Consider the following 57,214-nt stretch of genomic DNA (forward strand, 5'->3'; position numbering starts at 1 on the left):
CTGCGAGTACGTCGACATGCTCTCGCCCGTGGCCAAGCTCATTCCGCCCGCAGGACGTGAGCGCATTGAAGTGCGTTGCTGGGAGGCGCTCGCCGACGGCATGCTCGACGCGACCGTGCTGATCCGCCTCGAAGGCACGCAGCGCACGCCGGAACAGCGCAACGAGGCGTGGGTGAAGCGCCAGGAGCGCAAGATCCACGAGAGCCTCGCCGCGATGGCCAAGGGGCTCGACGGCAACCCGTGGTGCGCGGGCAACCGCTACACGATCGCGGATATTGCCGTGGGCTGCGCACTCGGCTATCTCGACTTCCGCATGCCGGAGCTGAACTGGCGCGAGGCGCATCCGAATCTCGCGCGCCACTTCGAGAAGCTTTCGCAGCGTCAATCGTTCGTCGACACGGTGCCGCAAGGCTGACGTCCAGCTGATCTGCTGGGTGACTTAAACAAAACGCCCGACGGCATGGTGTGCCGTCGGGCGTTTTCGTTCAAGCCGCGGATCGCCTTCCTCAGACGATCTTTTCCTCGGCCGGCGCGAACGAATCGCTGCGTGCAACCGGCCACCACTTCTCGTACAGCTGATAGCGATAGCGGCCTTCGAGCAGATCGCCGGGCTTCAGGTACTTGAGCAGTTCCGACATCAGCTTCACTTCATACGACGACACGCGCCGCACGATGTGATGCGCGCGCAGATCCGATGGGCTCGCGAGACCCGCGGCCTGAATCAGCTCCTGCAGCGCGTGCAGCGTGTTGTGGTGGAAGTTGAAGACGCGCTCGCCCTTGTCCGGCACGTTCAGCGCGCGCTGGCGCACGGGGTCTTGCGTGGCGACGCCGGTGGGGCAGCGGTCCGAGTGGCACTTCTGCGCCTGGATGCAGCCCACGGCGAACATGAAGCCGCGCGCCGAGTTCACCCAGTCCGCGCCGATCGCGAGCGTGCGCGCGATATCGAACGCCGTGATGATCTTGCCGCTCGCACCGATCCTGATCTTGTCGCGCAGGCCGATGCCCACGAGCGTGTTGTGCACGAGAAGCAGCCCTTCCTGCAGGGGCGTGCCGATGTGATCGGTGAACTCGAGCGGCGCTGCGCCCGTGCCGCCTTCCGCGCCGTCCACGACGATGAAGTCGGGCAGGATGCCGGTTTCCAGCATCGCCTTGGCGATGCCGAAAAACTCCCACGGATGGCCGATGCACAGCTTGAAGCCCGTGGGTTTGCCGCCCGAGAGCTTGCGCAGGCGCTCGATGAATTCGAGCAGGCCGCGCGGCGTGGAGAACTCCGAGTGGCGCGCAGGCGAGACGCAATCCTTGCCGATGGGAATGCCGCGCGTTTCGGCGATCTCGGGCGTGACCTTGGCCGCGAGCAGCATGCCGCCGTGGCCAGGCTTCGCGCCTTGCGAGAGCTTCACCTCGATCATCTTCACCTGCGGCTCGTTCGCGAGGCGCTGGAATTTATCGGCGCTGAAGGTGCCGTCGTCGTTGCGGCAGCCGAAGTAGCCCGAGGCGATCTCCCAGATGATGTCGCCGCCATTTTCGCGGTGATATTTCGACATCGAGCCTTCGCCGGTGTCGTGCGCGAAGCCGCCTTTCTTCGCGCCCATATTGAGCGCGCGGATGGCATTCGCGGACAGCGCGCCGAAGCTCATCGCCGAGATGTTGAAGATCGACATCGAGTACGGTTGCGCGCGGTTGGCGCCCACGAGCACGCGGAAGTCGCTGCCCGCGAGCTTCGTCGGCGCGAGCGAATGGCTGATCCACTCGTGGCCCACGGCCTTTACGTCGAGTTCGGTGCCGTACGGGCGGCTGTCCACAGCGTTCTTCGCGCGTTGGTAGACGAGGCTGCGCTGGGCGAGCGAGAACGGCTTTTCGTCGGTGTCGTCCTCGACGAAGTACTGGCGGATCTCGGGCCGCACGAACTCGAACAGGAAGCGCAGATGACCCCAGATCGGGTAGTTGCGCAGGATCGCGTGGCGCTCCTGGAACATGTCGTAGAGGCCGAGCGCGACGAGCAGCGCGGGCACGATCATGCAGTACCACGACAGGCGATGGAGCGCGGCAGCGGCGGCACAGGCCGCGAGCAGCAGCACCGCGCCCCACATGGCGAGATAACGTCGGGAAAACATTGGGGGGAACTCCTCGAACTTGATGTAATGCGCGCGCCTGCTCTCCTCTTGTGAAGGGGCGGCGCGCGTGAGCCGCGCGGTTGCTGGGCGCGGCTTGCGGGAATGATGCCGCAAGTTCGTGAAACTGGCAGGCAAGCGGGCAGTGTCGTTCGAGCGGCCTGTGGGAGGCTTCAAAAGTCGGATAAAAAACGCGGCGCCCAGGGCGCCGCGCGGTGTTTTCTTACGTTTTGCCTGACGCAGTTTGCGTCACGCGGCCGTCGCCGCAGCAGGCTTCTTGCGCGGGACGCGCTTCTTTTTCTTCGGCGCTTCGGGCGGCAGCACGGCGGGCACGTGCGGCGCGAGCGTCGTCACCGCTTCGATGATGCCGCCGCCCAGGCACACGTCGCCGTCATAGAGCACCGCCGACTGGCCGGGCGTCACGGCCCACTGCACGTCGGGAAAACGCAGCGTGAACTGGCCCGCGCCGAATTCGTCTGCGGCATGGAACGAGCAGGGCGCGTCGGCCTGGCGATAGCGCGTTTTCGCGCCGCACGCGTGATCCTGCGCCGGCGGCTCGCCCGCCACCCAGCTCACGTTGCCTGCGCGCAGCTCGTGCGCGAGCAGCCACGGATGATCGTGGCCCTGCACGACGTAGAGCGTGTTCGAGGCCATGTCCTTGCCCGCCACGAACCACGGATCGCCGCTGCCGTCCTTGCTGCCGCCAAGGCCAATGCCCTTGCGTTGCCCGAACGTGTAGAACGCGAGGCCGATATGCTCGCCGACCACCTTGCCGTCGGGCGTCATCATCGGGCCGGGTTGGGTCGGCAGATAGCGGTTGAGGAAGTCGCGGAACGGCCGCTCGCCGATGAAGCAGATTCCTGTGGAATCCTTCTTTTTCGCGTTCGGCAGGCCGATCTTTTCGGCGATCTCGCGCACCTTCGTTTTGGGGATCTCGCCGAGCGGGAACATCGTCTTCGAAAGCTGCGCCTGGTTCAGGCGATGCAGGAAGTACGACTGATCTTTCGTGTGGTCGAGCGCCTTCAGCAGTTCGAAGCTTCCGTTGCCCTCGTTCTGGCGCACGCGGGCGTAGTGGCCCGTGGCGATCGTTTCCGCGCCGAGCGACATGGCGTGGTCGAGAAAGGCCTTGAACTTGATCTCGGCGTTGCACAGCACGTCCGGGTTCGGCGTGCGCCCCGCGGAATACTCGCGCAGGAACTCCGCGAACACGCGGTCCTTGTATTCGGCGGCGAAGTTCACGGCCTCGACGTCGATGCCGATCAGGTCCGCGACCGACACCACGTCGATCCAGTCCTGACGCGTCGAGCAGTACTCGCCGTCGTCGTCGTCTTCCCAGTTCTTCATGAAGAGACCGACGACGTCGAATCCCTGCTCCTTGAGCAGCCATGCGGTAACCGACGAATCGACGCCGCCCGACATGCCTACTACGACCTTACGTTTGCTCATTTCGTTGCTGCCTTAGTTCATCCTGGGTGCTGCCTTCGGTGCCGTCGCGTGCGTCTGGATGAAATCCAGCGGCACGCGCTTGCCGGCGAGGTAATCGTCGACACAGCGCATCACGAGCGGCGTGCGATGGCGCTCGCTTGCCGCGCGCATCTCGTCAACGCTCATCCACACCGTGCGGACGATATCCGGATCGAGCGCACGGTCTTCCGCCTCGGCTGCGACTCTGCCGCAGTACGTGAAGCGCACGTACGTCGCGCCGCTCTCGCCGGGTTTGCCGAAGTGCGTCATGTACACGCCGACCAGCGCTTCGGGCGTGAACGCATGTGCGGTTTCCTCGAGCGTTTCGCGCACTACGGCCTCGTGCAGCGTTTCGCCCGCTTCCAGATGGCCGGCGGGCTGGTTCAGACGCAGTCCAGATGGCATGTGTTCCTCGACGAGCAGAAAACGCCCGTCGCGCTCGACGATCGCGGCCACGGTGACGTGGGGTGCCCAGGTTTCCTCATTCATGGGCCGGTATTTTACCGGGACGGCGCGAACGCTGCCCGGGGCCGGATCGGGCCCCAGAGGGCACTTGCCCGGATCGGCTGGCACTGCCGACCGTCCGGTCGGACGACACGGCGTGTTGTGTGCATCGCACAAAAACGGGCAATTCCCGCTACAAAGGCGTCGCTGCTTTCGGTTAAAGTGGTGCCGTCGTGTGCCGTTGCAATGGATGCCGGCGCTTGAACGCCGTTTGTCGGCCTCCCTTCGCTCGATTCGAGCCAGAACAGCTAGAACAAGAAGGTCGAGGAGGAAACAACGATGCATATCGGAGTGCCCGCAGAGACGCGGGCGAACGAAACCCGCGTGGCCGCGACGCCGGAGACAGTCAAGAAGTACGTCGCCCAGGGCCACACGGTCACGATCCAGGCGGGCGCCGGCACTGGCGCGAGCTATCCCGACGAGGCCTACACGGCCGTGGGCGCGCAGGTCGCCGATGCGGCAACGGCCTTCGGCGCGGACCTCGTGCTCAAGGTCCAGTCGCCCACCGTCAGCGAATTGCCGTTCATGAAGCGCGGCGCAGTGCTGGTCGGCATGCTCGATCCCTTTAATGCGGAGAACGCCGCGAAACTCGCCGAGGCTGGCGTGACGGCGTTCGCGCTCGAAGCCGCGCCGCGCACCACGCGCGCGCAGAGCCTCGACGTGCTGTCGTCGCAGGCCAACATCGCCGGGTACAAGGCGGTGCTCGTGGCCTCGAACCTCTATCCGCGCTTCATGCCGATGCTCATGACCGCCGCCGGCACCGTGAAAGCCGCGCGCGTGCTGATTCTCGGCGCGGGCGTGGCGGGCCTGCAGGCCATTGCGACGGCGCGGCGCCTGGGCGCGGTGATCGAGGCTTCGGACGTGCGCCCGGCCGTCAAGGAGCAGATCGAGTCGCTCGGCGGCAAAGTCCTCGACGTGCCCTACGAAACCGATGAGGAGCGCGAAGCGGCCGTCGGCGTGGGCGGCTATGCCCGGCCCATGCCGCCGTCGTGGCTCACGCGCCAGTCGGCGCTGGTGCACGAGCGCGCGAAGCAGGCGGACATCGTCATCTCGACCGCGCTGATTCCGGGCCGCGACGCGCCGACGCTGCTGCCTTCGGAAACCGTGCAGGCGATGAAGCCGGGGTCGGTGGTGATCGACCTCGCGGCAGGACGCGGTCCCGTTGCCGACGAGGCAAGCGGCCGACGCGGCGGCAACTGCCCGCTCACGGAGGCCGACAAGGTGGTGACGCACCACGGCGTGCAGATCTGCGGCTACACGAACCTCGCCTCGATGGTCGCCGCCGACGCCTCCGCGCTCTACGCGCGCAACCTGCTCGACTTCCTGAAGCTCATCGTCACGAAGGAAGCCACGCTCAACATCGATCTCGCGGACGACATCGTCGCGGCCACGCTGCTGGCCCGCGACGGCCAGGTCACGCGCAAGGCATGACGAGGAGGAGAACAAGAATGGAAGTCATCAACCATACCGTCATCAACCTGATCATCTTCGTGCTGGCCGTGTACGTGGGCTATCACGTGGTCTGGAACGTCACGCCCGCGCTGCATACGCCGCTCATGGCCGTGACCAACGCGATTTCCGCGATCGTGATCGTCGGCGCGATGCTCGCCACGGGCCTGACCGTGGGCGGACCGGGCAAGTTCTTCGGCACCTTCGCCGTGCTGCTCGCGGCCGTGAACGTGTTCGGCGGGTTCCTCGTCACGCGGCGAATGCTGGAGATGTTCCGCAAGAAGGAGCCGAAAAAGCTCTCCGCCCCTGGCAGCAAGGAGGGCGCATGATGGGGCTGAACTTCGTGAGTATGAACGTCGTTACGCTGCTTTATCTGGTGGCGTCGGTCTGCTTCATCCAGGCGCTCAAGGGGCTGTCGAATCCGAAGAGCGCGCGCGCCGGCAACGTGTTCGGCATGGTCGGTATGGCCATCGCCATTCTCACGACCCTTGCGCTGATCGTGAAGGAGTCCGCACAGTTCGGCTCGAACCTCGGCCTGGGGCTTGCGCTGTTGTTCGCGGCGCTCGTGGTGGGCGGCGGCCTCGGAGCGTACGTCGCCGCGCGCGTCGAGATGACGAAGATGCCCGAACTCGTCGCGGCCATGCACTCGCTGATCGGTCTGGCGGCGGTGTGCATCGCGTATGCGGTGGTCTCCGAACCGGCCGCGTTCGGACTGGTTGCAGAAGACGCGCCGTATCCGGGCTTCCTGCCGTACGGCAACCGTATCGAACTCTTTATCGGTACGTTCGTCGGTGCGATCACCTTCTCGGGTTCCGTGATCGCCTTCGGCAAGCTCTCCGGGAAGTACAAGTTCCGCCTGTTCCAGGGCGCGCCGGTGGTCTATCCGGGCCAGCATCTGATCAACCTGATGCTCGCGCTCGGCATGATCGGCTTCGGCATCCTGTTCTTCCTCACGCAGTCGTGGCTGCCGTTCATCATCATGACGCTGATCGCGTTCGCGCTGGGCGTGCTCATCATCATCCCGATCGGCGGCGCGGACATGCCCGTGGTCGTGTCGATGCTGAACTCGTACTCGGGCTGGGCGGCGGCGGGCATCGGCTTCTCGCTGAACAACGCCATGCTGATCATCGCGGGGTCGCTGGTGGGTTCTTCCGGCGCGATCCTCTCGTACATCATGTGCCACGCGATGAACCGCTCGTTCTTCAACGTGCTGCTGGGCGGCTTCGGCGGCGAGGCGGGTGCGGCGGCAGCAGGCGGCTCGCAGGAACAGCGTCCGGTGAAGTCGGGCTCGGCTGACGATGCCGCGTTCATGCTCGGCAATGCGGAAAGCGTCGTGATCGTGCCGGGCTACGGTCTCGCGGTGGCGCGCGCGCAGCATGCGCTCAAGGAGCTCACCGACAAGCTCGTGGAGAAGGGCGTGGACGTGCGTTACGCGATTCACCCGGTGGCGGGCCGCATGCCGGGCCACATGAACGTGCTGCTCGCGGAAGCCGAGGTGCCGTACGACATGGTGTTCGAAATGGAGGACATCAACAACGAGTTCGGCCAGACCGATGTCGTGCTGGTGCTCGGCGCGAACGACGTGGTGAACCCGGCGGCGAAGAACGATCCGAAGTCGCCGATCGCGGGCATGCCGATCATCGAGGCGTACAAGGCGCGCACGATCATCGTGAACAAGCGCTCGATGGCGGCCGGTTACGCGGGCCTCGACAACGAACTCTTCTACATGGATAAAACCATGATGGTGTTCGGCGACGCGAAGAAGGTGATCGAGGAGATGGTGAAGGCGGTGGAGTAAGCGCGGCTCGCATCAGACCCACGCGAAAGGCGCGCAGCGATGTGCGCCTTTTTCATTTGCGGCTGTGCCGAGCGCTCAGAGCGAAGGCGCATTCACGCGGCGCAGATAGTCGGCGAGGCGCCGCCCGCTCACATCGGGAAACTGCTCGAGCACTTCCACGTTCTCCATGCGCGCGATGTTGAAATTGCGGAAGTCCTCTCGCATTTCGCACCAGGCGCCCACGGTCCATTGCGCGCCCCAGTACACGAGCCCGAGCGGCCAGATGCGCCGCTGCGTATGCGCGCCGATGCGGTCGCAGTACGCGAAGCGCACGACGAGCCGCGTGTCGACGGCGCGATGCAGCGCGTCGAGCTTGTCCGAAAACGCGTGATCCATGTGATACGCGGGCGCGAACACGGCAAGCCGTTCCAGCACGGCGCGCTTTTCCGCGGGCATCGCGGCGGCGATCTTCGCCAGCGCGCCGCGTGCGCCGCTCGCGAGCGCCGCGCCGCCCCACGACTCGGCCATGCGAGCGCCTACCGCGAGCGCGGTGAGTTCGTCGGCGGTGAAGGTGAGCGGCGGCAGACTCGCGGTGCGCGCGAGACGGTAGCCAATGCCCGCCTCGCCCTCGATCGGCACGCCCGAGAGCTGCAGGTCGCGCACGTCGCGATAAACCGTGCGCGGCGAAACTTCGAGCCATTCTGCGAGCTGCTGCGCCGTGGTGAGACGCCGGCCGCGCAGCAGTTCGGCGATGCGAAAAAGGCGGTCGGCACGGCGGGTCATGGCAGGGCAGTCGCGAAGGCGGGCGCGGTGACTGGGATAAGCACAGATGATAGCGCCGGGCGCGCGTGGCGCCCGGCCGCGGCTTAGCCGAGCTTCGGCGCGTGCAGACCGACGCGGTTGCCTTCGGTATCGATGAAGAAGCCGATATAGCCGTAATTGTTCGGCAACTCCACCGCTGGCCCTTGCTGCTTGCCGCCGGCTTTTTGCACACGGTCGAGCACGGCGGTGACCGATGGCTGCGCGTTCAGATACACGAGCACACCCTTCGGGTCGGGCTTGGCGTCATGCGGATTGAACACGATGCAGCCGCCGGTTTCCGTATCGGTGTGAGCGAACAGCGCCATCGGCACGCCGCCGACCACCTCGCGCTGCAGCGCGGTGTCGAAGGCGGTTTCGTAAAAACGGGCGGCACGCTCCAGGTCGTGCGCGGGAATTTCGAACCACGAGATCACACGGGACAGATCGGTAGACACGGTGCAGCTCCTCGAAGACAACGGCGGACGTTGAATGGCGGCAGCCGGGCGGCGGCAGCCTCGCCGGATGGCGTAGAAGCAGTGTGCCAGGGGGCTGCTGACAGCGTGTTGTCAGTAGGTTCGACGCGCCGTGACGGGCGAGTCGAGGCGGCGGGTGGGAAGGCCACCCGCCGTGCGCGTTTGCCAATGTCAGCTGGCGTCGTCGCTGCTGGCGGCGGGGTTCGCTGGACGCTGGCGCACGCTGCCCGCGATCAGGTCGAAGCGGAACAGGCGGCATTCGAGCGCGCCGTTGTAGAGCGGCGTCTTGGCAGCTTCGCGCAGGCGCAGCTGGCCCGGCAGCTTGCGGTCCGAGGTGAGGACGAACGCGCGCCAGCCCGTGAAGCGCTGCTTGAGCGCGTCGCCGAGCGCCTGGAAGAACTCGGCGTCGGGCGCCTCGTCCTTGGCGCGGCGAAAGCCTTCGTCGTCGTCGCCGCGCAGCTCGCGCGCCGTCGGGCGCGCCTCGCCGCGCGCGTTGCGCCCGCGCACTTCGATACGCTCGCCGTACGGCGGATTCGCCACGAGAATGCCGGGCGCAGCCGAGGGAGGCGTCATGTTGCGCGCGTCGAGCTGCTTGAGCGTCACGCTGCCAAAGCCCGCGCGCTTGAAGTTCGCACGCGCCTTTTCCAGCATGACATCGGAGATGTCGCTGCCGTAGATCAGCAGATCGCTGGTCTTGCCTTGGGCGAGATTGCGCGCCGTGTTCGCCTCGCTCTTGAGGTGTCGCCACGCGGCCATGTCGGCCTGCTTGAGCGACTCGAAGCCGAAGCGGCGATCGAGCCCCGGCGCGATGTCGAGCGCGACTTGCGCGGCTTCCGCGAGAAAGGTGCCGCTGCCGCACATCGGGTCGTAGAGCGGCGTGCCGGGCGTCCAGCCCGTGAGGCGCAGGATGCCCGCGGCGAGGTTCTCGCGCAGCGGGGCGGCGCCCTTGTCCAGACGCCAGCCGCGCTTCAAGCGCGGCTCGCCCGAGGTGTCGAGATAGAGCGTGCATTCGTTCGCCGTGAGGAAGGCGAATACGCGCACATCGGGATAGGCGGTATCGACGCTCGGACGCGCGCCTGCCTTGTCGCGCATGCGATCGCAGATCGCGTCCTTCACGCGCAGCGTGGCGAATTCGAGGCTGCGCAGCGGCGACTTGATCGCGGTGATGTCGATGCGGATCGTCTCGTTCGCCGAGAACCACTTCTCCCACTGCTGCTCGCGCGCGAGCGCATAGATGTCCTGTTCGCTGCGATACGGGCGCTGGGCGATCTTCAGGAGCACGCGGCTCGCAATGCGCGAATGGAGGTTGGCGGCGATGCCGCCGGCCCAGTTGCCGCGGAAATGCACGCCGCCGGGCACCTCGGCGCCGACCTGAAGTGCGCCGGGCGGCAGGCGCCGTTGCGCGGTTTCGGCCAGTTCGGCGGCGAGCGTGGCTTCGAGGCCGCGCGGGCAGGGGGCAAAGAAATCGAAAGACATGAAGGAGGATGGGACGCTGCGGGGAAGGCGCTATTGTACGCGGGTTGCGGGAGCGGCCAGGCGTGCATGCCGCCAGCGCCGCTGGAGACCGCTCGATAGCCGCACCTGGCCGCCATTTGCCTCGTCGCGGACGCCTCCTCCAAGAGCGTGACGTGCGGACCTTTATCGGCTCTGGATCGCCTTTGGGGCGTGGCGATCAGGTGCGCCGCAGACTCGCCTCAGCAAAAAACGCCGCCTCAGCCGCCGGCGGCCGCCATCTGCGGACACGCGATGCTCGCCGCCGTCTTCGCACGCACACCAGCCTTCGTGCCATTCGAGGCCACACTCACGCGCGGCGCGGCCGCGAGCGCTCGCACGCCGCTCGCGATCGACTGCGAGAGCGCCTCGACCGCCTGCCGGTGGCCGATGACGAGCGCGTCGTAGCCGTCGCCCACCTTTTCGTTGAGCACGCTGCGGCAGGTCAGGACCGTTTGCGAGTCGAGCGCGCGCACGCTCCACACGGCGTCGATGAGCGCGTGCGAGCCCGGCCACGATTCGAAGCGCTGCACGTTCACGCTCACGCGATAGACGGGCACGCCCTCGGGATGCGGCGAGCCGTACACGTCGATGGTGCCGAGCTGCTGCGTGAGGTCGCCGGAGAGCGCCCGGCGGATCTCGTCGCCGGGCATCGAGGACCAGCGCTCCTGCTCGAGTACGCGCACCTGGTTGGCGTCGGTTTGCACGACGAACTGTGCCTTTGCGACCTGCGGCGGCACGTCGACAGGCGCCAGTTCGATCAGCCATTGGGCGTTGCCCGCGCTCGGCGCGGCCGCGGCGGTGCGACCCGTGTCGTCGCTCGGGCTGAGCGTGTAGAACCGGCTGGCGGGCGAACTGCAGCCCGCCAGCGCGGCGGCTATGACCAGCGCGCCGAGCGCGGCAAGGGCGGGGACGCGTCGGAACGTCATGGCTTGTCTCCAGATTTGCCGCGCAGCAGCGATTCGGGATGGCGCTCCAGATAATCGGAGAGCGCGTTGAGCGATTGCAGCGTACGCGTGAGTTCCTGCATCGCCTGGTGCACGTCGGACTGCAGCGGCGAATCTTGCTGCAGCGTGGACTGCGCGGCGTTGAAGGTCTTCTGCGCCTGGTCGAGCGTGCCTTGCAGCTGCGGCAGGATCTGGTCGTTCACCTTGCCGAACAGCTGGTTGGCGTTCTTGAGCGAGTCGTTCAGGTTGTTGCCGATCTTGTCGAACGGAATCTGATCGAGCTTCTTCGCAATGTCCGCGACCTGCAGCTGCAGTTCTTCGAGCGAGTTCGGCACCGTGGGCAGCTCGAGCGGGTCGTGGTTGAAGTCGACCGTCGCGGGGCCCGCCTTCGGGAAGATGTCGAGCGCGATGTAAAGCTGACCCGTGATCAGGTTGCCGGTGCGCAACTGGCCGCGCAGGCCGCGCGCGACGAGCCGCTTGATCAGCTCCTCGCTTTGCGGCGTATGCGGCGCGGGCGCTTCGCCGCGGATGCGGCGCGACAGGCGTAGCGGATAGAGGTCGATCGTCACTGGCATCGTGAAGTTGTGCTGTTTCGGGTCGTACTCGATCCCGATGTCGGTGACCTGGCCGAGCGCGATGCCGCGGAAATCGACCGCCGCACCCACCGAAAGGCCGCGCAACGACTGGTTGAAGTACATGACCACGCGTTGCGGCGCACCGTCCGGCTCGCGCATTGCCTCAGCCTCGTCGGAGGCCAGCGCGAAGGTGGCGCTGTCGGGCGCCTGGGGGCCCATGGACTGCCCGGGCGGAGCCTGGAACGCGAGGCCGCCCACCACGATCGTGGCGAGGGATTGCGTGTTGACCTTGATGCCGTTCGAATCGAGCTGCACGTTCACGCCGCTCGCGTGCCACCAGCGCGTGTTGGTGCCCACGTACTGGTCGAAGGGCGCGCTCACGAACACCTGCACCGTCACGCCGGTGCCGTCCTTGTCGAGCGAATAGCCCGTCACCTGGCCGACCTGGATGCGCCGGTAGAAGATCGGCGTGCCGATGTCGAGCGAGCCGAGCGTCGCACTGTGCAGGGTATAGCGATGGCCCTTCTCGTCGATGGTCACGGCAGGCGGCGCCTCCAGCCCGACGAAGTCGCTTTGCGACTCCTGCGAGCGGCCCGCGTCCGCGCCGATGTACGAGCCCGACAGCAGCGTGGTGAGGCCCGAAACGCCACTAGCGCCCACGCGCGGGCGCACGACCCAGAAGCGGCTGTCCTTCACGGCGAAGCGTTCGGCGTCCTTGGTGAGTTCGACCGTAACGATCACATGCGAAAGGTTGGGCGAGAGCTTGATGGCGCGCACCGAGCCGATGTCCACGTCCTTGTACTTGACCTTGGTCTTGCCGGGCTCGAGTCCTTCGGCGCTCACGAAGCTGATCGTGATGGTCGGGCCGCGCGTGGCGACCGACTTCACGACGAGCGCCACGCCGATCAGCGCCGCGACGATCGGCACGATCCAGACGAGCGAGGGCAGCCAGCGCCGCGGCTTGACGATCTCCGGCTCCGGCAGATTGGGCGGGGTCGGTCCTTTCGGACTATTCATGGGGTTGATCCTGTGTGTGTTGCGCAGGTTTGTGTTTGTCTTCGTCCACCGGATCCCAGATCAAGCGCGGATCGAACTGCATCGAGGCGATCATCGTCAGGATCACGACCGAGCCGAACGCGATCGCGCCGGGGCCCGCCGTGATGACCGCAAGGGACTGGAAGCGTACCAGCGCCACGGTTAGCGTGACAACGAACACGTCGAGCATCGACCAGCGCCCGATGAATTCGACGAGCCGGTAGAGCTTCGTGCGTTCCACGGGCCGCCAGGTCGAGCCGCGCTGCGAGGTGAACGCGAGCAGCGCGAGCACCGATAGCTTGAGCATCGGCACGAGAATACTGGCGATAAAGACGATCACGGCAAGCGGCCAGTCGCCCGAGGTCCAGAAGTAGACCACGCCGCTCATGATGGTGTCGTCCTCTTCGCCGACGAGCGAGGTCGTATGCATCACGGGCAGCAGGTTCGCGGGGATGTAGAGCAGCGCCGCGGCAATCAGGAGCGCCCACGTACGCATGATGCTGTCCGGGTTGCGCTCGTGCATGGGCGAGCCGCAGCGTGCGCAGCGCACGTGGCCCCGCGCGCGCACATGCGCCTGCACGTGCCCGCAGGCGTGGCAGGAGATGTAGCCGGCGTCGCTGGCGGTCTGGTATTTCATCGGGGCCCCTTGGGCAGCGGGCGGCCGCGCGGCGCTGCCGGGTCTTGCGCGCCTGTACCGGGCTCGCGGATCTCGGGCTCGGAGAGCGGGTGCGCCGGTGACGGCGAGGCGGGCGAATGCGGCGTGTGCGGTCCGCCCGAGCCGGCGTCGCCGGCGAGGCCGCCCGGACCCGCACTGCCCCCGCGGGCCGCGCGGGCGGCGTCGCGCAGGCCGTCGGCAATGTCCCAGAGCGTGCGCGCATCGAATGTGACGACCACGGTGAACATCAGCGTGAGCGCGCCGAAGGCGAAGAGCGCGGTTTCGGGAATCACCCGCGCGAGGCTCACCATTTTCACGATGGTGATGAGCACGCCCAGCATGAAGACCTCGAGCATGCCCCAGGGCCGCACGAACTGGATGCAGCGCAGCACGTAGTCGAAGCCCGGGGGAATGAAGCCGCGCCGCACAGGCAGCAGGACGTAAAGCAGCGCTACCATCTCCGTGAGCGGAAAGAGGATGGTTGCGCAGAACACGATCACCGCGATGATCTCCATGTCCTCGTGCCACAGCACTACGAGGGCGCCGAACAGGCTCGACTCCGTAGTGATGCCGTTCGCATCGAGCTCGATGATCGGGAACGACTGGGCGATGATGAAGGTGACGAGCGCCGCGAGCGTGATGGCGCAGATGCGGTCGAGCTGGGACGCGGCGCTGCTGTAGAGCGTGGCGCCGCAGCGCGAGCAACGCGCTGACTGGCGGCCGAGCAGCCGCGGTTTGCGGTAGAGCGCGTCGCAATCGTGACACGCGATCAGTTTGTCCTGGGCCATGCGGGCAGGTGTTGCAAAACGACGTGAACGAAGGACGCGCTGCGGCGGCACACAGGCCGAAAGGTGCCGACAGCGCTTCGCGCCATGTTACCAAACGCGCCCGGCGGCGTGCCGGAACGAGCCGCGGGCCCCGCACGGGGCGGCTGCCGGAGCTGCGAACGGGCTGCGAACGGGCTGCGAACGGGCTGCGAAGTGTGCCACGTTTGTGCCGTGAGCGTGTGCGAGGCCGGCGGGGACCCGGCCCTTATCTCCAGATGTTTGCAGTCACCCAATTTGGACTATCTTTCGGGCATGGAGCATGCATGGCTGCGCAAGGTGGCCGCTGCCCATCCACGAAGTCAATGACTACGCAATCAAAGCGAGACGATCATGGAAGCCTTGTCGAGGTGGATTCGTTCTTACCGGTGGCGCCCGGCGGTCGGGGCCGCGGCAGTGTGGGCCGGCGCCGCTGCGGCGCTGCTCGCGGGCGCAGCCGCGCATGCGCAGCTCGACGCGGCGAAGAGTACGATCGTCGCTGTCTCGCGCCAGATGAACGTGCCGGTCCAGGGCAGCTTCACGAAGTTCGACGCGCAGATCGCCTTCGATCCGGCCAAACCCGCGGGCGGCAGCGCGAAGATCACGGTCGACACGGCGAGCTATGATCTGGGCGACCCGACCTACAACGATTCGGTGCACGGGCCCGAATGGTTCGACGCGAAGACGTTCCCGCAGGCAACGTTCGTCTCGACGGCCATCGCGCCGACCGCAACGAACCAGTACAGCGTGAGCGGCAAACTGACGATCAAGGGGCACACGCAGAACGTGGCCGTGCCCGTCGTGCTCACGCAGCAGGGCGGGACGCAGACTTTCGACGGCACGTTGCCGATCCACCGGCTCGCCTTCGACATCGGCACCGGCGAGTGGAAGGACACCTCAATTGTGGCCGACGAAGTGCTCATCAAATTTCACATCGTCGTCGCGCACAAGTAGAGCGACGACCCCGAGGAGGCGCTTTTGAACAAGCTCGTACTGATGGCCGCAGGCTGCGCCGTGTCGCTCGCCGCTCTGATGACGCAAGCCGCGCACGCCGCCGATACTTACCAGCTCGATCCGAATCACACGTTTCCGAGCTTCGAAGCCGACCACTTCGGCGGTCTGTCCACGTGGCGCGGGAAGTTCACGAAGACCACGGGCATGGTCACGCTGGACCGCGCGGCGAAGACGGGCACCGTAGACGTGACGATCGATCCGGCGTCGATCCAGACCGGCAATCCGCAGCTCGACCAGCATCTGGTGGGCGACGACTTTCTCGATGTCGCGAAGTACCCCACGGCCACCTACAAGGGCACGCGCATCGTCTTCAATGGCGATACGCCCAAGGAGGTGATCGGCGACTTCACCCTGCACGGCGTGACGCGGCCGCTCAGGCTCGAGATCGCGTCGTTCAAATGCATGCAGCACCCCGTGCTCAAGCGCGAGGTATGCGGCGTGGAGGCCGAAGCCGCATTCAACCGCGACGACTTCGGCATGGACTCGGGCAAGAAGTACGGCTTCAAGATGAAGACCACGCTGCATATCCAGGCCGAAGGGATCAAGCAGTAGGCAAGCGCGGCGAAGGCCGTTGCGTTGCGCAGGCACGAAAAAAAAGCCGGTTCGCGAGAACCGGCTTTTTTGCTGGTGCGCCGCTTACACCTGCGCGCCCGCGTTCGGATCGTTCGGATCGAACTTTTCCTTCTTGTCCTTGATGAGGTCTTCGCGTTTCACGCCGAGCCACATGGCGAGCGCCGCGGCAACGAACACCGACGAATAGATGCCGAAGAGAATACCCACCGTCAGCGCCAGGGCGAAGTAGTGCAGCGTCGGGCCGCCGAAGAAGAACATCGAGAGCACCATCATCTGCGTACAGCCGTGGGTGATGATGGTCCGCGACATCGTGCTGGTGATCGCGTGGTTAATGACTTCGGTCACGCTCATCTTGCGCTCGCGCCGGAAGGTCTCGCGAATCCGGTCGAAGATAACGACCGATTCGTTGACCGAGTAGCCGAGCACGGCGAGCACGGCCGCGAGCACCGAGAGCGAGAACTCCCACTGGAAGAACGCGAAGAAGCCCAAAATGATCACGACGTCGTGCAGGTTCGCGATCACGCCGGCCACGGCGTACTTCCATTCGAAGCGGAACGACAGGTAGATGACGATGCCCGCCACCACGCAGGCGAGCGCGAGCAGGCCGTCGGTGGCGAGTTCCTTGCCGACCTGCGGGCCGACGAACTCCACGCGCTGCAGCTGCACCTGCGGCTCAGCCGCTTTGAGCGTGGACATCACCTGGTCGCTCTGCTGCGCGGAGCTCAGGCCCTGCTTGAGCGGCAGGCGGATCAGCACGTCGCGCGAGGTGCCGAAGTTCTGCACCTGGGCATCGCCGTAGCCGATCTTCGTGAGCGAGTCGCGCAGCGGTTCGAGCGGCACCGCCTGCGGATACTGCACTTCAATGACCGTGCCGCCCGTGAATTCGATCGACAGGTGCAGGCCGCGGTGGAAGAGGAAGAACACCGCCGCGATGAAGGTAAGAAGCGAGATCGCGTTGAAGATCAACGCGTGCTTCATGAACGGGATGTCCTTGCGGATGCGGAAAAATTCCATGTTCGTGACTCCGTATCAGCGGGACGAGCCGGTGTTGTTGCCGGAGCCGCCAGTGCCGCCCTGGGCATCGCGGCGGCGTACGACCGGTTTGGCGCGTGCGGCGCCCTTCGCGCCGGCCTTGGCCGGTTCGCGCCGGGCGGCGCCGGTGGTGGCCGCAACGGCGCGGCCCGTGTCCGTGCCGGCATCGGCGCCGGCGAGCGCGGGCGTACCTTCATCCGGCTCCGGACGCCACACCTGACCCACCGCGAGCGACTTGAGCTTCTTCTTGCCGCCGTACCAGAGGTTCACGAGACCGCGCGAGAAGAACACGGCCGAGAACATCGACGTGAGAATGCCGATACAGTGCACGATCGCGAAGCCCCGCACCGGGCCCGAACCGAACGCGAGCAGTGCGAGACCGGCGATGAGCGTGGTCACGTTCGAGTCGAGAATCGTCGCCCAGGCGTGTGCGTAGCCGTTCTGGATGGCCAGCTGCGGCGGCGCGCCGTTGCGCAGTTCTTCGCGCACGCGCTCGTTGATCAGCACGTTCGCGTCGATCGCCATACCGAGCGCCAGCGCAATAGCCGCGATACCCGGCAGCGTGAGCGTGGCCTGCAGCATGGACAGCACGGCGACGAGCAGCAGCAGGTTCACCGACAGGCCGATCATCGAGATCGCGCCGAACAGCATGTAGTACGCGATCATGAACACGGCGATGGCGGCGAAGCCGTAGATCACCGAGTCGAAGCCCTTGCGGATGTTGTCCGCACCAAGGCTCGGGCCAACCGTGCGTTCCTCGATGATGTCCATCGGCGCGGCAAGCGAACCTGCGCGCAGCAGCAGTGCGAGGTCGGCGGCGGCCTGCGGCGTGGGCTGGCCCGTGATCTGGAAGCGGTCGCCCAGTTCCGACTGGATGGTCGCCACCGTCAGCACTTCGCCCTTGCCCTTTTCGAACAGCACCATCGCCATCGGCTTGCCGATGTTGTCGCGCGAAACGGCGCGCACCGCGCGGCCGCCCGCCGAATCGAGGCGGATGTTGACCGACGGACGCTGATGCTCGTCAAAGCCCGCCGAGGCGTCGATGATGCGGTCGCCGGTGAAGATCACCTGCTTGCGCAGGAGCACCGGCGCGGCATTGCCTTGCGTGAAGAGCTCGTCGCCCGGCGGCACCGGCGCGTTCACGTCCGGATGCAGGCCCATCGGGTCGGCGAGGCGCGCTTCGAGCGTCGCCGTGCGTCCGATGATGTCCTTCGCCTTGGCGGTGTCCTGCACGCCCGGCAGCTCGACCACGATACGGTCGTCGCCTTGCTGCTGGATCACGGGCTCGGCCACGCCGAGTTCGTTCACGCGGTTGTGCAGCGTCTGGATGTTCTGCTTGAGCGCGGCTTGCTGAACCGCCGTCTTCACGGCCGGCGTGAACGTGCCGACGAGCTGTACGCCGCCTTCGGGGTTGTTCTGCGAGGACCACTGCAGTTCGGTGATGCCGCCCGAGCCCGCGAGGACCTTGCGCGCCTGCTCGGCCGTATCGGCGTCGGCGAAATTGACGACCACCGACTGGTTGACGCGGTTCACGCCGCCGTCGCGGATGTTCTTGTCGCGCAGGAGCGTGCGCACGTCCGAAGCGTCGGAGTCGAGCTTCTTGTTGAGCGCGCCGTTCATGTCGACCTGGAGCAGGAAGTGCACACCGCCGCGCAGGTCGAGGCCGAGGTACATCGGCAGCGCGCGCAGCGACGTGAGCCAGCGCGGCGAGGCGCTCTGCAGGTTCAGGGCGACGATGTACTGCGGGTCGTTCAGGTCGGCGTTCAGCGCCTTGTTCAGCGCGTCTTTCAGGCGCAGCTGCGTGTCCGTGTCGGCGACGCGCACGCGGATGTTCGCGTTCATCGACGAGTTGTCGAACGTCACGTCGGTCGCGCGGATATTGTTCGCGGCGACCGCGGCTTCGACCTGGGCGAGCGTGCCCGAGTCGAGCTTGACGGTGGCTTTACCGCTCGACACCTGGACCGCGGGCGCTTCGCCGAAGAAATTGGGCAATGTGTACACGAAGCCGATGACGAGCGCCACCAGCATCACGACATATTTCCAGAGGGGATAACGGTTCATTGGTTGACCCAACGGGGGAGGGGAATGGCCTTAAGCGCTGCGTGCGCGTCCGGCGTTGCCTTCGGGGCGTACCTGCATTGACGTTTGCCGGTCAGTGGCTGCGAGGGCGGGCCGGATGCGCGAGGCCGTTCTTTCGGAGGCAACGGCCTCGGGGAAACCGTGAAGCTTTACAGCGACTTGATCGTGCCCTTCGGCAGGATGGTCGAGACCGACGACTTCTGCACGGTGATTTCCGTGCCATCGGCGATTTCGACGCCGACGTAGGCTTCGCTGACCTTGGTCACCTTGCCGACGATGCCGCCGCTCGTGATCACTTCGTCGCCCTTGGCCATGGCCGCGAGCATGTTGCGATGTTCCTTCTGACGCTTCATCTGCGGACGGATCATGATGAAGTACAGCACGGCGAACATCAGAATGAGCGGCAGGAAGCTCATGAGGCTCGATTCGGCACCACCTGCTGCACTGCCTTGCGCGAAGGCATTGGAAATGAACGACACGTTGGTCTCTCCGTTTTTTACGATCAAAAAGCGAGCCGGTTATTCTACCACCGGCATTCATCGCGACGATGACGCAAAATTGGCTTTGCGATCAAGTGCTTATCGCGGATCCCGCCCCGACGCGACATGCATGCGCGTGAAAACCGGGGCGGCGCGAGCGGACCGCATGCCTTGTCCGCGCCATTGTTGCGAAAGGTTATTGTAATATTTTGCGGGCGGCAGGTAACACCGTCTCAGTCCACGCCGCGTGCGCGCTGCTCGGCGAAGCGCTGGCGGAACGCCGCGAACGTCTTCGTCTCGATCGCCGCGCGCATCTCGCTCATCAGCTCCAGGTAGTAGTGCAGATTGTGGATCGTGTTGAGCTGCGCGCCGAGGATCTCGCCCACACGGTGCAGGTGGTGCAGGTAGCCGCGCGTGAAGTTGCGGCAGGTGTAGCAGCCGCATTGTTCGTCGAGCGGGCGCAGCGAGTTGCGGTGCACGGCGTTGCGGATCTTGATGTCGCCAAAGCGCGTGAAGATCCAGCCGTTGCGCGCGTTGCGCGTGGGCATCACGCAGTCGAACATGTCGACGCCCGAGGCCACGCCCGCCACCAGGTCTTCCGGGGTGCCGACGCCCATCAGGTAGTGCGGCTTGTCGGCAGGCAGCTTCGGCGCGATGTGTTCGAGCACGCGCATCATGTCTTCCTTCGGTTCGCCCACCGAAAGACCGCCGATCGCGTAGCCGTGGAACGGCATCTGCGAGAGGCCGGCGAGCGATTCGTCGCGCAGGTCCTCGAACATGCCGCCCTGCACGATGCCGAAGAGTGCATTCGGATTGCCGAGACGGTTGAACTCGTCGATCGAGCGCTGCGCCCAGCGCATCGACATGCGCATCGAATCCGCGGCTTCCTTGTGCGTGGTGGGCACGCCGTTGGTCGCGTAGGGCGTGCACTCGTCGAACTGCATGACGATGTCGGAGTTCAGCACCTTCTGGATCTGCATCGACACTTCGGGCGAGAGGAACAGCTTGTCGCCGTTCACGGGCGAGGCGAAGCGCACGCCGTCTTCCGAGATCTTGCGCAGGTCGCCGAGTGAGAACACCTGGAAGCCGCCCGAATCCGTGAGGATCGGCCGGTTCCAGCCCATGAAGCGATGCAGGCCGCCGTGCGCCTCGATCGTTTCGAGGCCCGGACGCAGCCAGAGGTGGAAGGTGTTGCCGAGGATGATCTGCGCCTTCATCTCTTCGAGCTCGCGCGGCTGCGTGGCCTTCACGGTGCCGTAGGTGCCCACTGGCATGAAGATCGGCGTTTCGACCACGCCGTGATTGAGCGTGACGCGGCCACGGCGGGCGGGGCCGTCAGTGCCGAGCAATTCGAATTTGAGGCCGTTCTGCGGGCGTTCGCCCAGATACGTGCCGTGTTCGGCGCGTGCGTTGCTTTGATGACCGTCGGTCATGCGGTTGACTCCTGTGCCACCGGAAAACAGTCCGGCGCAGATGGTGAAAGGCCGCCGCGCGTTGGTTGTGTCGCGCGGAGGCTTGGGAAGCGTAAGTGTTACTTGTTGAGCGCGTCGTCGGTTCGGGTCAGCAGCATGGCGTCGCCGTAACTGAAGAAGCGATAGCGCTCCGCAATCGCGTGACGATACGCAGCGCGTATCGTTTCGATCCCCGCGAACGCCGAGACGAGCATCAGCAGCGTGGACTTCGGCAGGTGGAAGTTCGTCACGAGCCGGTCGACCACGCGGAATTTGTAGCCAGGCGTGATGAAGATATCGGTTTCCGCCTGCGTTGCCGCGAGTGCGCGGTTCTCGTTCGCGGCGGCGCGCGCGGCGGCTTCGAGCGCGCGCATCGAGGTCGTGCCCACCGCAATCACGCGGCCGCCGCGCGCACGCGTGGCCGCGATCTTGTCGACGAGCGATTGCGGCAGTTCGTACCACTCGCTATGCATCTTGTGCTCGGCGATGTTCTCCACGCGCACCGGCTGGAACGTGCCCGCGCCCACGTGCAACGTGAGCGTGGCGCGCTCCACGCCTTGCGCGTCGAGTTGCGCGAGCAGGGCGTCGTCGAAGTGCAGGCCCGCCGTGGGCGCGGCCACCGCGCCCGGATTCTGCGCGAACACCGTTTGATAGCGCGTTTCGTCGCTCGCGTCGGCGTCGTGCGTGATGTAGGGCGGCAGCGGCAGACGCCCGTGCTGCTCGATCAGCGTGAGGCAGTCGTCCGGAAAGTGCAGCGTGTAGAACTGATCGACGCGCTCGCCCACCGTCACGTCGAACGCATCGGCGAGGCGCAGCACCGTGCCGGGGCCGGGGCTCTTGCTCGCGCGGATCTGCGCGAGCGCCGTGCGCGCGCCGGTCAGGCGCTCCACGAGCACCTCGATCTTGCCGCCGCTCGCCTTCTGGCCGAAGAAACGCGCCTTCAGCACTTTGGTATCGTTGAAGACGAGCAGGTCGCCCGGCGCGATGCGCGCGGGCAGGTCGGAAAAGCGGCGGTCGGTCAGACGCGCAGGTTGGCCTGGCAACTGCGTCGTGTTATCGACCTCGAGCAGACGGCTCGCGCTGCGCTCGGGCAGGGCGGTCTGCGCGATCAGTTCCTCGGGGAGGTCGAAATCGAAATCGGAAAGCTTGAACATGCGGCCTGAAGTAACGGAAATGCGCCGGAGGCCCGGCGCGCGGCGGCTTCGCGGAGCCGAACCGTCAAGCGGTTGTGCCCCAAAAAGCGGCTGCAATGGCCGTTCGTGCGTGACGAAAGGCTATGATTGCGGGACGTGCGCGATAGCGATGCGCGCGGCGTGCCCGATGGCAGAGGCCGTCGCGCTGCACGCGCCGCGCCATACCGGAAAGCCGATATTGTACTTGCGAAGCTGCCCATGCCCCCATCCGTTAGCCGATTGATGTCCGAAGCCGATACCGCGAGCGAGGCGCCCGACGACGCGCGCAAGCCCGAGGACGGCGAGCGCAAGCGGCAAGCGGACGCGACGCAAGGGGCCGCAGCGCCCGCGCGCAAACGCGCCGCGAAGAAGTCCGCGGACAAGGCCGTGGAAGAAGCCGTAGAAAAAGCCGCGGCCAAAGACAAGCCCAAGCTCACCAAAACCGCCGACCGGCTCGCCAAACTCGGTCTGCGCAGCGACATCGATCTCGTGTTGCATCTGCCGATGCGCTACGAGGACGAAACCACGCTCACGCCCATCGGCGAACTGCTGCCGGGCGGCATCGCGCAAACCGAAGGCGTGGTGTTCGACAACGAGATCGCCTACCGGCCGCGCCGCCAGCTCGTCGTGAAGCTCGAGGATCACAACGGCGACCAGCTTCATTTGCGCTTCCTGAACTTCTACGGCTCGCAGGTCACGCAGATGGCGATCGGCAAGCGCCTGCGCGTGCGCGGCGACGTGCGCGGCGGCTTCTTCGGCATGGAGATGGTGCATCCGGCGGTGAAGGTCGTAGAGGGCGACGCGCCGCTGCCGCAGGCGCTTACGCCGGTATATCCCTCCACGGCGGGCGTGAGCCAGGCGTATCTGCGCAAGGCGATCGACAACGCGCTGTCGCGTGCGCATCTGCCAGAACTGCTACCGGATGCGGTGGCGCAAGAATTCATGGAGCCGCTGAATCTGCCGCCCTTGATGGACGCCGTGAAGACGTTGCACCACCCGCCCGTGAACGCCGACGAGCACGAGCTGATCGACGGCACGCATCCCGCGTGGACGCGCATCAAGTTCGAGGAACTGCTCGCGCAGCAACTGTCGCTCAAGCGTGCGCACGAAGAGCGCCGCACACGCGCCGCGCCCGCGATGGCTCGCCACGTCGCAGGCCGCAAGAGCGACGAGACGCTGCTCGCGCGGCTGCGCGGCACGTTGCCGTTCACGCTCACCGGCGCGCAGGAGCGCGTGGTGGCGGAAATCGCGCACGATCTCGAACAGCCGCACCCCATGCAGCGTCTGCTGCAAGGCGACGTGGGCAGCGGCAAGACCGTGGTCGCGGCGCTCGCGGCGGCGCAGGCCATCGACGCCGGCTACCAGGCCGCGCTCATGGCGCCCACCGAAATCCTCGCGGAACAGCACGCGCGCAAGCTGCGCGGCTGGCTCGAGCCGCTCGGCGTGCAGGTGGCGTGGCTCGCGGGCAGCCTCAAGGCGAAGGAAAAGCGCGCGGCGCTCGAAGCCGCGGCGCTCGGCACGGCGCAGCTCGTGATCGGCACACACGCGATCATTCAGGAGGCTGTGGAATTCGCGCGGCTCGGCCTCGTGATCGTCGACGAACAGCATCGCTTCGGCGTCGAGCAGCGGCTCGCGCTGCGTGCCAAGGCGCAGAACGCGAAAGCGCCTGGCGAGACGCATCGCGAGTTCCAGCCGCATCAGCTGATGATGTCGGCCACGCCGATCCCGCGCACGCTCGCCATGACCTACTACGCGGATCTCGACGTCTCCACCATCGACGAGCTGCCGCCCGGCCGCACGCCGATCCTCACGAAGCTCATTTCCGACGCGCGCCGCGAGGAAGTGATCGCGCGCGTGCGCGCAGCGGCGCTCACGGGTCGTCAGGTGTACTGGGTATGTCCACTGATCGAGGAAAGCGAGACGCTGCAGCTGCAAACGGCCGTCGAGACTTACGAAACGCTGGTAGCCGCGCTGCCGGAGCTCACCGTCGGGCTCGTGCACGGCCGCCTGGCTTCCACGGACAAGGCCGCCGTCATGGATGCGTTCTCACGCAACGAGGTGCAGCTGCTCGTGGCGACGACGGTCATCGAAGTGGGCGTGGACGTGCCCAATGCGTCGCTGATGGTGATCGAGCACGCCGAGCGTTTCGGCCTCGCGCAATTGCATCAGTTGCGCGGGCGCGTGGGGCGGGGCAGCGCCGCTTCGGTGTGCGTGCTGCTCTATACCGGGCCGTTGTCGCTCACGGGCCGCGCGCGCCTGCAAACCATGCGCGAGACCACCGACGGCTTCGAGATCGCGCGCAAGGACCTCGAAATCCGCGGCCCCGGCGAATTTCTCGGCGCGCGTCAATCTGGCGCGGCAATGCTGCGCTTCGCGAACCTCGAGACCGACGCATGGCTCATCGAGCCTGCGCGCGGCGCGGCCGATCGGCTGCTGCACGAGTTTCCGCTCGTCGTCACGCAGCATCTGAATCGCTGGCTCGGCGCCCGCGAGCAGTATCTGAAAGCGTAAAAAGTCCAACTGCGAGTCCAACTGCGAGTCCATTGCGCGGAACCTGCGCGCGCCTACGCCGTCTGACCCTTTTGTCATGATCACGCCCCGCATAGGGGTGTTGATTATTGGCGAATCACCGCCATAGGTGTATAACTACAAACTATTGATTCACCTTTTTTGATTGGTCCCCGAATGACGCTCACTGAATTGAAATACATTGTCGCGGTAGCTCGAGAGCGCCACTTCGGACGGGCCGCGGAAGCCTGCTTCGTGAGCCAGCCGACCCTTTCGGTCGCCATCAAGAAGCTCGAAGACGAACTGAACGTGCAGATCTTCGAGCGCGGCACGAGCGAGGTGAGCGTCACGCCGATCGGCGAGCAGATCGTCACGCAAGCCCAGCGCGTGCTCGAACAGACGCTCGCGATCAAGGAAATCGCCAAGCAGGGCAAGGACCCGCTCGTGGGGCCGCTGCGCCTTGGCGTGATCTATACGATCGGGCCCTACCTGCTGCCCACGCTCGTCAAGCAGATGATCAAGCGCGTGCCGCAAATGCCGCTGATGCTGCAGGAGAACTACACGCTCAAGCTCATCGAGCTGCTCAAGCAGGGCGAAATCGACGTGGCGATCATGGCGCTGCCGTTCCCCGAAACCGGCCTCACGCTGCGCCCGCTCTACGACGAACCGTTCGTCGTGGCGCTGCCGTCGGGCCACGCGTGGGAACAGCGCCCGAAGATCGACCCGGACGACCTCAAGCAGGAAACCATGCTGCTGCTCGGCAGCGGTCATTGCTTCCGCGACCACGTGCTGGGCGTGTGCCCCGAACTGATGCGCTTCTCGCAGAACGCCGACGGCATCCAGAAGACGTTCGAAGGCTCGTCTCTGGAGACCATACGTCATATGGTCGCGAGCGGCGTGGGCATTACCGTGCTGCCGCGCATGTCGGTGACCGAGGTGAAGCCGCACGCGGGCGGCGTGGATTCCGGGCTGCTGTCCTACGTGCCGTTCGACGAACCCGTGCCGGACCGCCGCGTGGTGCTCGCGTGGCGCAAGAGCTTCACGCGCATGCCGGCGATCGAGGCGATCGTCGACGCCATTCACGCCTGCGAGCTGCCCGGCGTGAAGAAGATCGAGGCGCCTGCCGAGGCTGCCTGACGTATATCGCGCCGTGCGCTTTCGGGCTGCGCGGCGCGGTTTCCTTTCGAGCGCGGCATCCGCCCGCGCCACCATCCCCAGCCTTACGTTCCTTGCGACCCTAATAATCAACGCCTATTCGATAGATTGAATAAATCAAATTGCAGATATCGATAGTCGTTGATAGAGTTTCCTCTAACCGATCTCAACCGGAAACCCCTGGAGGAAGCGATGCAAACCACCACCCCGAATACCCCCAGCACCTCGGCACGCGCCCATTCTGGCCTTCGCACCGTGTGGTTCTCGCTGCTCGTCGACCGCGCGCTGTCCGCCTGACGGCCTCGCGCCATCCCGAAGCAGATTTCACCGAATTCCAGAACACACACGCAAGCAAGGAAGGAATCCAGCATGACCGACCGTACTCTCACCTCGGCAGCCGGCGCACCCGTCGTCGATAACCAGAACTCGCTCACCGCCGGTCCGCGCGGCCCGGTGATGCTGCAGGACGTGTGGCTGCTCGAAAAGCTCGCGCACTTCGACCGCGAAGTGATTCCCGAGCGCCGCGTGCACGCGAAGGGCTCGGGCGCGTTCGGCACGCTCAAGGTCACGCACGACATCTCGCGCTACACGAAGGCGAAAGTGTTCGGCGAAGTCGGCAAGGAAACGCCGCTCTTCATCCGCTTTTCGACCGTGGCGGGCGAGCGCGGCGCGGCCGACGCCGAGCGCGACGTGCGCGGCTTCTCGATCAAGTTCTACACGGAAGAGGGCAACTGGGACATCGTCGGCAACAACACGCCGGTGTTCTTCATTCGCGATCCGCTCAAGTTCCCGGACTTCATCCACACGCAAAAGCGCGATCCGCGCACCAACATGCGCAACAACGTGGCCGCGTGGGACTTCTGGTCGCGTCATCCGGAGTCGCTGCATCAGGTGACGATCCTCATGAGCGATCGCGGCATTCCGAAGAACTATCGCCAGCAGCACGGTTTCGGCTCGCACACGTTCTCGTTCATCAACGCGAACAACGAGCGCTTCTATGTGAAGTTCCACTTCAAGTCGGCGCAGGGCGTGGAGAACTACAGCGATGCCGAAGCGGCGGAGGTGATTGCTCAGGACCGCGAATCGGCGCAGCGCGATCTTTTCAACGAAATCGAAAAGGGCAATTTCCCGAAGTGGCATTTCCGCATTCAGGTGATGCCCGAGGCCGATGCCGCGAAGGTGCCGTACAACCCGTTCGACATCACGAAGATCTGGCCGCACAAGGACTATCCGCTGGTCGACGTGGGCACGATCGAGCTGAACCGTAATCCTGAGAACTATTTCGCCGATGTCGAGCAGGCCGCTTTCACGCCGGCGAACGTGGTGCCGGGCATCGGCTTCTCGCCGGATCGTTTGCTGCAGGGGCGTTTGTTCTCGTATGGCGACACGCAGCGCTATCGCCTCGGTGTGAACCATCACCAGATTCCGGTGAATGCGCCGCGCTGCCCGTTCCACTCGTTCCATCGCGACGGCGCGATGCGCACCGACGGCAACCTGGGCGGCAACGTGAACTATGAACCGAGTCGTTTCGGCGACTTCGCGCAGCGTCCGCAGGCGGGCGAGCCGCCGCTCGCGGCCGGTGCGGTCGATCACTACGATCACCGCGAAGACGATGACTACTACAGCCAGCCGGGCGCGTTGTTCCGCCTGTTCGATGCGGGCCAGCGCGAGCGGCTTTTCGCGAACATCGCCCGGCATATCAACGGTGTGCCGGCTCAGATCGTGGAGCGTCAGATCGAGCACTTCCGCCGCGCCGATCCTGCGTATGCGCAAGGCGTGATCGACGCGATCGCGAAGCTGGCGAAGTAAGGACGCAGGCGCGGTTTGTTGTCACAACGTCAAGACAGTGAGCCGCGCCTGAAGCAGGAATTCGAGGGACGACCACAGGAGCATGATCATGACCCGAACGATGACGACGACCCTCAAGACGATGGGACCGGGAAATGCGGCCGCGATGGCGCGCACGCGTGCGCAAGGCACTCAGATCGTGCGCCGGATGGTGGGCTTTGCGATCGTGGCGAGCGGCTTCGTGGCGATCGCCACGCAAGCCTTAGCGCACCTGGCAGGGCGCTGAACGAGCCGGGCGCGTTGCTGCACAGTAGGGCCGGATGAGCGGGCTTTCTGAACTTTCCAGGCTACACTGACGACCGATCGAGCGCTCGCGCGCCAGTTTTTTTAAGGCGCAGGCGGGCACAACAGGATCGTCAAGCACGCGTAGTCTCACTGCTACACAAGGAGTCGTCATGGCCAAAAAAGCAACCGTACAGCACGTGAATATCGGCATCAGCGACAAGGATCGCAAGAAAATCGCGGAGGGTCTCTCGCGCCTGCTCGCTGACACCTACACGCTGTATCTGAAGACGCACAACTTTCACTGGAACGTCACGGGGCCGATGTTCAACACGCTCCACCTGATGTTCGAAGGGCAGTACAACGAACTCGCGCTGGCTGTCGACGCCATCGCCGAGCGTATTCGTGCGCTGGGCGTGCATGCGCCGGGCAGCTACAAGGAATTCGCGAAGCTCTCGTCGATTCCCGAAGCGGACGGGGTGCCGGCCGCGGAAGACATGATCCGCCAGCTGGTGGAGGGCCAGGAAGCCGTGGTGCGCACCGCGCGCGCGATCTTCCCGTCGACGGAAGCGGCCAACGACGAACCGACCGCCGACCTGCTCACGCAACGCATGCAGACGCACGAAAAGACCGCGTGGATGCTGCGCTCGCTGCTGGCCTGATGCCGATGCGGCGCCAGGGCTGCGCGCCTGAAGCGCGATCAGCACGATGAAAGGCCCGCCGGATGTCCGGCGGGCCTTAATGTTTTTGCGCGGGCGCGGGCGCGGCTCGCGGCGACGGCGCGCTGCCCTGGCCTACAATAGCGGCATCGCTTTTCCCGCCCCGATCATGTTCGCCCGACTCCCGCTCTATTTGCGGCTCGTCCGCATGGACAAGCCGATCGGCAGCCTGCTGCTGCTGTGGCCGACGCTCAACGCGCTGTGGATCGCCTCGGACGGCCATCCGCCCCTCTCGCTGCTGATCATTTTTACGGTCGGCACCGTACTGATGCGCTCGGCGGGCTGCGCGATCAACGACTACGCCGACCGCGATTTCGACCGCCACGTCAAACGGACGGCCGAACGGCCCATCACGTCGGGCCGCATTCGCGCCTGGGAAGCGGTGGCGATTGCCGCGGGCCTCGCGCTCGTGTCGTTCCTGTTGATCCTGCCGCTCAATGCGCTGACGAAGCAGCTTTCGGTCGTGGCGCTGTTCGTAGCGGCGTCGTATCCGTTCACCAAGCGCTTTTTCGCAATTCCGCAGGCGTATCTGGGCATTGCGTTCGGCTTCGGCATTCCCATGGCATTCGCCGCCGTGCAGGACCACGTGCCGGCGCTCGCGTGGATCATGCTGGTCGCGAACGTGTTCTGGTCCGTGGCCTACGACACCGAATACGCGATGGTCGATCGCGACGACGACATCAAGATCGGCATTCGCACTTCGGCGCTCACTTTCGGCCGTTTCGACGTGCTCGCGATCATGCTCTGCTATGCGGCCACGCTCGGCATTTACGTGTGGGTAGGCGTGACGCTGGGCTTCGGCTGGCTCTACTGGCTCGGCTGGGCGGCCGCCGTGGGCTGCGCCATTTATCACTACACCCTCATCAAGAACCGCGAACGCATGCCGTGCTTCGCCGCGTTTCGCCACAACAACTGGCTGGGCGGCGTGCTGTTCGTCGGGATTGCGGCCCACTACGCCGTCGCGGGACTCTGAGGCGAGATCGATGAAAAAAAGCGCCGGGTGCATGACGCACCCGGCGCTTTTTCTATCTGGACTGCGGTGCGCTTACTGCTTGCCGAATTCCTCGCCCATTTCCTTCGCGCGCGCATCGGCCGCGAGCGCGCCCTTGACGATGGCGGCCTTCACGCCCGAAGCGTCGAACGACGCCAGCGCAGCGGCGGTCGTGCCGCCCTTGGATGTCACGCGCTCGCGCAGCACGGCGGGCGGCTCGTCCGATTGCAGCGCGAGTTGCGCCGCGCCCGTGAACGTGGCGATGGCGAGCGCGCGGCCTTGCTGCTCGTCCATGCCGAGCTGGCGCGCCGCTTCTTCGAGCGCTTCGATGAAGTAGAACACGTAGGCCGGGCCGCTGCCCGAGATGCCCGTGACCGCATCGATCTTCGCTTCGTCGTCGAACCAGACCGTTTGGCCGACTGCGCCGAGCACATCCGAGGCGAGCTGGCGGCCCGCGGCGTCCACGCCGCTGCTCGCGACAAGACCGGTTGCGCCCATGCCGATCAGCGCGGGCGTGTTCGGCATCGTGCGCACGACGCGCGCGTGGCCGTTCAGCCAGCGCGAGAGATCGTCGATGCGAATGCCGGCCATGATGCTGATGACGACCTGATGCGCACCAAGGTACGGTGCGACGCCTTCGGCCACGGCCTTGGCGATGTGCGGCTTCACGGCGATCAGAACGGCGTCGTACGACGCGAGCGCGGCGTCCGCGGCGGCGCCGGTGCGCACGCCGAACTGCTCGGCGCTGCGCTTGCGGGCGTCCTCGTTCGGATCGATCGCGTAGAGGTTGTCGGCGGGAACGCCCTTGCGGATCAGACCGCCGATGAGTGCGGCGGCCATGTTGCCGCCGCCGATGAAGGCAATTTTCATGGTGATGGAATCGTTCAGTGAATCAGTGAGAGTAGTCGCGCGCGCCGAAAATCGCGGTGCCGACGCGCACGATCGTCGCGCCTTCGAGCACCGCGGCTTCGAGGTCGGCCGACATGCCCATGGAGAGCGTGTCGAGCGCGAGGCCATCTGCGCGTAGCGCTTCGAACAGCTCGCGTAGCTGGCGGTGCGGCGCGCGTTGCCCCTCGAGTGAGGTTTCCGGCTCGGGAATCGACATGAGCCCGCGCAGGCGCAGGTTGGGCAGGGCGGCGATCTGGCGCGCGACCTGCCGCGCTTCTTGCGGAGTGACGCCGCTCTTGCTGGCTTCGCCGCTCACGTTGACCTGCAGGCAGACGTTGAGCGGCGCCATGCCGGCGGGACGTTGCGCCGACAGGCGTTCGGCAATCTTCAGACGATCGACCGAATGGACCCAGTCGAATCGCTCGGCTACAGGGCGTGTCTTGTTCGATTGGAGCGGCCCGATGAAATGCCATTCCATGCTCGCGCGCAAGTCGGCGAGCGCCTCGATCTTGTCCACGGATTCCTGCACGTAGTTTTCGCCGAACGCGCGCTGGCCGGCAGCGTGAGCGGCGCGCACGTCCTGCGCAGGAAACGTTTTCGAAACCGCGAGCAGCTCCACGCTTTGCGGGTCGCGGCCGGCGTTGCGGGCGGCGGCGGCGATGCGCTCGCGGACAGCTTCGAGATTGCGGGAGAGATCGGTCATCGGGCTGAAGGCCGGCGCGTGAAATGGCGCGCGCCGCTGTTTGGATCCAAAACGAACAGAACGAGGGCCATTATACGGACTGCGCACGGCGCGAAACACTGGCCGGAAAGGCTATACCGAATGGCCGACTGTTGGCGCGCCGCGCGTCTCGTTACGCTGGTTCTGTTCCCGATCGAGTCAATTCGTCACCAGCATATGTTCGACCAGCTCAATCCAGTGCGTGACCGGAATTGCCGTGCCGCTTTGCAGGTGCGTAATGCAGCCTATGTTGGCGGAGACGATCAATTGCGGCTCCAGCGCCTGCAGCCGGTCCACTTTCTGGTTGCGCAGCGTGTAGGAAAGGCGCGGCTGCATGATCGAATAGGTGCCCGCGGAGCCGCAGCAGAGATGGCTGTCGGCGGGCAACCGCACATCGAGCCCGAGCGCGGTGAGCAGCCGTTCCACGCCGCCGCGCAACTGCTGGCCATGCTGCAGTGTGCAGGGCGGATGCCACGCTACCGTCTTGATGCTACGGCGCCTCGTGTTGGCCACGAGCTGTTCCTCGAATGCGGGCAGCAATTCCGAGAGATCGCGGGTGAGTTCGACCACGCGGCGCGCCTTCTCCACATAGGCCGGATCGTCGCGCAGCAGGTGCGCGTATTCCTTCACCGTCGCACCGCAGCCCGAGGCGTTCATCACGATCGCTTCCGCGCCTTGTTCGATGTACGGCCACCAGGCGTCGATGTTCGCGCGCACGTCGTCGAGCGCGTCATCGGCGTAGCCCATATGCAGGCGGATCGCGCCGCAGCAGCCCGATTGCGGCGCGACGATGGTTTCGATGCCGAGCGCATCCAGCACGCGCGCGGTCGCGATGTTGATGTTGGGCATCATCGAGGGCTGCACGCAGCCTTGCAGCATCAGCATCTTGCGCGGGTGCTTCGCCGTGGGCCAGGCGAGCGAGCGCTGGCGCACGGGCACCTTGTCGCGCAGGCGCTTGGGCAGAAGCGGCCGCACCTGCTGGCCAAGGCGCATCGCCGGCGTGAAGAGGGCGCGGCGCGGCAGCACGCCCGCGAGCAGGCGGCGCATGATGCGCTGGCGCAGCGGCCGCTTCACCATCTGTTCGGCATGCTTGCGGCCCACTTCCACGAGGCGCCCGTACTGCACGCCGGAAGGGCAGGTGGTCTCGCAACTGCGGCATGTGAGGCAGCGGTCGAGGTGCGTGAGCGTGCTCTTCGTGACCGGCGCGCCTTCCACCATCTGCTTCATGAGATAGATGCGCCCGCGCGGACCGTCCAGTTCGTCGCCGAGCAACTGATAGGTCGGGCAGGTCGCGGTGCAGAAGCCGCAATGCACGCACTTGCGCAGGATCGCGTCGGCTTCGTCGCCGTCGGGGGTGTTGCGTATGAAGTCCGCGAGGTTCGTCTGCATCGCCGCGTGTGGGTGTCGTCAGAAGTCGGAATACAGCCGGCCGCGATTGAAGATGCGGGCCGGGTCGAAGGCGGCCTTCAGGCCGCGATGGATCCTCATGAGCGGCGCGGGCAAAGGCGTGAAGACGCCCGCGCTGCGATCGTAGTCGCGTCCCGTGCGGAACATCGTGGCGTGACCGCCGGCTTGCTTCGCGCTGATACGCACGGTTTGTGCGTCGGTTTCCGTGATCCACCAGCGCTGCGCGCCGCCCCATTCCATGAGTTGCGCGCCGGGCAATTGCAGGGGCTCCGCGATCGAGGGCAGCGCGAGGCGCCAGAGCGCCGCGTTGGGCGCAATCGACGCAAAGAACGGATCGGTCTGCTCGCGCAGGCCCGCCCAGAAGCGTTCGGCCTCCACGGCGTCCACCACTTCGCCGCCCAGGCTCGCGCGGGCCGTCTTCACCGCGGCTTCCGCGCCCGCGAGGCGTACCGCGAGCGTGCCGTTGCGCCAGGCGCTCGCCGTCATCGGCAGCGGGCGGCCGCCCCATTCGTTGAGCTTGCGAACGGCGTCCGTGCCGTTCATGTCGAACTTGAGCGTGGTTTCCGCTTGCGGCGTCGGCAGCACCTTCACCGAAAGCTCCAGCAGCAGCCCGAGCGTGCCGAGCGAGCCCGCCATGAGCCGCGAAACGTCGTAGCCCGCCACGTTCTTCACGACCTGGCCGCCGAAATGCAGCACCTCGCCATGGCCGTTCATGAGCACCGCGCCCAGTACGAAGTCGCGCGGTGCGCCCGCGCTCGCCCGCCGCGGCCCGGCAATGCCTGCGGCAATGCAGCCGCCCAGGGTGGCCTGCGCGCCAAAGTGCGGCGGCTCGAACGCGAGCATCTGGCTGTGCGCCGCAAGCGCCGTTTCAATGTCCGCAAGCGGTGTGCCGGCGCGCGCCGTGATCACCAGTTCTGCCGGGTCGTACGCAATGATGCCGCGGTGTGCGCGCGTGTCGAGAATCTCGCCTTCGAGCGACTGGCCGTACCAGTCCTTCGTGCCCCCGCCGCGAATGCGCAGCGCCCGGCCATCGGCGCTCGCCGCCCGGATGCGTTCGGACCAGTCCGAGACGATGTCGTCCTCTTCCATGTCGTGATGGTCGCGCTCGTTCGTTATATGGTTCGTTCGATTGTACTGAGCGAACCCCGCCTGACAACCCGGAGCGGACCCTCATTCGGGTCACGCGATATGCATAGACTGCGCGGTGCCGGGTGCGTGTTTGCGCGTCTGTCAGAAGCGCGGCAACTCGGGGTGTGGCAGCAGATTCCCACGCACATGCATGCGTCCGTACTCGGCGCAGCGCGCCCGGGTGGGGATCCCCTTGTCGGGGTTGAGCAGCCTGGCCGGGTCGAACGCGTGTTTCACCGCATGAAACGCGTCGCGCTCCTGCGGCGAGAATTGCACGCACATCGAATTGATCTTCTCGATGCCCACGCCGTGCTCGCCCGTCACTGTGCCGCCCAGTTCGACGCAGGTCTCGAGAATGTCCGAGCCGAAAGCCTCTGCGCGGTGCCATTCGTCGAGGTCGTTGCCGTTGAAGAGAATGAGCGGGTGCATGTTGCCGTCGCCGGCATGGAACACGTTGATGCAGCGCAGTCCATACTGCTTTTCCATCTCGTGGATGCGCGCGAGCAACGGCCCGATCGCGCGGCGCGGCACGGTGCCGTCCATGCAGTAGTAGTCGGGCGAGATGCGGCCCGCGGCCGGAAACGCATTCTTGCGGCCCGACCAGAAGCGCAGGCGTTCTTCCTCGGTGCGCGAGATCTGGATGCGCGTGGCGCCATGCTCGCGCAGCACCGTGGTCGTGCGCGCGATCTCGTCGGCGACTTCCTCGGGCGTGCCATCGGCTTCGCACAGCAGGATGGCGGCGGCGTCGAGGTCGTAGCCCGCGTTCACGAACTCCTCCACGGCGCGCGTGGCCGGCTTGTCCATCATTTCCAGGCCCGCCGGAATGATGCCGGAGGCGATGATGCCCGCGACGGCGTCGCCGCCTTTCACGACGTCGTCGAAGCTCGCCATGATGACCTGCGCGGTTTGCGGGCGCGGAATCAGTTTGACGGTCACCTCGGTCACGATCGCGAACATGCCTTCGCTGCCGATCATCACCGCGAGCAGGTCGAGGCCCGGCGCATCGGGCGCGAGCGAGCCGAATTCGACGATCTCGCCGTCCATCGTGACGGCGCGCACCCGCAGCACGTTGTGCACCGTGAGGCCGTACTTCAGGCAATGGACGCCGCCGGAATTCTCCGAAACGTTGCCGCCTATCGTGCAGGCGATCTGCGACGAAGGGTCTGGCGCGTAGTAAAGGCCGAAGGGCGCCGCCGCTTCGGAAACGGCCAGATTGCGCACGCCGGGCTGCACGGTGGCCGTGCGCGCATAGGGATCGACTTCGAGACTGCGCTTGAAGCGCGCGAGCGAAAGCACGATGCCATGCCGGATCGGCTTGGCGCCGCCCGAGAGGCCGGTGCCCGCGCCGCGCGGCACGACCGGCACGTCGAGGCGCCGGCAGATCTGCACGATGCGTTGCACCTGCGACTCGGTCTCCGGCAGCGCCACGGCGAGCGGCAGCCGCCGGTAGGCGGCGAGGCCGTCGCACTCGTAGGCGACGGTGTCCTCCTCGCGATGCAGCAGGCAATGCGCCGGCAGCACGGCCATCAACGCCTGGACTACCTCGCGCTGGCGTTGCGCGAGCGCTTCCGGGCTCAGCTCGGGCAAGTTCGCCTCGGGTGCGTTCATGTCTCCTCCCGTCTGTTGCGCATGTGTGCGCTTCTCAGCGCTTGTCGGTTACACCGCCCAGCTGAAGATCTTGCCCGGATTCATCAGGTTGTGCGGATCGAGTGCGTGCTTGATCGCGCGCATCGTGTCGATGGTGTCCGCGCCGTGCTCTTCCACGAGGAAATCGATCTTGTGCAGGCCCACGCCGTGTTCGCCCGTGCAGGTGCCGTCCATCGCGATCGCACGCTGCACGATGCGGTGATTCAGGCGTTCGGCCTCCTCGATTTCCTCGGGCTTGTTCGGGTCGATCAGGATCGCCACGTGGAAGTTGCCGTCGCCCACGTGCCCGACGATCGGGCAGGGCAGCGGCGACGCCTTGAGGTCGGTTTCCGTCTCGATCACGCATTCGGCGAGGCGCGAGATCGGCACGCATACGTCGGTCGTCACGGCGCGGCAGCCGGGCTTGAGCTGCAGCATCGCGAAGTAGGCGTTGTGGCGCGCGTTCCACAGGCGGCTGCGGTCCTCGGGGCGCGTGGCCCATTCGAAGCCTTCGCCACCGTGCTGCGCGGCAAGCTCTTGCACGAGCTGCGCCTGTTCCGCGACGCCCGCATTGGTGCCGTGAAATTCGAAGAAGAGCGTGTGCTTCTCGCGCAGCGTGAGGTTCGAATGCTTGTTGATTGCGCGCACCGCGAGGGAGTCGATGAATTCCACGCGCGCGATCGGCACGCCGATCTGGATCGTCTCGATCACCGTGCGCACGGCCTCCGCCATCGAAGGGAACGCGCACACCGCCGCCGAGACTGCCTCGGGCTGCGGGTAGAGTCGCACCGTGATTTCGGTGATCACGCCGAGCGTGCCTTCCGAGCCCACGAAAAGGCGCGTGAGGTCGTAACCTGCCGACGACTTGCGCGCGCGCGTGCCGGTTTTGACCACGCGTCCGTCGGCGAGCACGGCGGTCAGGCCGAGCACGTTCTCGCGCATCGTGCCATAGCGCACGGCGTTGGTGCCCGAGGCGCGCGTGGCCGTCATGCCGCCGATGCTCGCATCGGCGCCCGGATCGATCGGGAAGAACAGACCCGTGTCGCGCAGCGCTTCGTTGAGTTGCTTGCGCGAGATGCCGGGCTCGACGGTCACGGTGAGATCTTCGGCGTTGATCGAGAGCACGCGGTTCATCTGCGAGAGGTCGATCGACACGCCGCCCTGCACGGCCAGCAAGTGACCCTCGAGCGACGAGCCGTTGCCATAGGGAATGATCGGCACGCCGTGACCGGCGCACAGCTTGACGATGGTCTGGATATCTTCGGTGCTCTGCGCGAACACCACGGCGTCGGGCAGTTGCGGATCGAAGGGCGATTCGTCGCGGCCGTGATGGGCGCGTACGGCTTCGGAGGTGGAGACGCGTTCGCCGAACGCGCTGCGCAGCTGATCGAGGAGTTCGGCGGGGAACGGGCGGCGTGCGAGGGCCGGCGGCGCGGGGTGATTCACGCGGGTGTCTCCTTCGTATGGGTATGACTTCTGGCTCAGACCATTTTACGCTGAACGTCCGCGCCGCAAAGCCGCGCTCCGTATGCTGCAGTGCACGAAACCTATAATGGGGCCGGCAGGTGTGGACGCCGTACCCGGCGCCGGGTGCGCGTGATGCGCGACCTGCGCGAATTTACAGCTTTGGAGAGCACCAGATGGGCAATCGCCTGAGCAAGATTGCAACGCGCACCGGCGACGACGGTTCGACCGGCCTCGGCGACGGCAGCCGCGTAAGCAAGGACGACGCGCGCATCGCCGCGATCGGCGACGTCGATGAGCTGAACTCGCAGATCGGCGTGTTGCTGTGCGAAACGCTCCCCGATGATGTGCGCGGGGCGCTCGTCGCAATCCAGCACGACCTGTTCGATCTCGGCGGGGAGCTGTGCATGCCGGGCCACACGCTCGTGACCGACGAACACCTCGCGCGGCTCGATGGCTGGCTCGAGCACTACAACGCCACGCTGTCGCCGCTCAAGGAATTCATTCTCCCCGGCGGCTCGCGGGCGGCGGCGCTCGCGCACGTGTGCCGCACCGTGTGCCGGCGCGCCGAGCGCGCGGTGGTCGCAGTGTGCGCGTCGGCGAACTCGGGCCCGCCGCTCGCCGATACGCCGCGCCGCTACGTCAACCGGCTCTCCGATCTGCTCTTCGTGCTCGCGCGCGTGCTCAACCGGGCCGCGGGCGGCAGCGACGTGCTCTGGCGGCACGACCGGGGCGCGGGCAAGCGCGAGTAAGGCATAAAAGGGCGCGAGCGCGCGGCGCCGTCCGGCCGACGTGCGCTCCGAGGTGGCGTCTAGCATCCAACCGCACCGCCATCGTCCGAAAAAGACTGTTTCCCGCACCGCAAAAACCCCGCCGAAGCGGGCTCCACGGCCATGCGCCGCGCGTCCCGGGCGACCGCAGTCGGGAAATTGCTGGGTGCGACAAAATGCCTGGGTCGGGCTCTCGCATTAAAGATGTATCGTGTGTGCATCTTTACCACGGAGAAGCCGTAAATGACTGCGCTCACCGCCGACCAGATGGCCCGCGTGAAGGCCACTGCGCCCGTTTTCGCCGAGCACGGCGCCACGATCACCAAGCATTTCTACAAGCGGATGTTCGCCGCGCACCCCGAGCTCAAGAACATCTTCAACCAGACGCATCAGCAAAGCGGCAGCCAGCCCGAAACGCTCGCCCGCGCCGTGTACGCGTACGCGGCGAACATTGACAATCTGGGCGCGCTCGGCGGCGCGGTCACGCACATCGCGCACAAGCATGCGAGCCTGAACATCCGTCCGGAGCACTATCCGATCGTCGGCCGCCATCTGCTCGGCGCAGTCGTGGACGTGCTCGGCGACGCCGTGGACCAGCCCACACTCGACGCCTGGGCCGTGGCCTACGAGCAGCTCGCGAACATCATGATCGGCACCGAGGCGAAGCTGTACGAAGGGGCTTCGTGGAGCGGCTTCCGTCCGTTCAAGGTGATGCGCAAGCAAGTCGAAAGCGACGAGATCGCCTCGTTCTATCTCGCGCCGGCCGACGGTGCATCGGCAGGCGGCTTCGAGCCGGGCCAGTATGTTAGCGTCACGCGCTTCGTCGACAAGCTCGGCGTGGACCAGCCGCGTCAGTACAGCCTCTCGGACGCGCCGCACGGCAAATGGCTGCGCATCTCGGTGAAGCGGGAGGCTGGCCGCGGCGAAGCGCAGCCGGGCCACGTATCGAACCTCATGCATGACGGCGTGGAAGAAGGCGCGGTGGTGCACGTGAGCGCGCCGATGGGCGAGTTCACGCTCGATCGCAAGAAGACGTCGCCGGTCGTGCTGATGAGCGGCGGTGTGGGCATTACGCCGATGAAGTCGATGCTCTCCACGCTGATCGCCGAGCGTAGCGAGCGCAAGGTGACCTTCGTGCACGCATGCCGTAACGCGAAGGTGCACGCATTCCGCGACTTTCTGCGTCACGCGGTCTGCGAGTACCCGAACGTCAAGCGTGCCGTGTTCTACGAAGAAGTCGGTACAAACGACCGCCAGGGCGTTGACTACGACTTCGAAGGGCGCACCGATATCGGCCGCATCGAAGCGGATGTGCTGCTGCCCGACGCCGATTACTACCTGTGCGGCCCCGTGGCGTTCATGCGCGAACAGCGCGAGGCGCTGATTGCCCGCGGCGTCGATGCTTCGCGTATCCACACGGAGATCTTCGGCTCCGGCATGCTGTAACGTTGCACACGAGGCGTGCCGAAATTACACGCTGAGTACGCCGAATGAAAAAGACGCCGCGCGTAAGCGCGGCGTTTTACGTATGCAGCAGTAAAACATGTATCGAATTGCGACCGGGATTACTCGCCCGAAGCCCGCCGGTTCACGGCGCGATACCCCGATGGCGAAATCGAGAGCCTGCGCCGGAAGATCCGCGCAAGACGCTCGCCGCGCGGCACGCCGCAGCGTTGCGCGATCTCGTCGATGGGAAGATTGGTTTGCGCGAGCAGGAGGCAACTGGCATCGAGCCGGGTACGCAGCAAATATTCGGACGGCGTGAGTCCCGTTTGCGTCTTGAAGTGGCGCAGGAAGTTTCGCATGCTCATCTGCGCGACGCGCGCCGCATCGGCCACCGAAATCGGCTGATGGTAGTTTTCGCGCAGCCAGTGCGCAGCCGAACTGATCTTGCCGTTCGCGCTGTCCGCTTCGCCATCGTCGAGCATGGGGCCGAGCCGCTCCCACGAGCCCGGCATCGAGTCCTCGGATACGCGCTGCGCGAGCGCCACGCCGTGATTGCGCTTGACCACCTTGAGAGCGGCGACGAGCGCCTCGGAAGGCGTCACGACAGAAGCGCCGGCGTTGCGCGCTTCCAGCGCCCGGCGTAGCCGCTGCGCCGAGCTTGCCGTATTGCCGCCCGTGCGCAGGAAGGGCACATCGGCGGCGGCGAGTACGGCGCGTCCCTCGCCGAGTGCGCGGATGATGCGCACTTTCGGTGCGAGCATCTGCAGCCGCGTGATGAGGCGCGCGTTGTCGCGCGCTTGCATCGCACCAGGGCCGCCGGCGATGAACAGGGTGTCGAAGCCGCTGCGCAGCGGGCCATGCAGGCTCTCTGACCATATCCGCAGGCCGCAGCCGCTGGCCACGTTGCCGCCAGGCTCGGAAAGCATGACGATCGAATAAGCAGGAAGCGTGTCGGCGCAGGCATCGTTCGCGAGACGAAACACATCGGCGAGCAAGGTCACATCCCCGAGCGGGAAGCCCTCGAAAACCAGGATGCCGATGCGTTTGGCCACGTGTCCGAACTTCAAGTGAGCGCCGCGCGGCTGGAAAGCGGCTTGCCGGCAGACCACCCTGTCGATGTACATGGCCGGTTCCTCGCGCAGAAAGGATTCGCAGGAGTACGTTGCGCTTTTGCGCCGCGTGCCCTCATCCGGCTGAGTGGGGCTGTTACATGCGGTCACATCACGCTCTCGGGATTCATGATAGGCCCGTGGGGTGCTGACGCACGCCGCAGTCTGAAAATGCCGAGAACTTGGCAGAATGGCTCGGTATGGTGGGCAAGGCGGAGCGGTCCTGGCGCGGCGTTGCACCCGGGTCTTACGGGCGCGCACGCGCGCCCCGCGCGAGCTTCACGAACGCCTTGCGGGGAAATCCACGACGCGTGTGTGTCTGTTACTGGGGCATTTTCAGCGGAAATATTGTTTCGAATTCTTGTGCACGTCTTCGCGCATGAGCAGCTCCTCTGGCCACAGCCACGCGTACTGGCTGTGCTGATCGAAGCGCCCAACAGGCACGGTGCTATCCAGCATGAACGCATACGCAAGTACAACGTAATGTGTGCCGATGCCGTTTTCTGCCGCGAAGTTGTCCGGATAGTGATGCTCGAAGACGCCGACGAAGCGCGCAGCCGAGCGCTGCATGCCCGCAATGCCGAGCTCTGTTTCGACGATGCGCGTGAACGCGCCGTCGAGCCATTCGTCCTTGTGGATGCGTCCGCCGGGCACGAACCATTTGCCGCGCGCCGGACGATTGCGTCGTTCACCCACAAGCACGCGGCCGTCGGCGTCGGCGACGATGAGGTCGATCCCGACAAGCGGTGCGAGCCGCACAACCTCGAGGAATTCGGTAGGCGACAGCATGGACGAGCGGATCCGTGGGGTGGCGGTCGTGTCGATATGATTGTCTCGAGCGCAGCCGTTGCGCGCGCGGCGCATGACAATCAGGCGTCGCGTTCATCAGCAGTCTAGGCGGCTCAAAAACGCGTTGCACTGTCCAGAGCCGCCTAAGTCTCGCTATCGTGGGCCAAGATGCGAGCCCTGGCCCTCGCCCTCAAGGCTTCGGCGCGACGTAGCCCGCAGGCGTGACGGCATTCGATCTGGCGATCTCGGCGTTGTCCGACACTACGTATACAGGCGATTCGGTCAGGCGCAGCGGGAGCATGCCGTCGTTGTAAGTCATGGTGGTCGGGTTCCCCATCATGTCGAACACGCTTACCTTGCCTGAGCGCCCGCGCGCGTCCACCTGAAGCGTATAGTTCGTCGCGCGCGTCGCGTCGTACCCGGTCTTCGCGCTCCAGCGCGCGTTGTCGTGGCTCCACAGCGCCGTGATTACCTTGCCGCCGCCCGGACGCGCGAACGCGTAGGCGTAAACGCCTGCGGGCGTGCCCCGCAACGGCCCGAGTGTATACGTACCGTCGATCAGCCGCGTCATGGTCGCGACCGCGAGCGCGGCCGGCTTCGGGCTGATGTTCGAGGCGCCGTACATGCCCTTCGGATGCTCGAGTTCGAAAAACACGCCGTAGCCGGGTGTCGTCTCTGGCATGTCCGCGCCATAGAAAATGAACGTCGTATCCGCGCCTTCGCCCAGCAGGATCAGATGCGAGCGCGCGACGACCGCGCCCTGCGCGTAGAGCGTTTGTGCGTCGGGATAGTTCGCTGCGTAATTCGTACCGATGTCGTAACTAATACCCGTTTCGGTCACGACGAGCGGGGCGCCCGGCTTGAGCAGGTCGCGCATCGTCGTGCGCAGCTCGCGCATGGCTTCGGGTAGCGAAAGCGTGCCTTTTTCGGGGGCGCCATACAGACGCTCCGGCGGATGCGAAGGGCTAGTGCCGAAATCGTAGTAGCCGTGGATCGTCACGCCATCGAGATATTTAGCAATCCCAAGCGGTGCGAACTTCTTGAGCCACTCGGTGTTGCCCTGCACGCCTGCATAGGTCGGGCCCATCACGATCGCCGCCGGGTCGGTGGCGTGTATGCCCTCGTAGACGGTCTTGTAGAGATCGACGAAATGCGCGTCCGTATCTTTCCATGGCAGCCCGCCGTCCTTGTCGGGCTCCCACGTGACCTGATAGTAGTCGTGCGTCTGGCGCGGGAAGACGCGTGCCCGGATGCGCGCGGACTCCGCGCCTACGCGCGACATGTATTCGCGCAACTGGGGTAAGGACGAAGGCACGTAGCTGTGGGTCTCTTCGCCGTTCGGACTCGCCCAGCCGGGAAAGCCGTCGAGCGTGATCAACCGCATGATGTCGCCGGGCTTGAACTGTAGATCGAGCTGGGGGGAGGCCGCGTCGAACGTATTCGGACCTTTGGGCTCCATGACGTACCAGCCCCGCTTGTCGTTGGCCCACGCCAAACCGAGGTCGGTGTAGAGCGGCCGCAGGCCATCACCGCCGCAGCAGTGCTGTCCGGGCGCGATATATGCTGAGCCTTGGCCACCGAAGCGGTGCAGGTCCTGGCGCGCGAAGGTGGGTGCGGGAAGTGCTCCACTCACGTCGGGCAGCAGGCCGAACGTGGTGATTCCGGCCGGCCGGGTGCCACGTCGGGGCAAACCCGTAGAGGGCTGCGAAGCCAGCGACGCCGAAAACGCGAAGTAGCCCGCCTGCGGCAGCGTGCAGGTGAGCGACGTGACGCGTGGGCCGGCTGCCACCGTGAAGTTGCCGCTTGCTTGCGGGCGGCTCCAGGCATCCGTGATCTGCCATTGCACCTTGTCGTCGCCCGTCGCGCGTGTGGTCACATCGATACGCACGCTCTTGCCGCGGGGAAAGAGGCGTGTTCCGTCGCTGCCGGGTGTATCGGCGGAGATGGAATCGTCGCCTGTGTCTGTTGCCATGCGGCTGGCCGCGCTCCTGCAAACGGGCGCGTCGGCGGCGCGACAACTAAGCACCGGGAGCAGCACGCCGAGGACGCTAAGCACGAGCGTGGCGGCCGGCACCCATGAAAAAGCGCGCGATCCGCGCGCCGGAGGAGGGTTCACAAGTGCAGATGCAAGGGCTGGTCGCAATGTCATTGGCAGGTTCCTCACAGCATGAAAGGGTAAGACTAGTTGTTCGAGCCAGTCATTTGACGCCAGCCTCCAGGCATTGTGCGCAATTTCTCCGGGAAGCGCCGCGACAGGGTTGTGCAGTGCTCGCGGAGCCCGAGCATATAAAGCGGCTTTTTGTGAATTTTTTTATTGTGCGGCGCAAACAGGATTTAACGGGTTTAAAATGCGCCAGGCATGCTCGAAATCGGAGTTCAAAGCTTCTTAAACATCGTTTAATCAGACGAATAGACGCGCGGTCTTTAATTGCCCGTTTCGCTTCCATCCCGTGCGTACGCATCGATCGGAAGGCGTCAAACGATTTTGTAGTAACAAAGGCGAATATACCTGCCTGTAACGATTATCAGGCACTTTTGGCCAATTCGATGTAATCGAACCAATTGCCTTTCACGCAGTTTGCTTTTTGTCATTTGATTTGGCGCCCAACCATCTAATCGGTCCTCGACCGGACTAAATGCGCCAATGTCTCGCCAGTTTCGGTCAGTCATCGTTGCGGGAATTTTTCTCTGCCTATGATGCACTGCACATGGAATGCTATCGAAATGCTATTACCGGGACTTTTCGCTTGGTACGGGGGATTGTTTAGGGGAAAAGCATGGCGTACGCAAGTGTGGATTTGCCGTCGTTCAGTCGCCCGCATCTAGTCACCGCGGGCATCAGTCGAGAGGTGCGTCATATCGCAATTCTGCTGTTCGATGGTTGTTCGCTCCTCGGCGCCGGTATCGTGGCTGAAGTGTTTCATGTAGCGAACGAGCTCTCGACAGACACCGCTCGTAGTTCGCCTTACGATGTAAGCATCCTTTCGGCCGATGGCGGCAACGTGACGTGCTCGTCGTCGGTACGGGTCTGGACAGATGGACTCGATGCTCGCCACTACGTCGGTTTCGACGCGCTGTTCGTGGCGGGTGGAAAGGGTGCCTTCGCGGCCGCCAACGACGAACGTCTCGTCGCATGGTTGCGTCGCGTGCATGCGAATACCGGCACTATTCGTCCGATTGGTGAAGGCCGTTCACTGCTCGAAGCAGCGAGTCTGTGCGGCCAGCGCACGCAGCACGAGTTCGGCTCGTATGCGATGCAAACGGGACGCGAGGAAGCGGGCGGTGACGCCGGCGACCGGCTCGAGTCGATGAAGAGCGCGCTCACGCTGGTCAAGCGAGACCTGGGCGTGGATGTTGCGCGCGCGGTGACTGAGCGGCTCATGCCCGATTCGGGCGGCAACCTGTTGCCATTCCTCGGCGATGCGCTGGGTAGTGCGCCAGCTGACAAAGTGCGTGCAGCGGCGCGCTGGCTCCAGGAAAACTGTCAGCGGGCCATTTCGATAGCGGACGCTGCGCAGGTCGCCGCGATGAGCGAGCGTAACTTTCTGCGCCGCTTCAAGCTCGAGATGGGCATCACGCCATCTGATTACTTACTGCATGCGCGGCTTGCGATTACCTGCAGCCTGCTCACCGATTCGGAATTGCCGGTCGACAAGATCGCGCGCCGCACCGGCATGGGCAATGGCGATCGCCTCGCCAAGATCTTTCGCAAACGCATGATGATTTCGCCCACCGAATACCGCGAGCAAAGCCGCCGCGAGGCCGGCGTCGCTGTATCGTAACGCCGCGGTAACAACGGTCGCACTCCGTTACAAACGGGGTCGCTGTTCGCGAGCCGAGGTGATCCTGCCCGATATGAAGGAGTCCGAAGATGAATGAAAGGTCATCGATTCACGAAGGACAAAGTCAGGCCCGTGCGCAAAGCGAGCCGCGTCCAGCGCGCGAAGACGCCACGCCTTGCACGCGCATCGTGCCCGTGGTACTGGCGGGCGGTTCCGGTACCCGCTTGTGGCCGATGTCGCGCGAACAATTCCCTAAGCAGCTAATTGGTGTGGTGGGCAGCGATACACTGCTGCAGGCAACTGTGCATCGCCTCGACGGCTTTTCGTCAGAGTGGGAGGTCTCGAGTTCGCCAATCGTCGTATGTGGTGAAGAACACCGTTTCGTGATCGTCGATCAGTTGCGTGCATGTGGCATGGACGCGCGGCTCGTGGTCGAGCCGGCGCGGCGCGACACGGCGCCGGCGCTCACGCTCGCTGCGGCGCTTGCGTGCGCAAACGGCGACGACGCGATTCTCATCGTCATGCCGTCGGACCATGCGATCGCCGACGTGGACGCCCTGCAGCGCGCGCTCGAATGCGCAGCGCGCCACGCGCAGCGCGGCGCCATCGTCACGCTGGGCGTGCCGCCGCGTTCGCCTGAAACGGGGTTTGGTTACATCCGCGTCGGCGAGGCGCTTGCCGACGGCGCGCATCGTATCGACGGTTTCGTCGAAAAGCCCGCGCCGGAACTCGCTACGCAATACATCGCGCAGGGCGGCTACTGGTGGAACAGCGGCATCTTCGTGATGCGTGCGAGCGTGTGGCTCGATTCACTGCGCGCGCTGCAGCCCGATATGCATGCGGCGTGCCTTGCCGCGTTCGTCGATGGCCAGCAGGACGGCCCTGCGTTCCGGCCGGCCGCCGATGCCTTCAAGCGTGCCCCGTCCGACTCGATCGACTACGCGGTCATGGAACGGCTGTCGGCCAGCAACGGCTGGACGCCCGAGGGCGTGGTAGTCGCGCTCGACGCGGGCTGGTCCGACCTCGGCTCGTGGGACGCCGTATGGGCGGCAATGGAAAAGGACGAAGACGGCAACGTCGGACGCGGGCGCGTGGTATTCGAAGGAGCGGTCGCGACTTACGCGCACTCCGACGGCAGGCTCGTGGCTTGCGTGGGCACGTCCAACCTCGTGGTGGTCGAAACGGCAGATGCGGTGCTCGTCGCCGACCGCTCGAAGGTGCAGGACGTGAAGGGGCTCGTTGCACGAATCAAGGCGGAACACGCGCCCGAGGCGGCGTCGCATCGCAAGGTGCAACGTCCGTGGGGCTTTTACGATTCGATCGATTCGGGGGAGCGCTTCCAGGTCAAGCGCATCGTCGTCACGCCGGGCGCACGGCTCTCGCTGCAACTGCATCACCATCGCGCCGAGCACTGGACGGTCGTGCGTGGCACCGCGCTCGTCACTCGTGGTGAGGAATCCTTTCTTATGACGGAAAACGAGTCCACTTACATTCCGCTCGGTGTGCGTCACCGGCTGGAAAACCCGGGCAAGGTGCCGCTCGAAATCATCGAGGTGCAGTCGGGAGCGTATCTGGGAGAGGACGACATCGTTCGTCTCGACGATACGTACGGCCGCTGCGGTTGAGGCTGGCGGCACGGCTTGCAGGGAGAGAAAAAAGGGAGAAAGCATGCGCGAGCTACAAAACTTGATGGCGAGAGTGCTCGACGTATCTGCCGTAATGATCGGCGCGAGCGTGGCTTCGGAGATCCGCTTCGAAGATATCGTGCCGCGTGGCGTGAACGAAGCTTTCGTGCTGCTCTCGGCAGCCTTCGCTCTCGTGATCTTTCCGGCGTTCGAGCTTTACCAGTCGTGGCGCGGCCGCTCCAAAGCGTTGCTCGCGGGTCAGGTGTCGCTTGCCTGGCTCGTGGTGCAGGGTTGCGCACTGATCTCGATGTACTCGACGATGCACCATGTCGATGTCGTTTCGCGTCTGTGGTTCGCTTACTGGACTGCGCTTGCAGGCGGCTTGCTCATTACGTGGCGAGTTTTCGCGCACGGTGTGCTTGCGCACATGCGGCGCGCGGGCATGAACCTTCATCAGGTCGCCATTGCAGGTTCCGCGTCGCAGTGCGACGAGATTGTGCGGCGCATCGATGCGGAGCCGGGCTCCGGTTTTCGCGCGAGCGCGCTCTACAACACGATGCCGCAATCGGCGCGTCCCGCGAGCGAGAAATACGCGCCGGTGTGCGAGACGATCGAGGCGTTTGCGCAGCACATCCGCGAGCATGACGTGCACGAATTGTGGCTCGCCCTTTCGCTTGCGGAGGAGCGCACGGTGGTGCGGCTCGTCAGCGAGTTTCGCAACGACCTCGTGAACATCCGCTTCATTCCGGATGTGCGCTCGCTGGCGCTGTTCGATACCAGTACGGTGATCGAGTTGCTCGGCGTGCCGGCGATCAACCTCGTTGCCTCGCCGCTGCCCGCGAGCGCGCAGTTCAAGAAGGCGTTGTTCGACCGCGTGTTCGCAGCGCTTGCGCTCGTGAGCCTCATGCCGCTTCTCATCGGCATTGCCATTGCGGTGAAGTGTTCCTCGCCGGGGCCGGTGCTGTTCAGGCAGCGACGCAAGGGCGCCGATGGCCGCGTGTTCACGATCTACAAGTTCCGTACGATGCGCGAGCACAAGGAGGCGCCCGGGACGGTGAGTCAGGCGACGCGCCATGACCCGCGCGTGACACGTCTCGGAGCGCTCCTGCGCCGCACGAGCCTCGATGAATTGCCGCAGTTCTACAACGTGTTGCGCGGCGACATGTCGGTGGTCGGACCCCGCCCGCATGCGCTCGAGCACGACGATCTCTATCAGAGCGTGGTGAAGGGTTACATCCACCGCTATCGCATCAAGCCCGGCATTACCGGCTGGGCGCAGGTCAATGGATTTCGCGGCGAGACCGATCGCCTCGAAAAGATGGAAATGCGCGTAGCGCACGATCTTTATTACCTTGGCCATTGGTCGTTCTGGCTCGATATGCGCATCATCGCGGCCACGATCATTCACGGTCTGGTTGGCCGCAACGCGTATTGAGCGCAGCGGCGCATTCGAGCAAGCATCACCAGCAAGCAACACCAGGTTTCGGGAGAAGCAAGATGGCGATGAATTATGACGGCGCTTACTATGGCGCAGCAGGCGCCGACGAGCGATACCTAGGCGATTACCTGCAAACGATGGTGGCGAACTGGCGCGCCATCGCGATCGTGACGCTTGCCGTCACGCTGCTCGGCGCAGCCTATGCGTTTCTCGCCACGCCGACCTATCGGGCCGACGTGCTGTTCCACCTCGTCGACAAGGGCGACGCCAGCAAGAAGGACAGCAGCCTGCCGCCGCTCACGGGCATGTTCGACGAGAAGTCGACCGCGAACGGCGTGATCGAAATGCTGAAGTCGCGCAACGTGACCGAGGAAACGGTGCGCAAGCTGCACCTCGATATTTCGGCGCGGCCGCGCGAAATGCCCGTGATCGGCGGCATGCTCTCGGGCATCATGAGTGCGCCCTGGGCGCACCACCTGCCCGGGTTCCTTCGGCCATCCGGCTACGCCTGGGGCGGCGGCGACATCAAGGTGTCGCGCTTTGATACGCCCGAGGCGATGTATGAGCGCGACTTCACGATCGTCGCCGGCGAAGAGCCCGGCACCTTCACGCTGCGCGACCCCGACGGCATTCCGCTCCTGCAGGGCCGCGTGGGCGAGGACGTGAGCGCGAACACGGCGGTCGGGCCGATCGCGCTGCACGTCGATAGTTTGAGCGGGCCGCCCGGAACGCCTTTCCTGCTCACGCGCGCCTCGACGCTAACCACTGTCGACCGGCTGGAGAATTCGCTGCAGATCCAGGAGGTCGGGCTGCAGTCCGGTGTGATCCGCGCGAGTCTCGAAGGCCACAACAGCAAGACGACGGCTGCGATCCTCAACAACGTGGCGCACGAGTTCATCAAGCAGGACATCGCGAGCCGTTCAGCGGAAGCGGAACACATGCTCGCGTTCCTCGACGATCAGCTGCCGCAATTGCGCTCGCAGGTCGATGCCGCCGAGCAGAAGTACAACAAGTTCCGTAACGAGCACGGCACCGTCGATCTCGGCGAAGAAAGCCGGCTGCTGCTCCAGCAGGTGAGCGACAACAAGATCCGTCTCGAAGACCTGCGGCAGCAACGCGCGGAACTCGCGCAGCGTTTCACCGAGCATCACCCGGCCGTTCAGGCGCTCGATGCGCAGATCGGCACGCTGCAAGCCGCACAGTCGCAACTCACGCGTAATGTGGCGCAACTGCCGGATACGGAACAGTCCGCCGTGCGGCTCTTGCGCGACGTGCATGTGAGTACGGAGCTTTACACGAGCCTCCTGAACAGCGCCCAGCAACTGCGTGTGGCGCGCGCGGGCCAGGTGGGCGACGTGCGCGTGGTCGATTTCGCCGAACCACCGGATGATCCCGTGCGTCCGAAGAAGCTGCTCGTGATTGCGATCGCGATCGGTGCGGGGCTCGTGCTGGGCGTGCTCGTCGCGTTCGTGCGCAAGTCGCTGTACGGCGGTGTGGAGCGTCCGGACGAGCTCGAAGCCGCGCTTGGCGTGCCGGTCTTCGCCGTGGTGCCGCGCAGTCCGCAGCAGCTGCGGTTGCAGCATCACGTGTCGTCGCGCCGGCGCGGACTGCACGTGCTCGCGCAGCAGAATCCCCAAGACGTCGCGGTGGAAGGCGTGCGCAGCCTGCGGACTTCGCTGCAGCTCACCCTCAACGACGCGCGCAACAACATCGTGATGCTTACGGGCTCACGGCCCGACATCGGCAAATCATTCCTCTCGGTCAATCTCTCCGCGCTGGTCGCCTCAGTGAACAAGCGCGTGCTGATCGTCGACGGCGACATGCGGCGTGGCGACGTGCACTCGCACTTCGGCATCGTGCACCAGCCGGGTCTCTCCGACGTGTTGCTCGGCGCCGATCTGGACCAGGCGATCCAGCACGAGGTGCTGCCCGGGCTCGACGTGCTCGCCAAGGGCTCGCTGCATTCGCATCCGTCCGAACTGTTGATGAGCCCACGCTTCGAGTCGCTGCTCGAAGAACTGGGGGCGCGGTATGACCTCGTGATCGTCGACACGCCGCCGGTGCTCGCGGTGACCGACTCGACGGTCATCGGGCGCTACGCGGGTACGACACTTCTCGCGATCCGCCATGGCCGCCACCCGATTTCGGAGCTCGAGGAAACGGTCAAGCGCCTGCGCATCGGCGGCGTGAATCTGCGTGGCGTGCTGCTCACCGACGTGCCGAAGACGGGCGCGTTCATCGGCGGCGGGTATCGCGGCGGTTACTACGGTTACGAAAGCATTGCAGGGTAGCAGCAGGTTGACGGTCGGTTTTCGGGCCGCCCGTCGATGATGAAAACCACCGAATCCCATTTCGCGCACGCGAGGAGAGAACGATGGCAATGGCTCGTAAAGTTGCTTTGATTACCGGCATCACCGGTCAGGACGGTTCGTATCTGGCAGAACTGCTTTTGAACAAAGGCTATGAGGTGCACGGCATCAAGCGCCGCTCATCGCTCTTCAACACGGACCGCATCGATCACCTGTATCGCGATGCACACGACTCGGAGCCCGGCATCCACCTGCATCACGGCGAAATGACAGACACTACGGCGCTGTTGCGCGTGGTCCAGGAGATATCGCCCGACGAAGTCTACAACCTCGCCGCGCAGAGCCACGTGGCCGTGTCGTTCGACGAGCCCGAATACACCGCGAACGCGGACGGTCTCGGCACGCTGCGCATTCTGGAAGCGATCCGCATTCTCGGCCTCGCGAAGAAAACGCGCTTCTACCAGGCTTCGACCTCTGAACTTTACGGGCTCGTGCAGGAAGTTCCGCAGCGCGAAACCACGCCGTTCTACCCGCGCAGCCCGTATGCGGTCGCGAAGCTGTTCGCGTACTGGACCACGGTGAACTACCGCGAGGCGTATGGCATCTACGCGTGCAACGGCATTCTCTTCAACCACGAGTCGCCGCAGCGTGGCGAGACCTTCGTCACGCGCAAGATCACGCGTGCGATTGCGCGCATCGCCGTCGGGTTGCAGAAGGAGCTGTATCTCGGCAACCTCTCGGCCATGCGCGACTGGGGCCATGCGCGCGATTACGTCGACATGCAGTGGCGCATGCTCCAGCAGGAGCAGCCCGAGGACTTCGTGATCGCAACGGGTGTGCAGTACAGCGTACGCGACTTCGTGCGCGCGGCGGCGGCGGAACTGGGCATCACTGTGCGTTTCGAGGGCAGCGGTGTCGATGAGGTCGGCATTGTCGACCACGTCGACTCGCGTGAGATGCGGCTCGAAGCGGGGCAGGTGATCCTGCGGGTCGACCCGCGCTACTTCCGCCCGGCCGAGGTCGAGACGCTGCTTGGCGACGCCTCCAAGGCGCAGGAGAAGCTGGGCTGGAAGCCAGCCACTTCGTTCCAGGCGCTCGTCAAGGAAATGGTGCGAGCCGACTATCAGGCCGCCCGGCGCGACGCGCTCGTCACGCTGGCCGGCTTCAAGGCTCTCGAACATCACGAGTGAGATGCCATGGACAAGAACTCCCGAATCTTCGTTGCCGGCCACCGCGGTATGGTGGGCTCAGCACTCGTGCGCGCGTTGCAGGCGCACGGCTACCATAACCTCGTCACGCGTCCCCACGCGGAGCTCGACCTCACCGATCAGGCCGCGGTTGACGCCTTCTTCGAAGGCGAGCACATCGACGCGGTGCTGCTCGCGGCCGCGCGCGTGGGCGGTATCCTCGCGAATTCGACGCAGCCCGCACAGTTCGCCTGGGACAATCTGGCGATCGAGACCAACGTGATCCGGGCCTCGTACAACGCGGGCGTGCAGCGCCTCGTGTTCTTCGGCTCGTCGTGCATTTATCCGCGCGAATGCCCGCAGCCGATCCGCGAAGACTATCTGCTCACTTCGCCGCTCGAGCCGACCAACGAGGCCTACGCGATCGCGAAGATCGCGGGCCTGAAGCTCTGCGAAGCGTACAACCGCCAGTACGGCACGCATTTCGTCTCGCTCATGCCGACCAACCTGTACGGCCCCAATGACAACTACGACCTCGGCAGCAGCCATGTGCTGCCCGCGCTGATCCGCAAGGCGCACGAGGCGCGCGGCAACGGCCAGCGCACGCTGACCGTCTGGGGTTCGGGCAGGCCGCGCCGCGAGTTCCTGCACGTCGACGATCTCGCCGATGCGACGATCTTCGTGCTCGAGCACGAGACCGGCGACGGCGTGTACAACGTCGGCGTCGGCGAGGACCTGTCGATCCGCGACCTCGCGCAGCGCGTGTGCGACGTGGTGGGCTTCGAAGGCGAACTGGTATTCGATTCGACCAAGCCCGACGGCACGCCGCGCAAGCTGCTCGACGTGTCGCGCCTGGGCGACCTGGGCTGGCACGCGCACATTGGCCTCCAGGAGGGGCTCGCCCGCACCTACGACGATTTTCTGCAAACCCATGCCGCGCCGGCGTACGAGGCGGGCATGCGGGCTTGACGTGGCCTGACGGGACCGATGGCTTTTAAACAATCGGCTCAACAGGACGAAAGGGAACAGGCGTCTGGTTGGTGGTGGGCGTCGTGCGCGGACCGGATGCACGACGCCCGCTTTTTTTCGCTCGGCGCGCGAGACGATTAAAAGCGGCACACAGCAGTTCAGGGACGGAAGCAACGCAATGAGAATCCTGATCTACGGACTTAATTACGCGCCCGAAGTCACAGGCGTCGGCAAATACACAGCCGAAATGGCGGAGCTGCTCGCGGCGCACGGCCACGAGGTGCGCGTGATCTGCGCGCCGCCTTATTACCCGCAGTGGCGCGTGCATGAAGGCTATCGCGCGGGGCGTTATCAACGCGAAACGTTGCGCGGCGTGGGCGTCTGGCGAGCGCCGCTGTGGGTGCCGACCCGGCAGGGCGGCTTCAAACGCATCGTGCATCTGGCGAGCTTCGCGCTCTCGTCGCTGCCGCTTCTCGCGCGCCTCGCGGCGTGGCGGCCTGAGGCGGTCATGCTGATCGTGCCGACGCTCTTCTGCGCGCCCGGCGCCCTCATGCTCGCACGTGCCGTCGGCGCGCGCAGCTGGCTGCATATTCAGGACTTCGAAGTCGATGCGGCATTCGACCTCGGGCTGCTGCGCGGCGGCCAGGGGTCGCGTCTCGGGCGCGCGGCCCTTGCCGGCGAACGCTGGCTGCTGCGGCGCTTCGACGTCGTCTCGTCGATTTCGGCGCGCATGGTCGAGCGCGCCATCGACAAGGGTGTGGACGCCGCGCGCGCCGTGTGCCTGCCGAACTGGGTCGACACCCAGACGATCTTCCCGCTGCCGTATCCGAGCGCGTTCCGGCGTCGCCTCGGTATCCCGCAGGACAACACCGTCGTCCTCTACTCGGGGAACATGGGGGCGAAGCAGGGCATCGAAATTCTCGCGGACGTCGCAACGGCGCTCGCCGCGCGGCCCGACATCAGCTTCGTGTTCTGCGGCGACGGCGCGGCCAAGCGCGAGCTGATGGCGCGTTGCGAGCCGCTCCCGAACTGTCATGTGCTGCCGCTGCAGCCGTCTTCGATGCTCAACGAGCTGCTGAACGTGGCCGATATCCACGTGCTGCCGCAGCGCGCCGACGCTGCCGACCTCGTGATGCCCTCGAAACTCACCGGCATGCTCGCGAGCGGCCGTGCGGTGGTCGCCATGGCGCGGCCCGGCACGAGTCTCTTCGACGTGGTCTCGGACCACGGGATTGTGGTGCCGCCCGAGGATAGCGGGGCGCTCGCTGCGGCGATCGTCGATCTGGCCGGCGACCCCGCGCGCCGCGCCGAGCTTGGCCATGCCGCGCGTCGCTACGCGAAGCGCATGCTGTCACCGCAAGCGATCTTCGACGTGCTCGAGGCGAGGCTTGCCGGTCTGGCAGGTGAAGTCGCCGAGCCGGCTGGCCAGACGCAGGTCGAGCCGCAGAGCGCGGCAAGTGGCGCTGCATCGGCGCAGCAACCTGCGCGTCAGGCAGGCGAAGGCGGATCGACGTTGCCGGAGGTCGAGCAGTCCGATGTATGAGCGACTGCGCCCGAGGCCGCGATGATGGTGGCCTCGGGCTGTCCCGGACCGCTGGCGGAGGCTTACCAGGGCGACTTGTAGAGTTCGGAGTTGGACTGGTCCGGCGACCCGTACGGGCTGCCATACGGATTGCCATAGACCTGCGCAGTTGGCGAGGTCTGGCTGGCGCCGTAGTCATAGCCAGCCGTCGAGCGGCCTTTCCCCGCAGGACCCCCCGCACCGGCCCCACCGGTGCTCCTCGCCACCGCATTGCCGGCGCGCGACATGCCGTTCGCGCCGATCCTGCTGTGGTTCGCGGCGCCCCTGCCGCCTGCGCTCGAAGTGCTGCTTCTGTCGCCCCTGCCACCGTTGGCGCTCACCGCGCTCGCTGCGTAATCGCCAGGCGTTACGACGTGCATGTGCTTTTCGTTCGTGAGCGCGTCTCGCGCGTCGTCTGGCGAAGCGCCGTTGCTGCTGTAGGGGGTCACGCTGTACGGGTTGTCAGAAGTGCCCGGACCGCCGAGCAGGCGCTGTTCGTCCTGTTGCTGGCGCTGCACGGCGCCCGTGCGGGTGTCGCCCTGGCTGCCCTGGCGACTCTGGTCACTCGCGGCAGCGGGGGAGCCCCCGGCGCCGTACGGGGCGTTCTGCGCAAATGCCGCGCACGGCCACGCGGCGCACGCAGCTTGCAGCGCGGCGGCGAGTACATAAGGCGCAAATCGATGATGTGAAAAACTGGACATGGCATTGATCCCGCGCGCCGCGAACGATGCGGCGTCAAGCCTTCATGTTGCCTATCGCGCGTCGCGCCGCTGCGCCAAAACCCCTGCCGTGTCGGCCACGCGTATGAGGCGATGCGGTGGCCGCCTGATAATGAAATCGTGGCCTGATGCGTCCCGTTATGCGGGCCGCCAGGCTCGCAATCGCAGGAAGCCAACAGGAACCGACCCGGATGGGCAAGGAGCGTTCATGACGGAAGCGGTCGAAGGTCTAGGGGCCCGCAAAGGGAACGTCGGCGCGGCCGGCCGTAGGGATGGAGCGGGCGAAGCGCCGCCCGCAGGCGTCGTGCCGCCACAAGCCGCAAACGACGCGCGAGCCGCGGAAATCCGCGTGATCGATTTGAGTCGTGCGGGCAAGGGCAACTTCGTCGCGCGCCGGGGCAAGTTCGTGCAGGCCGCGTGGTATCTGGTCGAGGCCTGCGTGCTCGACAACCGTCTGCTGCCGCTGTCCGCGCTGCGCGTAGGCCTGCTGCGCCTGTTCGGCGCGAAGGTCGGCCAGGGTTGCCGCCTCGTCCATCCCATGCGCGTGAAAGCGCCGTGGAATCTGGAAATGGGCGACAACTGCTGGATCGGCGTGGACGTCTGGATCTACAACCAGGCGCCCATCCGCATCGGCTCGAACGTCTGCCTTTCGCAGGGCGCGTTTCTCAGCGCCGGCTCGCACGACATGCGCACGAACATGGACCTGCACGTCGCGCCGATCGTGATCGAGGACGGTGCGTGGGTCTCGTCGAAATGCGTGGTGCAGATGGGCGTGACGATCGGGCGCTCGGCGGTCGTGACGCCGCTCTCGGTCGTGCATCGTTCGCTGGAAGCCGGCGGCGTGTATGGCGGCAATCCGTGCCGCTTTATCCGCTGGCGTTTCGAGGAGGGCAAGCCGCCCAAGGCATAAGGGCGGCGCGAAGCTGGCTCGTTTCAAGCAGATTCATGCAACGCACGAGCAGGCCCGAAGGCCTGCTCATGCTCATGCTCATACTCATACTCATACTCATACTCATACTCATACGAACCCCGCCGGCTAGTATCCGCCGTAACCCACCGCCCGGCCCGCTGCGGCCGCCTGCGTACTCGGCAGGATCAGGTTGATGACGCGGCTCCACTTCACGAGCGCCGACGCGTCGACGAACACGACATCGTTCGGCTGCAACTCGAACTCGTCGGCCGTGGCCATGGCTTCCGGCGACGACGCGTCGAGGTGGAAGACCTGACGGTGTCCCTCCTTCTGCCCGCGCACGACGTACACCTGCGAGGCGTCGCCCGAACCCTGGCTGACGCCGCCTGCGTTGCCTAGCGCGTCGTTCAGCGAGAGGTGGCCGTTATCGAACGGCAAGGGCCCCGGGTGTCCGACTTCGCCGAGCACGAACACGCGGCTTTCGTTCGCCGAATACACGCGCACGAGGTCGCCGTTCTGCAGCAGGATCTTGTCCGGGTTCACGCCCTTCTTGATCATGTCGGGAATGTTCACCATGGTCGTCTTGTCGCCGCGCGTGACGCTAACCCGCGAGCGGTCGCCGTTCGCCGTGAAGCCGCCCGCGCGGTTGATCGCCTCGGGCAGCGACATCGTCATGTCGTTGAGCACCATGAGACCGGGCGTGCGCACTTCGCCGTCCACGTATACGCGCCGGCTGCGGTACGACTCGATGCGCAGCGTCACCTGGGGTTTGTTCAGGTAGTAGGCGAGCTTCTTCGACACGAGGTCGCGGGCTTGCATCTCGGTGAGCCCCGCCACGTGGATCGGACCCACGTACGCCACCTGGATCGCACCCGACGAGTCGACGGTATAGCCCGACTGCACCTGACTCGCGCTCTGGTCCTGCTGCCCGCTGCCACCGCCGCCGCCGCCGTTCGTCGGCAGATTCATCTCGGGGTGATCCCACACGACGATGCTCAGCACGTCGCCGGGCCCGAGCGTGTAGGGCTTGGGCGTGCCGAACAGCGTCTCGACGTTTGGCGGGACATTCGACGGTCTCGCTGCGGCTTCCTTCGCGACCAGTTCGTTGTTGATCTCGATGAGCGCGCCTGGCGGCGGTTGATCACCCTTTCCGCCTGAACGCGCGGCGTCGGTCGCGGCCTTCGCCTGCGTGACGCTCGATGGCGCCTGCATGCCAGGCGAGAGCGCGCAGCCCGCCAGCAGGGCCGCAGCCGTCACCATGGTCGCCATCGCCGCCAGGGCCGCCCGTGCGCGGCCCGCCGATAATCTGCGCAAACTGCGCGCGGGCTGCTTCACAGGCTGCGCCGCGGTTACGTCGACGGTCTCGCCGCCCGAACAATCAGGTCTGCTGTTTAACATAGTGTTGCCCCCTTACTCACAGGATTCGCACATCGCCACGAAAGTGCAACGCGGGTTCATCGTTCGACTCGTTATGACGCTTCAGCTGCGTTGCTTCGTCACCCCTGCCAATCCCTACCATTTCCGCTATCTGAATTTGATGCCGCTTTTTTCAATTTATTCAGCCTGTTCCGCGGGCTCGCCCTGCGCCATGGCGCTCATCGGGCGCCCTGGGCGAAATCGCGCGCCAGCGTGTAAAGGATGTTCCTGCAACAAGCCCAGCAGCGAGCGCACCATGCCATCCATCGCGAAGCGTGCGTCGAACGTGCGCCGGGCCTGAGCGCGCATCGCGTCGCGCGCGCGCTCGTCGAGCGCCCGCCATGAGGCAAAGTTGCGCTGCGTGCCGGCGACCGTGTCGGGCGCGACGAACCCCGCGCCGTCCTCGTCGATCTCGCGCCAGACGCCGACCTTGTCCGAAACCAGTGCGGGCAGTCCGCACGCCAGCGCCTCCGCCACGGAAACGCCGAAGTTCTCCTGGTGCGACGGCAGCACGAACACGTCGCTAGCAAAAAACGCGCCCCACTTCAGGTTGCCCTGCAGCATGCCCGGCCAGCTGATGCGATGCGCGATGCCGTGCGACTGCGCGATCGCCTGCAGCGCG

48 protein-coding genes and 1 pseudogene (2 of these 49 running past the window's edge) are annotated in these 57,214 nt (G+C 65.5%); 22 read left to right on the forward strand and 27 right to left on the reverse strand.

All coding sequences use genetic code 11. From position 1 onward, the window contains the following. On the forward strand, positions 1-415 hold the 3' portion of the coding sequence (locus AB3X99_RS09585) for a glutathione S-transferase C-terminal domain-containing protein (protein WP_069268450.1). It extends 197 nt beyond the left edge of the window; 415 of the gene's 612 nt are visible here — the last part of the coding sequence; its start codon lies off the left edge, out of view; it ends in the stop codon at positions 413-415. Between the two features lie 91 nt (positions 416-506). Here the strand turns inward: AB3X99_RS09585 and AB3X99_RS09590 are convergent, their stop codons facing one another. From AB3X99_RS09590 to AB3X99_RS09600, 3 genes are all read right to left on the reverse strand, one after another. Next, entirely contained in the window at positions 507-2,114 is a 1,608-nt protein-coding gene (locus tag AB3X99_RS09590) for an FMN-binding glutamate synthase family protein (RefSeq protein ID WP_342947658.1), read from the reverse strand. A gap of 246 nt (positions 2,115-2,360) precedes the next feature. Then, a complete protein-coding gene (gene mnmA / locus AB3X99_RS09595) occupies positions 2,361-3,557 on the reverse strand; it encodes a tRNA 2-thiouridine(34) synthase MnmA (RefSeq protein ID WP_368616753.1) in 1,197 nt (398 codons plus the stop codon). Between the two features lie 12 nt (positions 3,558-3,569). Then, complete coding sequence (locus AB3X99_RS09600) at positions 3,570-4,064, reverse strand: NUDIX hydrolase (protein ID WP_368616754.1); 495 nt, start codon at positions 4,062-4,064, stop codon at positions 3,570-3,572. Between the two features lie 294 nt (positions 4,065-4,358). On the opposite strand from AB3X99_RS09600, the gene AB3X99_RS09605 reads away from it, so the two are divergent. From AB3X99_RS09605 to AB3X99_RS09615, 3 genes are read left to right on the forward strand one after another with little or no spacing between them, the layout of a single operon-like run. Next, the gene (locus AB3X99_RS09605; RefSeq protein ID WP_368616755.1) at positions 4,359-5,510 is read left to right on the forward strand and encodes a Re/Si-specific NAD(P)(+) transhydrogenase subunit alpha; all 1,152 of its coding nucleotides are present in this window, start codon (positions 4,359-4,361) and stop codon (positions 5,508-5,510) included. Between the two features lie 17 nt (positions 5,511-5,527). Then, positions 5,528-5,857: an NAD(P) transhydrogenase subunit alpha gene (locus AB3X99_RS09610; protein WP_028201972.1), complete on the forward strand. Its 330-nt coding sequence runs from the start codon at positions 5,528-5,530 to the stop codon at positions 5,855-5,857. A 14-nt stretch (positions 5,858-5,871) separates the two neighbouring features. Further along, positions 5,872-7,326 (forward strand): NAD(P)(+) transhydrogenase (Re/Si-specific) subunit beta, encoded by a 1,455-nt coding sequence (locus AB3X99_RS09615; RefSeq protein ID WP_368617038.1) that lies wholly within the window; start codon positions 5,872-5,874, stop codon positions 7,324-7,326. 75 nt (positions 7,327-7,401) lie between these two features. On the opposite strand, the pseudogene AB3X99_RS09620 reads toward AB3X99_RS09615, so the two are convergent. The 7 genes and pseudogenes from AB3X99_RS09620 to AB3X99_RS09650 form a co-directional block, all read right to left on the reverse strand. Then, positions 7,402-8,094 (reverse strand): annotated as a pseudogene (locus AB3X99_RS09620) (helix-turn-helix transcriptional regulator); the annotation flags it as partial. A 77-nt stretch (positions 8,095-8,171) separates the two neighbouring features. Next, a complete protein-coding gene (locus tag AB3X99_RS09625) occupies positions 8,172-8,561 on the reverse strand; it encodes a VOC family protein (protein ID WP_028201975.1) in 390 nt (129 codons plus the stop codon). A gap of 189 nt (positions 8,562-8,750) precedes the next feature. After that, positions 8,751-10,055: a class I SAM-dependent RNA methyltransferase gene (locus AB3X99_RS09630; protein WP_368616756.1), complete on the reverse strand. Its 1,305-nt coding sequence runs from the start codon at positions 10,053-10,055 to the stop codon at positions 8,751-8,753. 236 nt (positions 10,056-10,291) lie between these two features. After that, positions 10,292-10,999, reverse strand: coding sequence for a PqiC family protein (locus tag AB3X99_RS09635; protein ID WP_342947664.1), 708 nt, complete (start codon positions 10,997-10,999; stop codon positions 10,292-10,294). Continuing rightward, positions 10,996-12,609, reverse strand: coding sequence for an intermembrane transport protein PqiB (locus AB3X99_RS09640; protein WP_069268458.1), 1,614 nt, complete (start codon positions 12,607-12,609; stop codon positions 10,996-10,998). The genes AB3X99_RS09635 and AB3X99_RS09640 overlap by 4 nt, the downstream gene beginning before the upstream one ends. Then, positions 12,602-13,264, reverse strand: coding sequence for a paraquat-inducible protein A (locus AB3X99_RS09645; protein WP_069268459.1), 663 nt, complete (start codon positions 13,262-13,264; stop codon positions 12,602-12,604). Before AB3X99_RS09645 ends, AB3X99_RS09640 begins: the two co-directional genes overlap by 8 nt. Beyond that, positions 13,261-14,070, reverse strand: a complete 810-nt coding sequence (locus AB3X99_RS09650; RefSeq protein WP_368605664.1) for a paraquat-inducible protein A — start codon at positions 14,068-14,070, stop codon at positions 13,261-13,263. Before AB3X99_RS09650 ends, AB3X99_RS09645 begins: the two co-directional genes overlap by 4 nt. Before the next feature lie 369 nt (positions 14,071-14,439). On the opposite strand from AB3X99_RS09650, the gene AB3X99_RS09655 reads away from it, so the two are divergent. Next, positions 14,440-15,039 carry a YceI family protein gene (locus AB3X99_RS09655; RefSeq protein ID WP_342947666.1) on the forward strand — a complete coding sequence of 200 codons (600 nt, stop codon included), beginning with the start codon at positions 14,440-14,442 and terminating at the stop codon, positions 15,037-15,039. A 42-nt stretch (positions 15,040-15,081) separates the two neighbouring features. After that, positions 15,082-15,651 (forward strand): YceI family protein, encoded by a 570-nt coding sequence (locus AB3X99_RS09660; protein ID WP_368617039.1) that lies wholly within the window; start codon positions 15,082-15,084, stop codon positions 15,649-15,651. A gap of 84 nt (positions 15,652-15,735) precedes the next feature. On the opposite strand, the gene secF is transcribed toward AB3X99_RS09660, so the two are convergent. The 5 genes from secF to queA form a co-directional block, all read right to left on the reverse strand. After that, positions 15,736-16,686 carry a protein translocase subunit SecF gene (secF, locus tag AB3X99_RS09665; protein WP_069268461.1) on the reverse strand — a complete coding sequence of 317 codons (951 nt, stop codon included), beginning with the start codon at positions 16,684-16,686 and terminating at the stop codon, positions 15,736-15,738. A 15-nt stretch (positions 16,687-16,701) separates the two neighbouring features. Continuing rightward, positions 16,702-18,765 carry a protein translocase subunit SecD gene (gene secD / locus AB3X99_RS09670; RefSeq protein WP_069268462.1) on the reverse strand — a complete coding sequence of 688 codons (2,064 nt, stop codon included), beginning with the start codon at positions 18,763-18,765 and terminating at the stop codon, positions 16,702-16,704. Positions 18,766-18,932: 167 nt separating this feature from the next. Beyond that, entirely contained in the window at positions 18,933-19,262 is a 330-nt protein-coding gene (gene yajC, locus AB3X99_RS09675) for a preprotein translocase subunit YajC (protein ID WP_042262488.1), read from the reverse strand. A 233-nt stretch (positions 19,263-19,495) separates the two neighbouring features. Then, complete coding sequence (tgt, locus tag AB3X99_RS09680; protein ID WP_368616757.1) at positions 19,496-20,695, reverse strand: tRNA guanosine(34) transglycosylase Tgt; 1,200 nt, start codon at positions 20,693-20,695, stop codon at positions 19,496-19,498. A gap of 98 nt (positions 20,696-20,793) precedes the next feature. Beyond that, a complete protein-coding gene (queA, locus tag AB3X99_RS09685; RefSeq protein WP_368616758.1) occupies positions 20,794-21,867 on the reverse strand; it encodes a tRNA preQ1(34) S-adenosylmethionine ribosyltransferase-isomerase QueA in 1,074 nt (357 codons plus the stop codon). Positions 21,868-22,104: 237 nt separating this feature from the next. On the opposite strand from queA, the gene recG reads away from it, so the two are divergent. The 6 genes from recG to ubiA all read left to right on the forward strand — a co-directional run bounded on the left by recG (position 22,105) and on the right by ubiA (position 29,310). Beyond that, the gene (gene recG, locus AB3X99_RS09690; protein WP_368616759.1) at positions 22,105-24,396 is read left to right on the forward strand and encodes an ATP-dependent DNA helicase RecG; all 2,292 of its coding nucleotides are present in this window, start codon (positions 22,105-22,107) and stop codon (positions 24,394-24,396) included. A 174-nt stretch (positions 24,397-24,570) separates the two neighbouring features. After that, the gene (locus tag AB3X99_RS09695; RefSeq protein ID WP_069268466.1) at positions 24,571-25,530 is read left to right on the forward strand and encodes a hydrogen peroxide-inducible genes activator; all 960 of its coding nucleotides are present in this window, start codon (positions 24,571-24,573) and stop codon (positions 25,528-25,530) included. 387 nt (positions 25,531-25,917) lie between these two features. Then, positions 25,918-27,357 carry a catalase gene (locus tag AB3X99_RS09700; protein ID WP_368616760.1) on the forward strand — a complete coding sequence of 480 codons (1,440 nt, stop codon included), beginning with the start codon at positions 25,918-25,920 and terminating at the stop codon, positions 27,355-27,357. An 88-nt stretch (positions 27,358-27,445) separates the two neighbouring features. Then, positions 27,446-27,622, forward strand: a complete 177-nt coding sequence (locus AB3X99_RS09705; protein WP_368616761.1) for a hypothetical protein — start codon at positions 27,446-27,448, stop codon at positions 27,620-27,622. 169 nt (positions 27,623-27,791) lie between these two features. Next, entirely contained in the window at positions 27,792-28,280 is a 489-nt protein-coding gene (locus tag AB3X99_RS09710; RefSeq protein ID WP_042262475.1) for a Dps family protein, read from the forward strand. A 166-nt stretch (positions 28,281-28,446) separates the two neighbouring features. Beyond that, positions 28,447-29,310 carry a 4-hydroxybenzoate octaprenyltransferase gene (ubiA, locus tag AB3X99_RS09715; protein WP_368616762.1) on the forward strand — a complete coding sequence of 288 codons (864 nt, stop codon included), beginning with the start codon at positions 28,447-28,449 and terminating at the stop codon, positions 29,308-29,310. Positions 29,311-29,382: 72 nt separating this feature from the next. On the opposite strand, the gene proC is transcribed toward ubiA, so the two are convergent. From proC to AB3X99_RS09745, 6 genes are all read right to left on the reverse strand, one after another. Then, positions 29,383-30,198 (reverse strand): pyrroline-5-carboxylate reductase, encoded by an 816-nt coding sequence (gene proC / locus AB3X99_RS09720; RefSeq protein WP_368616763.1) that lies wholly within the window; start codon positions 30,196-30,198, stop codon positions 29,383-29,385. A gap of 22 nt (positions 30,199-30,220) precedes the next feature. Next, positions 30,221-30,919, reverse strand: coding sequence for a YggS family pyridoxal phosphate-dependent enzyme (locus AB3X99_RS09725; RefSeq protein ID WP_368616764.1), 699 nt, complete (start codon positions 30,917-30,919; stop codon positions 30,221-30,223). A 177-nt stretch (positions 30,920-31,096) separates the two neighbouring features. Next, positions 31,097-32,326 (reverse strand): glycolate oxidase subunit GlcF, encoded by a 1,230-nt coding sequence (gene glcF, locus AB3X99_RS09730; protein ID WP_368616765.1) that lies wholly within the window; start codon positions 32,324-32,326, stop codon positions 31,097-31,099. Positions 32,327-32,344: 18 nt separating this feature from the next. Continuing rightward, positions 32,345-33,433, reverse strand: coding sequence for a glycolate oxidase subunit GlcE (gene glcE / locus AB3X99_RS09735; protein WP_069267816.1), 1,089 nt, complete (start codon positions 33,431-33,433; stop codon positions 32,345-32,347). A gap of 141 nt (positions 33,434-33,574) precedes the next feature. Further along, positions 33,575-35,080: an FAD-linked oxidase C-terminal domain-containing protein gene (locus AB3X99_RS09740; RefSeq protein ID WP_368616766.1), complete on the reverse strand. Its 1,506-nt coding sequence runs from the start codon at positions 35,078-35,080 to the stop codon at positions 33,575-33,577. 48 nt (positions 35,081-35,128) lie between these two features. Beyond that, on the reverse strand, positions 35,129-36,544 hold the full coding sequence (locus AB3X99_RS09745; protein WP_368616767.1) for an FAD-binding oxidoreductase: 1,416 nt from the start codon (positions 36,542-36,544) through the stop codon (positions 35,129-35,131). Positions 36,545-36,738: 194 nt separating this feature from the next. On the opposite strand from AB3X99_RS09745, the gene AB3X99_RS09750 reads away from it, so the two are divergent. Next, positions 36,739-37,314, forward strand: a complete 576-nt coding sequence (locus AB3X99_RS09750; RefSeq protein WP_368616768.1) for a cob(I)yrinic acid a,c-diamide adenosyltransferase — start codon at positions 36,739-36,741, stop codon at positions 37,312-37,314. A gap of 261 nt (positions 37,315-37,575) precedes the next feature. Further along, on the forward strand, positions 37,576-38,778 hold the full coding sequence (hmpA, locus tag AB3X99_RS09755) for an NO-inducible flavohemoprotein (RefSeq protein WP_368616769.1): 1,203 nt from the start codon (positions 37,576-37,578) through the stop codon (positions 38,776-38,778). Between the two features lie 119 nt (positions 38,779-38,897). Here hmpA and AB3X99_RS09760 read toward each other — a convergent pair whose 3' ends face one another. The 3 genes from AB3X99_RS09760 to AB3X99_RS09770 form a co-directional block, all read right to left on the reverse strand. Beyond that, positions 38,898-39,902, reverse strand: coding sequence for a helix-turn-helix domain-containing protein (locus AB3X99_RS09760; protein WP_342947677.1), 1,005 nt, complete (start codon positions 39,900-39,902; stop codon positions 38,898-38,900). A 321-nt stretch (positions 39,903-40,223) separates the two neighbouring features. Beyond that, positions 40,224-40,676, reverse strand: a complete 453-nt coding sequence (locus AB3X99_RS09765; RefSeq protein WP_069267835.1) for a GDP-mannose mannosyl hydrolase — start codon at positions 40,674-40,676, stop codon at positions 40,224-40,226. Positions 40,677-40,866: 190 nt separating this feature from the next. Continuing rightward, positions 40,867-42,648 (reverse strand): hypothetical protein, encoded by a 1,782-nt coding sequence (locus AB3X99_RS09770; RefSeq protein ID WP_368616770.1) that lies wholly within the window; start codon positions 42,646-42,648, stop codon positions 40,867-40,869. An 805-nt stretch (positions 42,649-43,453) separates the two neighbouring features. On the opposite strand from AB3X99_RS09770, the gene AB3X99_RS09775 reads away from it, so the two are divergent. The 7 genes from AB3X99_RS09775 (at position 43,454) to AB3X99_RS09805 (ending at position 53,529) form a co-directional block, all read left to right on the forward strand. Then, a complete protein-coding gene (locus tag AB3X99_RS09775; protein ID WP_069267809.1) occupies positions 43,454-44,458 on the forward strand; it encodes a GlxA family transcriptional regulator in 1,005 nt (334 codons plus the stop codon). A gap of 89 nt (positions 44,459-44,547) precedes the next feature. After that, positions 44,548-46,083 (forward strand): mannose-1-phosphate guanylyltransferase/mannose-6-phosphate isomerase, encoded by a 1,536-nt coding sequence (locus tag AB3X99_RS09780; RefSeq protein ID WP_069267808.1) that lies wholly within the window; start codon positions 44,548-44,550, stop codon positions 46,081-46,083. A 43-nt stretch (positions 46,084-46,126) separates the two neighbouring features. After that, entirely contained in the window at positions 46,127-47,518 is a 1,392-nt protein-coding gene (locus tag AB3X99_RS09785; RefSeq protein ID WP_342947681.1) for an undecaprenyl-phosphate glucose phosphotransferase, read from the forward strand. A 62-nt stretch (positions 47,519-47,580) separates the two neighbouring features. Beyond that, positions 47,581-49,812 (forward strand): polysaccharide biosynthesis tyrosine autokinase, encoded by a 2,232-nt coding sequence (locus AB3X99_RS09790; RefSeq protein ID WP_368616771.1) that lies wholly within the window; start codon positions 47,581-47,583, stop codon positions 49,810-49,812. 89 nt (positions 49,813-49,901) lie between these two features. Further along, positions 49,902-51,020 carry a GDP-mannose 4,6-dehydratase gene (gmd, locus tag AB3X99_RS09795; protein ID WP_069267834.1) on the forward strand — a complete coding sequence of 373 codons (1,119 nt, stop codon included), beginning with the start codon at positions 49,902-49,904 and terminating at the stop codon, positions 51,018-51,020. A gap of 6 nt (positions 51,021-51,026) precedes the next feature. Further along, on the forward strand, positions 51,027-51,986 hold the full coding sequence (locus AB3X99_RS09800; RefSeq protein WP_069267805.1) for a GDP-L-fucose synthase: 960 nt from the start codon (positions 51,027-51,029) through the stop codon (positions 51,984-51,986). Positions 51,987-52,164: 178 nt separating this feature from the next. Next, positions 52,165-53,529, forward strand: a complete 1,365-nt coding sequence (locus AB3X99_RS09805) for a glycosyltransferase WbuB (RefSeq protein WP_368616772.1) — start codon at positions 52,165-52,167, stop codon at positions 53,527-53,529. A gap of 62 nt (positions 53,530-53,591) precedes the next feature. Here the strand turns inward: AB3X99_RS09805 and AB3X99_RS09810 are convergent, their stop codons facing one another. Beyond that, positions 53,592-54,248: a hypothetical protein gene (locus tag AB3X99_RS09810; protein WP_368616773.1), complete on the reverse strand. Its 657-nt coding sequence runs from the start codon at positions 54,246-54,248 to the stop codon at positions 53,592-53,594. 226 nt (positions 54,249-54,474) lie between these two features. Here AB3X99_RS09810 and AB3X99_RS09815 point away from each other — a divergent pair, with 226 nt between their 5' ends. Continuing rightward, on the forward strand, positions 54,475-55,176 hold the full coding sequence (locus AB3X99_RS09815) for a putative colanic acid biosynthesis acetyltransferase (protein WP_368616774.1): 702 nt from the start codon (positions 54,475-54,477) through the stop codon (positions 55,174-55,176). 126 nt (positions 55,177-55,302) lie between these two features. On the opposite strand, the gene AB3X99_RS09820 is transcribed toward AB3X99_RS09815, so the two are convergent. After that, on the reverse strand, positions 55,303-56,445 hold the full coding sequence (locus AB3X99_RS09820; protein ID WP_368617040.1) for a polysaccharide biosynthesis/export family protein: 1,143 nt from the start codon (positions 56,443-56,445) through the stop codon (positions 55,303-55,305). Positions 56,446-56,730: 285 nt separating this feature from the next. After that, on the reverse strand, positions 56,731-57,214 hold the 3' end of the coding sequence (locus tag AB3X99_RS09825) for a glycosyltransferase (protein WP_368616775.1). It continues 746 nt past the right edge of the window; 484 of the gene's 1,230 nt are visible here — the last part of the coding sequence; its start codon lies off the right edge, out of view; its stop codon occupies positions 56,731-56,733.

The organism is Paraburkholderia sp. BR10882, assembly GCF_040948855.1.
GTDB classification, from domain to species: domain Bacteria; phylum Pseudomonadota; class Gammaproteobacteria; order Burkholderiales; family Burkholderiaceae; genus Paraburkholderia; species Paraburkholderia nodosa_A.

Bases quoted from the DNA above. Each gene is read 5' to 3' on its own strand.
- AB3X99_RS09710 (WP_042262475.1), top strand. From the start codon at position 27,792: ATGGCCAAAAAAGCAACCGTACAGCACGTGAATATCGGCATCAGCGAC.
- AB3X99_RS09610 (WP_028201972.1), top strand. From the start codon at position 5,528: ATGGAAGTCATCAACCATACCGTCATCAACCTGATCATCTTCGTGCTG.
- glcE (WP_069267816.1), bottom strand. From the start codon at position 33,433: ATGGAAGAGGACGACATCGTCTCGGACTGGTCCGAACGCATCCGGGCG.
- AB3X99_RS09660 (WP_368617039.1), top strand. From the start codon at position 15,082: ATGGCCGCAGGCTGCGCCGTGTCGCTCGCCGCTCTGATGACGCAAGCC.
- AB3X99_RS09635 (WP_342947664.1), bottom strand. From the start codon at position 10,999: ATGACGTTCCGACGCGTCCCCGCCCTTGCCGCGCTCGGCGCGCTGGTC.
- AB3X99_RS09805 (WP_368616772.1), top strand. From the start codon at position 52,165: ATGAGAATCCTGATCTACGGACTTAATTACGCGCCCGAAGTCACAGGC.
- AB3X99_RS09775 (WP_069267809.1), top strand. From the start codon at position 43,454: ATGGCGTACGCAAGTGTGGATTTGCCGTCGTTCAGTCGCCCGCATCTA.
- AB3X99_RS09820 (WP_368617040.1), bottom strand. From the start codon at position 56,445: ATGGCGACCATGGTGACGGCTGCGGCCCTGCTGGCGGGCTGCGCGCTC.
- AB3X99_RS09760 (WP_342947677.1), bottom strand. From the start codon at position 39,902: ATGTACATCGACAGGGTGGTCTGCCGGCAAGCCGCTTTCCAGCCGCGC.
- glcF (WP_368616765.1), bottom strand. From the start codon at position 32,326: ATGCAGACGAACCTCGCGGACTTCATACGCAACACCCCCGACGGCGAC.
- AB3X99_RS09750 (WP_368616768.1), top strand. From the start codon at position 36,739: ATGGGCAATCGCCTGAGCAAGATTGCAACGCGCACCGGCGACGACGGT.
- AB3X99_RS09790 (WP_368616771.1), top strand. From the start codon at position 47,581: ATGGCGATGAATTATGACGGCGCTTACTATGGCGCAGCAGGCGCCGAC.
- gmd (WP_069267834.1), top strand. From the start codon at position 49,902: ATGGCTCGTAAAGTTGCTTTGATTACCGGCATCACCGGTCAGGACGGT.
- AB3X99_RS09725 (WP_368616764.1), bottom strand. From the start codon at position 30,919: ATGACCGATCTCTCCCGCAATCTCGAAGCTGTCCGCGAGCGCATCGCC.
- AB3X99_RS09630 (WP_368616756.1), bottom strand. From the start codon at position 10,055: ATGTCTTTCGATTTCTTTGCCCCCTGCCCGCGCGGCCTCGAAGCCACG.
- ubiA (WP_368616762.1), top strand. From the start codon at position 28,447: ATGTTCGCCCGACTCCCGCTCTATTTGCGGCTCGTCCGCATGGACAAG.
- AB3X99_RS09605 (WP_368616755.1), top strand. From the start codon at position 4,359: ATGCATATCGGAGTGCCCGCAGAGACGCGGGCGAACGAAACCCGCGTG.
- AB3X99_RS09770 (WP_368616770.1), bottom strand. From the start codon at position 42,648: ATGGCAACAGACACAGGCGACGATTCCATCTCCGCCGATACACCCGGC.
- secD (WP_069268462.1), bottom strand. From the start codon at position 18,765: ATGAACCGTTATCCCCTCTGGAAATATGTCGTGATGCTGGTGGCGCTC.
- AB3X99_RS09700 (WP_368616760.1), top strand. From the start codon at position 25,918: ATGACCGACCGTACTCTCACCTCGGCAGCCGGCGCACCCGTCGTCGAT.
- AB3X99_RS09815 (WP_368616774.1), top strand. From the start codon at position 54,475: ATGACGGAAGCGGTCGAAGGTCTAGGGGCCCGCAAAGGGAACGTCGGC.
- AB3X99_RS09740 (WP_368616766.1), bottom strand. From the start codon at position 35,080: ATGAACGCACCCGAGGCGAACTTGCCCGAGCTGAGCCCGGAAGCGCTC.
- tgt (WP_368616757.1), bottom strand. From the start codon at position 20,695: ATGACCGACGGTCATCAAAGCAACGCACGCGCCGAACACGGCACGTAT.
- AB3X99_RS09640 (WP_069268458.1), bottom strand. From the start codon at position 12,609: ATGAATAGTCCGAAAGGACCGACCCCGCCCAATCTGCCGGAGCCGGAG.
- AB3X99_RS09650 (WP_368605664.1), bottom strand. From the start codon at position 14,070: ATGGCCCAGGACAAACTGATCGCGTGTCACGATTGCGACGCGCTCTAC.
- AB3X99_RS09800 (WP_069267805.1), top strand. From the start codon at position 51,027: ATGGACAAGAACTCCCGAATCTTCGTTGCCGGCCACCGCGGTATGGTG.
- AB3X99_RS09600 (WP_368616754.1), bottom strand. From the start codon at position 4,064: ATGAATGAGGAAACCTGGGCACCCCACGTCACCGTGGCCGCGATCGTC.
- AB3X99_RS09695 (WP_069268466.1), top strand. From the start codon at position 24,571: ATGACGCTCACTGAATTGAAATACATTGTCGCGGTAGCTCGAGAGCGC.
- AB3X99_RS09645 (WP_069268459.1), bottom strand. From the start codon at position 13,264: ATGAAATACCAGACCGCCAGCGACGCCGGCTACATCTCCTGCCACGCC.
- AB3X99_RS09705 (WP_368616761.1), top strand. From the start codon at position 27,446: ATGACCCGAACGATGACGACGACCCTCAAGACGATGGGACCGGGAAAT.
- mnmA (WP_368616753.1), bottom strand. From the start codon at position 3,557: ATGAGCAAACGTAAGGTCGTAGTAGGCATGTCGGGCGGCGTCGATTCG.
- secF (WP_069268461.1), bottom strand. From the start codon at position 16,686: ATGGAATTTTTCCGCATCCGCAAGGACATCCCGTTCATGAAGCACGCG.
- hmpA (WP_368616769.1), top strand. From the start codon at position 37,576: ATGACTGCGCTCACCGCCGACCAGATGGCCCGCGTGAAGGCCACTGCG.
- proC (WP_368616763.1), bottom strand. From the start codon at position 30,198: ATGAAAATTGCCTTCATCGGCGGCGGCAACATGGCCGCCGCACTCATC.
- queA (WP_368616758.1), bottom strand. From the start codon at position 21,867: ATGTTCAAGCTTTCCGATTTCGATTTCGACCTCCCCGAGGAACTGATC.
- AB3X99_RS09810 (WP_368616773.1), bottom strand. From the start codon at position 54,248: ATGTCCAGTTTTTCACATCATCGATTTGCGCCTTATGTACTCGCCGCC.
- recG (WP_368616759.1), top strand. From the start codon at position 22,105: ATGCCCCCATCCGTTAGCCGATTGATGTCCGAAGCCGATACCGCGAGC.
- AB3X99_RS09590 (WP_342947658.1), bottom strand. From the start codon at position 2,114: ATGTTTTCCCGACGTTATCTCGCCATGTGGGGCGCGGTGCTGCTGCTC.
- AB3X99_RS09765 (WP_069267835.1), bottom strand. From the start codon at position 40,676: ATGCTGTCGCCTACCGAATTCCTCGAGGTTGTGCGGCTCGCACCGCTT.
- AB3X99_RS09785 (WP_342947681.1), top strand. From the start codon at position 46,127: ATGCGCGAGCTACAAAACTTGATGGCGAGAGTGCTCGACGTATCTGCC.
- AB3X99_RS09780 (WP_069267808.1), top strand. From the start codon at position 44,548: ATGAATGAAAGGTCATCGATTCACGAAGGACAAAGTCAGGCCCGTGCG.
- AB3X99_RS09655 (WP_342947666.1), top strand. From the start codon at position 14,440: ATGGAAGCCTTGTCGAGGTGGATTCGTTCTTACCGGTGGCGCCCGGCG.